A 56,761-nucleotide genomic window follows, 5' to 3' on the forward strand; every position below is an offset into this window, starting at 1 on the left:
TGACGGCGCCCACGTGTTCCCAGGTCATCCACAGTCCGGAGACGACGACGGCGGCGACGCAGATCATCGCGACGAGGCTGAAGCGGCGCCACAGGTCGGCCCAGAGCAGGCCCGCGTCCGGGCCCAGGCGCCGCCGGGCGCCGGCGAGAAGGCTCAGCAGGACGAGACCGCCGAGCCATACGGTGCCGCTGATGATGTGGATCTGGGTCAGGACCCGGTCCAGTACCTCGTCCGTCTTCAGCGGGACGGTGGCCGGGACCGCGCCGATCAGCGTGACGGCCAGGGCGAGGGGGAGCGCGGTGAGGGCGATCTGGTCCAGCCGGCGCCGGGCGCCGCGGGTGAACAGCGTCATGAGGGTGATCGCGGCTGCCAGGAGGACGAGGTTCTGCACCAGGTAGAGGGTGCCCTGCGCGATCCAGGCGCCGTCGTCCGCGGGTGCTCTGAGGAACTGCCATATGGGTCTTGGTGCCAGGGCGTGGCCGAACGGCATCCCGGGGCCGTTCCGGGCGACCCGCGCGACGAGCTGGAAGTATCCGGCCGCCAGGAGAACCACTCCGGACCAGGCGAAACAGACCGACAGGCGGTCGCGCAGCCGGGAGCCGTCAGCGTCACCGTCCGACGCCCCCCTGAGAGCGGGGCGCACCGTGGTCGCGTAGGTGACGAGGCCGCCGACGGCGCCGCTCAGGCCGATGAAGTAGCCGGTCTTGGTCAGGGCTCGCCACGGGGTGGGCAGCGTGTAACCGGCCGTGTCCGCGGCCAGCAGAAGGGTGCTCATGAAAGGTTAGGCTAACCTAAGTTTTGCTCAGGTCAATGCCTCAGTAGCCACCCAGCAACGTCCGGACCGCGAGCAGGTTCTCCGGCCCGGTGGAGCTGTGCCAGCGCGAGGGATCGGCCGGGCGCCTGCCCCAGAGCAGCAGCAGCCGTACGGCGGCGTCGCTCTCGATCGTGGCGGGGCCCTCGGGAGCAGCCAGACGGATGGCGGCGCCGTCGGCGTCGGCGGTCACCACGACGTCGTCCGTGCCCGGCGTACGCAGCCGGCCCTCGACCCGCTCCCCGGCACCCAGGTCCAGGCCGGCGCGGCCCTTCGTCAGCAGCGGGCGGCCGACCGACATGACGCTGTGCTCGGTCATCCACGGTTCGTCGAGCGACCGGACCGCCGTACGGTCGTCACCGGTGAGGTCCCAGCGGTGCAGCACGAGTTCCTGACGCATGTGTTCGACGAAGAAGGGGACCGTCACGGACCGGCCGGTCCACATCACCTCCGTGTCCGCGGGCAGGTCGTCCGCGGCGGCCGCGGCCACGTCCACGAGATGTGCGCAGCGGCTGACGAAGGCCGCCCACAGCTCGGAGTCGGGCATCCGCCGGTAGGGAGCCTCACGCTCGAAGCCCCGGGTCTCCACCGGCGCCCCCGCGATGAACGCCTCCAGGACCCGGGCCAGTTCCTCGGCGTTGCCCGTCTGGTGGACCAGGACGTCGCGCACCGTCCAGGCCTCGCACCACGTCCCGGCGTCGGGCCGCCGCCCCTGCACGGCACGGACGAAGGGGACCAGTTCCGGCAGGGCTTCTTCGACCTGAGAGGGAATCATGCGCCATGAGTAGCCGTCAGGGGACGCCGCCCAAACCGGTGGGGGCCGGGAAGGCCCCCACCGGCCGGACGGTCACCGCGGCGCGGGGATCAGCCGACGTGCAGCGTCAGAGCCGCGGTGTGCAGCGTGCCGCCGGTCCGGAACTGAAGGAACAGCCGCCAGTTCCCGGACCGCGCGAACTCGGCGTGGAAGGTCAGGGACGGTCCGCCGCGGTCGCCGCCGGCGCTGCTCTCCGGGTGGAGGTGTGCGAAGGCGAGATCGCCCTGGTGGAAGGCGGTCAGGTGGGCGAAGGTGCCCAGGTACGGCTGCAGGTCGGCGGCCGGCTCGCCGTTCCTGGTGACGGTGGCGGTCAACTGATGGGCCATGCCCGCCATGAGGTCGCCCTTCACCGCCACGGTGTAGCCGTCGACGGTGGTGCTGCCGGACGCGGGCGGCAGCGACGCCTCCGTCGCCGTTCCGGGCACCTTCACCGTGCGGCTGAGGACGAGGTCCTTGCCCTTGCCGGGTCCACTGTCCGGGGTGAAGGAGGCGTACAGGCGCCAGGTGCCCGGTCGCAGGGCGGCCAGGGGCGCGGTCCAGGTGCCGTCGCCGGCCATGGCCGGGTGCAGGTGCTGGAAGCCGGTGAGGTCGGTGCGGACGGCGTAGAAGTGCATTCGCTCGGTCTGGTCGACGGCGAAACCGGTGACCGGCCCGCCGTCCGGACCGGTGATGGTGAAGCGGTAGCCGGCCGCGCGGCCGGCGGGCAGCGTGGCGCGCGCGGACGTCATCCGGTAGCCGTCCTCGGCGGCGGCCAGGCCGTTGCCGGCGGACGCGGTGTCCATGCCGGGCATGGACTCCATCGCGTCGGCCGACGCGGAGCGGGAGGGTGTGCCCCCGTGGTCCATGCCGGCCATGGGCGAGCTGTGGCTTGAGCCGGAGCCGGAGCCGCAGGCGGTCAGCGTGAGGCCGAGCGCCGCGGTGAGGGTGGCCGCCGTGAGGGCATGGCGGATCGTCCGGTGGTGCTGGGACATGTGGCGTCTTTTCCAGGTGGGCGCCGTGCCGTGGGCCCGGCGCGGTGAACGTGAACGGGCGACCGGTACCGGACGCGTGGCGGTGAGCCGCGGTCCGGTGGTCGCGTCACGTCCGTGCGACGCACACCTGGTACAGGAGGTCACGCCCGCCGGCCGGTGGCCCCCGGTGGCGTACGTCGCCGTACGCCCGCCCGGTCCCCGGCAGCAGAACGGCGGCCACGAGCAGGACGACGGCCGCGGTGAGCGGTGGCAGCGGGATCCCGGAGCGGGGCGTGGTGGCCACGCACAGGGCACCCCGCGCGGCCCGGTCCACCCGCGCCACGGCCTTGGGACCCGCTCCCTCCGGAGCGCGGACGGCGTGCGCGGCCGTTCCGGCCGGCATGTGCGAGGCGACCGGCATGCCGGGCGCCGCCCCGTGACAGCCGCCGTCGGCCGCGGCCGGACCGCCGTGCATGAGGAACAGCCCCAGCAGTACGGCGACCAGCACGGCCGGCCGCACCACCCGACGGCGGCGGACCCCGGCCGCACCGGCGGAGGGCTGCGTCACGATCACGGCTTCACCCTAAGGGCACGGGCAGCGGCCCGCCGAGTCCCCCCGCGCGGCGTAGAGTCCGGACGTGGACCGGGAGCAGGCGGAGTGAACCCTGAAGCGGCCGGGCCGCGAGCGGAGCCGGCGGGGATGCGGCCGTGGCGGTTCGTCGTGTGGTTCGGGGCGGTCAGCCTGCTCGCCGACTTCGTGTACGAGGGCGCCCGTTCGGTCACCGGCCCGCTGCTTGCCTCGCTGGGCGCCTCCGCCCTCGTCGTCGGTGTCGTCACCGGTGCCGGTGAGGCGGCGGCGCTGGTGCTGCGGCTGGTGTCGGGCCCGCTCGCGGACCGTACCCGCAGGTTCTGGGGGCTGGCGATCGCCGGTTACGCGCTGACCGTCGTCTCCGTGCCGCCGCTCGGCGTGGTCGGCGTGCTGTGGGCGGCCTGCGTCCTGGTGGTCGCCGAGCGGGTGGGCAAGGCGGTGCGCTCTCCGGCGAAGGACACCCTCCTGTCGCACGCGACGGCCGCGACCGGCCGCGGCCGCGGGTTCGCCGTGCACGAGGCGATGGACCAGGTCGGCGCCCTCGTCGGCCCGTTGACGGTGGCCGGTGTCCTCGCCCTGACCGGCGGCGACTACGGTCCCGCGCTGGGCGTCCTCGCGGCACCGGGGGTGGCCGTGCTGGGGCTGCTGTTCTGGCTGCGGGCCCGGGTGCCGGACCCGGAGGCGTACGAGCGCGCGGTGACCGCCGCCGCGGGCGGCCCGGCGCCGGCACCCGGGGGCCGGCTGCCGGCCGCCTTCTGGACCTACGCGGCGTTCACCGCGACCACGACCGCCGGATTCGCGACGTTCGGCGTGCTGTCGTACCACCTGGTGACCCGGCACCTGCTGACGACCGCCTGGGTGCCGGTGCTGTACGCGGGCGCGATGGCCGTCGACGCGGTGGCCGCGCTGGCCACCGGCTGGTGGTACGACCGGATCGGCCCGCGGGTGCTCGTCGTCCTGCCCGTCCTGGCCGCCGCCGTACCGGCGCTGGCGTTCACCGACACCGTCGCGTGGGCGGTGGGCGGGTCCCTGGTGTGGGGTGCGGCGATGGGCGTGCAGGAGTCCACGCTGCGGGCGACGGTCGCCGACCTGGTGCCCCCGCCCCGGCGGGCCACCGCGTACGGGGTCTTCGCCGGTGTGGTCGGCGGTGCGGGCCTGGTCGGCGGAGCACTGACCGGCGCCCTGTACGACTACTCGATCCCGGTGCTGATCACGGTGGTGGCCGCGATCCAGGCACTCGCCCTGGTGCTCCTCGCGGTCACCCGCCCCCGGCACCGCCCGTGAGGGCGGCGGCCGGCCTCACAGGTCGTTGGCGGCAGCGCCTCACAGGGCCTTGGCCGGCCAGTCCAGCAGCCGGGCGCCGATGACCGCGGTCTGCAGCATGTAACGGTGGCCCGGATCGGCCGGGTTGGCGCCGGTGAGCTTGTGGATGCGCTCCAGCCGGTACGTCAGGGCGCGCACGCTCAGCGACAGGCGGCGGGCCGCCTCGGCGGCCACACAGCCGACGTCGAAGTAGGCGGTGAGCGTGGCCAGGAGCGGCTCGGCACCGCCCCGGGCCGCCGTCAGCGGGCCGAGGGTGTCCAGCACCAGGTCGGCCATGGCCTGCCGGTCACGGGTGAGGACCGGGTACACGAGCAGGTCCACGGCGCGCAGCACCGGGTCGTCCAGGCCCAGCCGGTCGGCCAGTTCGAGGGTGTTGAGAGCCTCCTCGTACGACTGGACGACGCCACCGGGGCCCGGCTGGGGCCGCCCGATGGCCACCGTGCCGCCGTCGGTGGCGGCGTGGGCCTGCTTCGCGAAGTAGGGCAGGATCTCGTCCTCGTGGCCGGGGGCGATGCACAGCAGCCGGCCGTCCTTGGTGGTGAGCAGGACGCTGCGGTTGCCGAAGCGGGCGAGGAGCGCCTGCTCCACCTGGCGGGGTACCGCGTCGCCCTCGGTGTAGGCGGCCGGGCCCCGCGCCACGGCGACCGCGTGGGCGTGGCCGAGCCGCAGCCCGAAGCGTTCGGCGCGCTCCGCGAGGCGGCCCAGGTCGCTGCGTCCGTAGAGCAGGTCGTCGATGAACTCGCGGCGGGCCGCCTCCTCCTGGCGTACGGCGAGGGTCTGCGCGCGTTCGTACCCCTCGGCGAAGGCGTCCATCGCCTGCTGCACGGCCGCCAGGACGCTGTCCGCCGTACCGGAGCCGGTACTCGGCCAGCCGGCGCGGGTGGCGGACAGATGGGCGCTCACCAGGGCGCGCAGTCCGTGCCCGTCGTCGGCGGCGTGCTCACCCAGTACGCGCCGCGACTCCAGCTCCTCCCGGGTGAGCCGGCGGCCGGTGTCCGAGACCTCCTTCAGGATGCGGTCGTAGCCGTCCAGATACCGCTCGGGCGTATCCCGGTGTGTCACGCCGTCCCCCCCGTGGATGTTCGCGCGCCGGTGCGGCCCTCCTGTCGCCCCACCGGCATGCAGACCTTAGTGAACACTGCCGGATGTCGGCAATGCGCGAGCGGGAGCCGCTCGCCCATCATGACCCGCGGGGAGCACTGCTGAGCGTTTCGGTGCCGGACACCGGCAGGGTGTCCGGCACCGGGACGCCCGCTTCCCGGCCCTTCTTCTGATGCCTGAAGGACGTGTGTCATGGATGCCATCGGCGTGCTCGCCGTCGTCTGTCTGCTCCTCGTCGCCCTCGCGCTGTTCGCCCTCTCTCGGCTGTTCCGCAAGGTGGAGCAGGGCAAGGCGCTGATCGTCTCCAGGATGCGCAGGGTCGACGTCACCTTCACCGGCCAGGTCGTCCTGCCCGTGCTGCACAAGGCCGAGGTGATGGACATCTCGGTGAAGGCCATCGAGATCACCCGGGCCGGCCGGGACGGCCTGATCTGCCGGGACAACATCCGCGCCGACATCCGCATCTCGTTCTTCGTGAAGGTCAACAAGACCGTCGGGGACGTCATCAAGGTCGCCCAGTCCGTCGGCACGGCACGCGCCAGCGACCAGAAGACCCTTCAGGAACTGTTCCACGCCAAGTTCTCCGAGGCGCTGAAGACCGTCGGCAAGCAGCTGGACTTCACCGACCTCTACACCAAGCGCGAGGAACTCCGTTACAAGATCATCGAGTTGATCGGTGTCGACCTGAGCGGCTACCACCTGGAGGACGCGGCGATCGACTACCTGGAGCAGACGCCGCTGTCCCAGCTGGACCCGGCGAACGTCCTGGACGCCCAGGGCATCCGGAAGATCACCGAGCTGACCGCCGTGGAGCACGTGCGCACCAACGAGGCGCAGCGCACGGAGGAGAAGGAGATCACCCGGCAGAACGTGGACGCCCGGGAGGCCGTCCTGGAGCTGGAGCGCCGGCAGGCGGACGCCGAGATCAAGCAGAAGCGGGAGATCGAGACCTCCCGCGCCCGCGAGGAGGCGGAGACCGCCCGGGTGGTGGAGGAGGAACGGCTGCGTGCGCAGGGCGCGTTCCTGCGCACCGAGGAGCAGCTCGGCGTGCAGCGGGAGAACCAGGCCCGCGAGGTCGCCGTCGCCGCGAAGAACCGCGAGCGGGTCATCGCCGTGGAGAACGAGCGGATCGAGAAGGACCGCATGCTGGAGGTCATCGCCCGGGAGCGGGAGACCCAGCTGACGAAGATCTCCGCCGACAAGGAGGTCGAGGCGCAGCGCCGCGACATCGCCGAGGTCGTGCGCGAACGGGTCGCGGTGGACCGGACGGTGGCCGAGCAGGAGGAGTCCATCAAGAAGCTGCGCGCCGTCGAGCAGGCGGAGCGCGAGCGGCAGGCCGTCATCATCGCCGCCGAGGCCGAGGCGCAGGAGAAGCTGGTCAAGGACATCAAGGCGGCGGAGGCCGCCGAACAGGCCGCCACCCACCGCGCCGCCGAGGAACTCACCCTCGCCGAGGCCCGGTTGAAGACCGCCGACCTCGACGCGCGGGCCAAGCTGCGGCTCGCCGAGGGCGTGCAGGCCGAGGCCGCCGCCGAGGGCCTCGCCGCCGTCCAGGTCCGCGACAAGGAGGCCGCCGTCATCGAGAAGGCCGGCCGGGCCGAGGCGGAGGCCACCCAGGCCCGGCTGCGGGCCGAGGCCGAGGGCGCCAGGGCCAAGGCGCTCGCCGAAGCCGAGGGGGCGAAGGCGAAGGCGCTCGCCGACGCCGAGGGAGCGCGGGCCAGGGCGCTGGCCGACGCCGACGGCATCGGCGGGAAGCTGAAGGCCGAGGCGGAGGGCCTGACCGAGAAGGCCGCCGCGATGGCCGCCCTCGACGACGCCTCCCGCGGCCACGAGGAGTACCGGCTGCGGCTCCAGGCGGAGAAGGAGATCCGGCTCGCCGGCCTGGACGTGCAGCGGCAGGTCGCCGAGGCACAGGCCACCGTGCTCGCCACCGGTCTGGAGAACGCCGACATCGACATCGTCGGCGGCGAGTCCGTCTTCTTCGACCGGCTGGTCTCCTCCATCGCGCTCGGCAAGGGCGTCGACGGGTTCGTGCGGCACTCCGAGACCGCGCAGGCGCTGGCCCGCCCCTGGCTCGACGGCACCTCCAGCTTCACCGACGACCTGGCCGGCATCCTCGGCCGGGCCTCGACCGCCGACGTGCAGAACCTGACGGTCTCCGCGCTGCTGATGAAGCTCATGCAGTCGGGCGGCACCGAGGCCGGCACCGTGCAGCAACTCCTGGACAGGGCGGGCGAACTGGGCATCGCCGACACCCCGCTCACCGCGCTGAACGGCACCAGCAGGGTCTGATCACCACCGGTGCCCCGGCTGCCGCACAGGGGACGGCAGCCGGGGCCCCCTCACCCGTGTCTTGTGGAACCTGTCACGTGGAAGGAACGAACCGTCCATGGCCACCGTCCCGGAGGCGGGCGCCCACGACGCCGGCACCTACGAGCTGCTGCGCGACCGCCTCACCGCGCAGGCCGCCGAACTCGCCCGCCGTGCCGACGCCCTCAACGCCCGCCGCGTCGAGGAGTTCGGCTCCGCCCGGCTCGACCTCGCCGGCAGCGAGCGGCTGCGCACCCCGCACCCGTGCGTCCCGTGCGACGTCGTCGCCGTCGGGGACACGCTGCTCCTCGGCACCGCCGGCCGGTCCGCACCGGACGCCCGGCCCCCGGTGGCCGACGTGTTCACGCTCTACGACCGCGAGCTGAACCCGCTGCCCGAGACCGCCGTGCCCGGACTGCTCGACGACCCCTCCTTCCAGCGGGAGTTCGCCGACCTGCACCGCTACTTCCGCCAGGCCCGGCTCCTGCGCCTGCGGATCACCGCCGGCCGGCTCCTCGCGGTGTTCCGCACCGGCGAGAAGGCCGACGACATCCGCGTACTGCGCTGGACCCTCACCGACGACGGCCGGGTGACCTTCCTGGACGCGCGCGGCGAACGCGACGACGTCTTCCCGCCCGCCGACGAGGTCACCTGGACCGCGACGACCCGTGCGGACCACGTCCTCGGCCGCCACCCGCACGTCGCCGTCCCCGGCGGCCTGTTCGTCTCGACCGTCGGGGGCACCCTCACCGTCAAGACGGAGAACGACACCGAGACGGGGGAGGGCATCCACAGCGAACCGGTCGACGAACCACTGCAGGCCCTCGCCGACGCGGACATCGCCCACGCGCGCGTGGGCGCCCTCGTCCTCCTGCGGGTACGCCCCTACAAGGAGGACGCCCACCGGCACCTCGTGTTCAACACCCTCACCGGATCGGTCACCCGCCTCGACGGCCTCGGACAGGGCTGCCGACGCCTCCCCGAAGGCCGGGGCGTCCTGTTCCCCGGCGGCTACTGCCTGGCCACGGGGGCCGCGAAGACGTACGACCTCGACGTCCGCGGGCTGGAGTTCGAGCGGGAGGTGCGCTCGCCCAACGGCGAGGACGTGCTGTACGCCTTCCACGCGCGCGGCGGCGGCCGCGCCCTGCTGCTCTCGTACAACACGATCCGCCAGGAGGTCGCGGCCCCGCTGCCCTGCCGGGGCTGGGCCCTCTTCGACGACGGCACGTTCGCCGTGGTCCGCGCGGACGGCGACCAGTCGGCCCAGGTCCACCCGGTCCAGCTGTGGCACTCGCCGTACGACTCCGACACCCATGCCGCGGGCGCCCCCGCCGGCAGCGGACCGCTGGCCCGGATCGGCAACGCCGACCTGGTGCGCTCCATCTCCGCCTGCCTGTCCGTCGCCGGCGCCGTCCGCGACGGCATCACGACCGGCGAGGGCTACCAGACCCTGTCCGCCGCCTGCGTCCGCACCGCCGACGGCCACCACTGGCTGGGTGACGCCGAACTCGGCGGCCTGCGCGGGCCGCTGAACGCCGTCCGGGACACCGCCGGCCAGATCCTCGCCGAGTTCGAGCACGTGCAGGCCCTCACCCGGCAGGCCGCCGGCGCGCTCGACGAGGCCGCCGGGCGGATCGCCACCGTGGTGCGCAGTCTGCGCGGCGAGGCCCCGAAGGACGCCGCCGCCTGGGTCGCCGGCCTGACCGAACTCCGGCACGCGCACGGCCGGCTCATCGACCTCAAGGAGCTGCGGTACGTCGACCGGGCCCGCCTCGACACCCTCGCCACCGCCGCCGAGACCGACCTCGCGGCCCTCGGCGAGCGGGCCGTTGGCCTCCTCGCCGAGGACGACGCCTTCGCCGCCCACCACACCGACGTCGAACAACTCGCCGCCGACGCCCAGGCGATCAGCACGGTCGCCGAAGCGGCCCCGGTCACCGCCCGGCTCGACGAACTGGCCGACGGGCTCACCACCGTCACCGACGTCGTCGCGAGCCTCGACATGGGCGACGCCACCGTCCGCACGGCCGTCCTGGAGCGCGCCGCCGCCGTCCTCGCCGGCGTCAACCGCGCCCGCGCCGCCCTCGACGCCCGTCGCCGCGCCCTCCTCGACCACGAGGGCCGCGCCGAGTCGGCCGCCGAGACCGCCCTGCTCGGCCAGCTGGTCACCACCGCGCTCGCCGCCGCCGACACCACCGAGGCCTGCGACGACCAACTCGCCCGCCTCCTCGCCCGGCTGGAGGACCTGGAGTCCCGCTTCGCCGAGTTCGACGACGTCCTCGCGGACCTCGCCGGCCGGCGCACCGAGATCTACGAGGCGTTCACCGCCCGCAAACAGACCCTCGCCGACGCCCGTGCCCGCCGCGCCGAACAGCTCGCGGCCTCCGCCGCCCGCGTCCTGGACACCGTCGCCCGGCGCTCCGCCACCCTCACCGACCCCGACGCGGTCAGCGCCTACTTCGCCTCCGACCCCCTGGTGGCCAAGGTCCGCCGCTCCGCCGCCGAACTGCGGGACCTCGGCGATCCCGTCCGCGCGGAGGAACTCACCGGCCGCCTGGAGTCCACCCGGCAGGAAGCCGCCCGCGCCCTGAAGGACCGCACCGACCTGTACGGCGACGACGGACGCACCCTGCGGCTCGGCGCCCATCGCTTCGCCGTCACCACCCAGCCCCTCGACCTCACCCTCGTCCCGCAGGGCGAGGGCCTCGCCTACGCCGTCACCGGCACCGACTACCGCGCCCCCGTCACCGACCCCGGCTTCGCGGACACCCGCCCGTTCCGGCAGCGCACCCTGCCCTCCGAGTCACCCGAGGTCTACCGCGCCGAACACCTCGCCGCCCGCCTGCTCGGCGCACACTCACCCGAAGCGCTCATGGCCGCCGACCTGCCAGCACTGGTACGCCGGACGGCGCAGGAGGCGTACGACGAGGGATACGAGACCGGCGTCCACGACCACGACGCGACCGCCGTCCTCACCGCACTGCTGCCCCTGTACGAAGGGGCCGGGGCGCTGCGCCACGAACCGGCCGCCCGCGCCGCCGCCCAGCTCTTCTGGGCGCACCGCACCACGGAGGCGGCACGCCAGACCTGGACCCGGCGCGCCCGCTCGCTGGCCCGCGCCCGGGACACCTTCGGCCCGGCGCCCGCCATCACCGACCTGCGCCGCGAACTGGCGGACGCCATCGGCGGTGACGCGGACGCCCTCGGCGGCGAGGCCGCCGCCGGCTACCTCTTCGAGGAACTCACCGGCGGGCCCGAGGGCTTCGTCCTCGGCGCCGACGTGCGCGTCCTGCTGGAGAAGTTCCGCCGCACCGTGGGCACCACCGCCTATGACGACGACCTGGCCGCGCTGGACGACCTTCCGGCCCGCCGGCAGCTCGTCCAGGCCTGGCTGTCGGCCTACGCCACCGCCACCGGCGCCGAACTCGCCCCGGGCGACCTCGCCGAGGCGGTCGCGGCCGAACTCTGCCCGGACCTGCCCCGCTACGACGGCGACGCCCCGCTCACCGCGACCGCCGAGGGGCTGCTGGGTACCCACCCGCGCGTCACCGGCGGCCGGCTCCCGCTGCGACTCGACGAGTTCATCGCCCGCACGGCCCGGTTCGCCGCCCACGACGTGCCCGCGTTCCGCGCCTACCAGCGCCGGCGCACCGCCTTGGTGGACGCCGAACGCGCCCGGCTGCGGCTGGACGACCACCGGCCCCGGGTGATGCCCGGCTTCGTCCGCAACCGGCTCGTCGACGAGGTCTACCTTCCGCTCGTCGGCGACAGCCTTGCCAAGCAGCTCGGCACCGCCGGCGCCGGCGGACGCACCGGCTCCGGTGGCCTGCTGCTGCTCCTGTCCCCACCCGGCTACGGCAAGACGACCCTCATGGAGTACGTCGCCGGGCGGCTCGGCCTGATGCTGGTGCGGGTCAGCGGCCCCGCCCTCGGCAACGCCGTCACCTCGCTCGACCCCGCCGACGCCCCCGACGCCGGATCCCGCCAGGAGATCGAGAAGATCAACTTCGCGCTGGCGGCGGGCGGCAACACCCTCCTCCACCTCGACGACATCCAGCACACCTCGCCCGAACTGCTCCAGAAGTTCATCCCGCTGTGCGACGCGACCCGCCGCGTCGACGGCGTGTGGGACGGCGAGCCCCGCACCTACGACCTGCGCGGCAAGCGCTTCGCCGTCTGCATGGCCGGCAACCCCTTCACCGAGTCCGGCGCCCGCTTCCAGGTCCCCGACATGCTCGCCAACCGCGCCGACGTGTGGAACCTGGGCGACGTCCTGACCGGCAAGCAGGACGCGTTCGCCCTCAGCTTCCTGGAGAACGCGCTCACCGCGAACCCCGTCCTGGCGCCCCTCGCCGGCCGGGACCGGGCCGACCTGGACCTGCTGCTCCGGCTCGCCGCCGGCGACCCCACGGCACGCGCCGACCGCCTGGACCACGCCGTCCCGCCGGCCGAGCTGGACCGCGTCCTCGCCGTGCTGCGCCACCTCCTCGCCGCTCGCGACACCGTCCTCGCGGTCAACGCCGCCTACATCGCCTCCGCCGCCCACGCCGACGCCGCCCGCACCGAGCCGCCGTTCCGCCTCCAGGGCTCCTACCGCACCATGAACCGGATCGCCCAGCGCCTGAAGCCCGTCATGAACGACGCCGAACGCGCCGCCGTCATCGACGACCACTACACCGCCGAGGCCCGGACCCTCACCCAGGGCGCCGAGGCCAACCTGCTCAAACTCGCCGAACTGCGGGGCACGCTCACCCCGGCCCAGGCCGACCGGTGGACCGAGGTCAAGGCTGCCCACGTCCGCGCCCAGGCGCTCGGCGGCGCCGCGGACGATCCCCTCGTCCGCGCCGTGGCCGGACTCGGCCTGCTCGCCGACCGGATCGCCGCCGTCGAGTCCGCCATCCGCCGCGCCACCGGCGACCCGGCCGGCTCCGCGCATCCCCGGCACGTCATCGGGCCCCGGGAGACCCGGTGACGTACTTCCTCGCCCCGCTCGCCGCCGCCGTCGCCCTGGTCGCGCTCAGCACGGCCGTCCTGATCCGCCGAGACCGCCGCCGCATGCGCCACGACTGACCGGCGGGCGGTCACCTCGGCCGCCGGCTCGGCTTCGCCGCGATCGGCGCCGGCGCCAACGTCGTCGTCCTCGGCATCGCGGAACGCAACCGCCGGCCCATCGGCTTCTGGCAGTTCACCAAGTACGGGCTGGTCGTCACCGCCACCTCCGTCGCCGTCTGTCTCGCCTAGGTCTGGCTGCGCTACTTCGCGCTCTGACGCCGCCTCGGCCGGTCAGGTGCGCGGTCCGGTGTCCGGGGCGGCCGGAGACGCGGTCCCGCCCGCCGCGTCCGGCGTGGGGGAGGTGCCGGCCAGCGGATCGGACGCCTTCTGCGTCTGCCGCGTCGTGACGCCGCCGGCCGGCCCGGCCGGGCCCGCGCCGCCGTGCGGCAGGTACGAGACGGCCCCGAGCACCATGACGATCGCGGCGGCGGTGCCGAGCACACCGGCCAGCCGGCGGCACCGGTCCCTGCCGTCCAGCTCCCGCCAGGCCCGGCCGGGCCGCGCCTCCTCGGGCTGCCACAGCTCACCCACCGGCTCGACCGGCTCCGACGCCTGCGCTGCGCCGACCGCACCGGCGGCCGCCCGTTCCCGCGCCGACGGCTCCCTCGGCGCCGACCGCCGGATCGCCCGCTCGCTGTCGTCGAGGAACCTCTGCCACACCGCGTCCGGAACCGCGGGGACGTCCTCGTGCCCGCCGCCCCCGCCCAGCCGTCCCCTCACCACTGCCCCTCCGCTGCTCACCCCGGCGCACCCCACCCTGAGGACGGGAACACGGGCCCGCGCGTTCCGTCCGCCGCGCGAGCGGTGCGGCCGGAACCGGTGCGGGCTTCGATCGGGTAACGCGCCGGGGCGGGAGCCACCCCCGCCCCTACCTTTGCATAGTCTAAAGATGAGGAGGGGCGTCCGGGCGAGGCGGCTCTTCAGTGCCGCGAGACCGCTGGAGCAGTCCATGACCGTGAAGAACCCACCGAGGAACGTGACGGTGCTGTCCTGGATGCCCTTCGCGGTGATGGCCGTGGTGACGGCGGGGGACCTCCTGTCCGGACCCGGAGTGGGCTTCCTGCCGCTGGTCTCGCTCGGCCCCGCCTTCGCGGGCCTGGTCGGCGGCTGGCGCCGTACGGCCCTGATCGGTGCCGCGTCCCTGCTCCTCTGCGTCGTCCTCGGGGTGTACGACGGACTCTTCGAGGAACGCCGGGGCTTCACCGCGATGGCCTCGGTGGCCGGGGTCACCGGCGTGGGCATCGCGGCCGCCCTGATGCGCTCCCGGCGGGAGGCGGAACTCGCCAGCGTCCGCTCCATCGCGGAGGTGGCCCAGCGGGTGCTGCTGCGCCCCGTGCCGAGAACGGCGGGCCCGCTGCTGACGACGGTGTCCTACACCTCGGCCGTCGCCGACGCGCACATCGGCGGGGACCTGTACGAGGTGGTGGCCTCGCCGCACGGGATCCGGGTGATCGTCGGCGATGTGCAGGGCAAGGGACTGGCGGCGGTCGAGACGGCCGCCGTGGTGCTCGGCGCCTTCCGGGAGGCGGCCCACGACGAGCCCGACCTGCTGGGCCTGGGGGAGCGGCTGGAGCGCAGCGTGGCCCGGGAACTGGAGGGGGAGAAGTTCGTCACCGCCGTCCTCGCCGAGATCGGCTCCGGCCACGACGTCGTCTTCCTCAACTACGGGCACCCCGCCCCGATGGTCGTACGCGCCGACGGCCGCACCGACTTCCCGCGGCCGCCCGCCTACGCGCTGCCGCTGGGCCTCGGCATGCACGAGACGGAGGGCCCCAAGCCGTACCGGGTGCCCTTCGCCCCCGGCGAGCAACTGCTCCTCTACACCGACGGCGTCACCGAGACCCGGGACGCGCACGGCGTGTTCTACCCGCTCGGCGACCGGTCGCGGCTGCTGGACGAGCCCGACGCGGACGCCGCCCTGGGCGCCCTGCGCGAGGATCTGATGCGGCACGCCGAGGGACCGCTGCACGACGACGCGGCGATGCTGCTGGTGCGCCATCGCGGTCACCCCGGCGACGGGCCGGCGCCGGGGTCCGCGCCCGCCGCGCGCGTGGACGGTACGTCCGGCGCCGCGCACGGGGTACAAAGGGACCATGGCCGAGACCGCGATGCCTGAGCCCGAATCCGAGGCCGGGCCCGAGCCGGGCCGGGACGACGTCGACGCGGTCACCCGGGCGGTGCTGACCGCCTCCCGGCTGCTCGTGGCGGTGTCCGCGCGCTCCCTCGCCGAGGTCGAGGAGCGGGTGACCCTGCCGCAGTTCCGCATGCTGGTCGTGCTGTCCAGCCGCGGTGCCACCAAGCTGGTCGCCCTGGCCGACCTGCTCCAGGTGGCGCCCTCGACCGCGATGCGCATGGTGGACCGGCTGATCGCGGCCGGCCTCGCGGACCGGCAGCCCAACCCCGCCAACCGGCGGGAGACACTGCTGCGGCTGACCGGGGAGGGCCGGCGGACGGTGGAGACGGTCACCGCCCGGCGGCGCGCCGAACTCGCCCCGATCGTCGAGCGGTTGCGCCCGGGCCAGCGGGCCGCGCTCATCGAGGCACTGGCCGCGTTCAACGAGGCCGGCGGCGAGCCCCCCGTCCCCGTGGACGGCACCGAGCCGTCCCGACTGGGCTGGCTGACCGCCACCCCGCCGACCCCGGACTCCCCGAACCCCGCCGAAGGTCCGAAGGGGCCGGGAGACTCCGCCGAAGGTCCGGGGAAGCCTGGGGGCTCGTCCGAAGGGCCGCGGGCGCCGGGGGACTCCCTCGAAGGGCCGGGGAAGCCGGGGGACTCCGCCGAAGGTGAGGGGAAGCCGGGAGACTCCCCCCAAGGGCCGGGGTAGCCTGGGGGCTCGTCCGAAGGGCCGCGGGCGCCGGGGGACTCCCTCGAAGGGCCGGGGTAGCCACGGGACTCGGCCGAAGGCCTGGGGGAGCCCGGGGGGCTCGTCCGGAGGGCCGGGTGGGTGCCGCGCCTGAGCGTTGACGCGGGCCGGCGCCGCTCAGTCCGGTGGCGTCCCCTCGTCGAGGCGGGCCGCGCACTCCAGGAGCATGGCGTGCACGAACGCCTGGGGCAGGTTGCCGCGCAACTGTCGCTGGTGCACGTCGTACTCCTCCGCGAACAGACCGGCCGGCCCGCACGCCGACCGGGTCCGCTCGAACCAGCGCCAGGCCCGCTGCCGGTCGCCCAGGTGGTGGGTGGCCAGGGCCATGGTGAACCCGCAGAGAAGGAACGCCCCTTCGGCCTCGCCCAGCGGGATGCCCTCGTGGTCGAACCGGTACAGGTAGCCGTCCTCGCCCAGGTAGTCCTCGATGTACGCCCGGGTGGTGGCGGCGCTGGAATCGCCGGCGGGCATGCAGCCGCGAGCCAGCGGCACCAGCAGGGCCGCCTCCGGGCCGTCGTCGTCCGCCGCCCGGCGCCAGCGGCCGTCCGGCCGCAGACAGCGCCGGCGGGTCTCGGCGAGGATGACCTCGGCCGACTGGGCGCATCGCTCGCTCGTCGCGCCGGGCAGCACCTCCGCGATCCGGCGCAGCCCGCACACCACGCTCAGCCGTGAGTGGGTCCACCACCGGTCGTCCAGCTCCCACAGACCGGCGTCGGGCCGCTGCCAGTTGCGCTCGACCGCGTCCACCGCCACCGTCACCGCCTGCTCCGCCTCCGGGGTGAGCCGGTCGTGCCGCGCGGCGGCCGCGAACAACTGCAGGGCCTCGCCGAAGGTGTCGAGCTGGAACTGGGTGGCCGCCGCGTTGCCGATCCGGTCACTGCCGCCCGGGTAGCCGGGCAGCGGCAGCGACGACTCCCCGGGCACCGGCCCGCCGGCGACCGTGTACGCGGGCCGCACCCCGTCCCCGTCGACGAGGATGCGCTCGGACACGAAGCGCACCGCGCTGTCGAGCAGGGGGTGCGGCCCGTGCGCGGCGACCGCCAGGCCCGCGTAGCTCTGGTCGCGCAGCCAGGCGAAGCGGTAGTCGTAGCTGCGCCCGCTGTTCGCCCGCTCCGGCAGCGAGGTCGTGGCCGCCGCGACCATGCCGCCCGAGGCGCTGGTCAGCCCGCGCAGTACGGCGTAGGCGTGCCGTGCGTCGCGGGGCGCGGCGAGGTCGGAGCAGTCCGGTACGGCGTCCTTCCACTGCTGTTCCGTCTCCCGCCACAGCCGGCCGGGCTCCAGCGGGCCGGTGCCGGGCCGCTCGGACAGCTCCAGCACCAGGTCGTGTTCCTCGCCCTCGGCCAGCCGGAACTCGCCGCGCAGCCCCTCCTCGCCCCAGGAGGCCCGGTGCGCGCCGAGCAGCCGCAGGTGCAGTCCGCCGGCCCGGGCCGTCCACACCTCCCCGTCCAGCCGGGCATTGCGCACACGCTCGGAACCGAACCCCGGGCGGGGGTCGAGACTCATCCGCAGCCGGGCCGCGCCGCGTTCCACCCGCATCCTGCGCAGCAGCACGAGCCGGTCGGACGACGCGGGCATCGCCAGGGCGTCCCGGCACTCCACGACGCTGTCCCGGGCCACCCAGCGGCTCACCCAGATCAGGGTGCCGTCCTCGTAGTAGCCGCCCCAGACGTGCCAGTCGTCGGTGGGCGTGACCGCGAAGTGCCCGGCACCGCCGATCAGGGACGAGAAGACCGCGTCGTCGTGCCAGCGGGGGGCGCAGAGCCAGACGATCCTGCCCTTGGGGTCCACCAGCGCTCCGCGTTCGCCGTCCGCGAGGGTTGCGTAGTCACGGAGCACCCAGGGCGGGCACGCGCCGTCACGCGGGGGTGGTGTCGCATCGGAATCCGTATCGTCACCCATGGCACTCGGGCTTACCCCGGTGCGGCGACCGGAAACGCGTGCTGCGCCGACCGGCCCCGGATCCCGGGAGCACGGCCGGGGTCTCGGGGTGCCGTGCGGCCGACCGCGCCGTACGCACCGCGAACGCCCCGGCCACGACGAAGTCGGCCAGCGCGGCGGTACGCCAGCGCCGGCTGGCCAGGGCGAGGGCGGCCATGCTCGCCGCGTGCAGCGCGTCCGGCACGGCCGCCCACCGGGCGGGTACGACGCCCCAGGCGCCGGCCAGCCCCTGCGCCACCTGCCGGGCGCCGAGCAGTCGCACCGCGCCGCGGGCGGCCCGGCTCGCGGTGGTGTGCGGGCAGCGGCTCAGCACGCCGCCCGGGAACACCACGAGCGCGGAACCCCACGCGACGCGGACGGCGTTCTCCGGCACCATCACGCCACCTCCTCAGGTCCCTCAGGCCGGACCGCCGGCCCCGGACCGGGCCGGGACGGGCGGGGGGCTCGCGCTGGGCGAGCCGCTCGGCGCGGGCGTCGCGCTCGGGGTCCCGCTCGGTGACGGGGTCGAGCTCGGTGACGGGGCCGGCGAGGCCGAGCCGGCCGGTGCGACGCCGGTCACCTCGCCGGTGACGGCGTCGACGCGGTAGGCGTGGACGCGGTGCGGCCCCACCGTCTCGATGGTGACCGACCAGACCGTGCGGCCCGTGGCGTCCTTCTCCAGCCGGACGTCGGTCACCTTCCCGTACTCCGGCATCCGCACCCGGTCGACCGCCTCCTCGGGCAGGAGCTTCGCGCCGGCGACCAGTGTGCCGGTGCGCGTCTTCGAGGCGGCCGACTGACCGGCGGGCACGTCCGCCCCCAGGACGTCGCCCCCGGCGGCCCCGACGCGGACGAGGTGTTCGGTGCCGTCCTCAGTGGCGACGCTCGTCCGCCACACCGGGGCGACGGTGTTCACCCGGCTCAGCTCCACGGAGACCAGCTTGCTGCCGGACACCTCGTCCAGCGCCTTGCGGATGGCCCGGTCGTACTCCGTCGCCACCTGGGGCAGGACCTCGGAAGGGTGCGTCGGCGGCGGGCCGCCGCACGCGGCGGTCCCGGCGAGCAACGCCGCCGCCACGACGAACCCGAACCGGCGGCGCCGTCCGGTCCTGCTCCCTGGGGGATGGGCCATGTGCCTGCCTGCCTTCCTGTCCCGGCCGCGCTGCCGCTCGTGAGGTTCCCGCGGTTTCCCGCCGGCACCGGGGTACGCCCGCAGGCGTTTCCCAAACCGGCCGGGCCGGCGGACGACACCGACTCGCCCGGGCGGGCCACCACGTGTACGACCAGGCGGAGGTCACCCCCGGCCGCGCCGCGTCACGTGGTCCCGCAGCCGGTCCAGGGGTCCCCAGGCCAGCGCGGTGACCTTGGCCAGCGGCGCCGACCGCGGTGAGCGCGGGCGCGGCCTGGTCGGCGCCGACTCCTCCGTGGGCCGTACGTCGGAGCCCGCTGCGCGCAGTACGTCGGGCGGGCACAGCGCCTGCAACCGGGGGAAGACCAGTTGTTCCTGCTCCAGCACATGCCGCGTGACCCCGCTGCCGGCGGCCAGCAGCAGCTCCACGAACTCCTCGCCGCGCGGATCCGCGGCCTCCAGCGCGCTGAGGGTCCATTCGAGTTCCCGGCCCTCGGCGAGCTGTGCCTGGACCCAGTCGTCGCCGTCCACGACGTACCGGCGCACCGTCGGGTGCAGGTGCTCCCGCTCCGCCACCAGGTGCCGTACGGCGCTGATGCTGATCCGCTCCACCAGCGACGTCCGTTCGGCGCTGCCGGGCGCGGCGGAGCGCGCCTGGTCGAAGAGGCGCTGGATCCGCTGGTGGTCCGCGGTGAGTTCCCCGAGCATGCCGCTCTCGCTCTCCACTGAAAGGCTCCCTGCCGGCGCGTGACCCCGGCGCACTCGCCGGGCTGGCGCGGCCGGCGCCGGCCGGCCACTGCCGCACCCCGGGTGCCCCCATCGCCCCCGCGTCATGCCTCGGCCCGGCCGACCGGGATTGAAAGACGAGCGGCTCGGGTACCCCCGCGCCCGCCGCTCGACCCGCCGGGCCGTGCGGCGCGAACCGAGGGCCGACGTGGAGGAGCGTGGTGCGGGCGTGCTGCTGCGACGACGCAGGGCGAGGGTACGGGCGAGGGGGCGGCAGGCCGGGTTCCAGACCTATGTCGTGGCCGACCGGCGTGCGCCGGTGTCGGAGCTGGCGAACCAGTTGCTGCGCAAGGCCTTCCCCGACCACTGGTCGTTCTTCCTGGGCGAGATCGCCCTCTACAGCTTCATCGTGCTGGTGGTGACCGGCACCTATCTGACCCTCTACTTCGACCCGAGCCTGGCCGAGGTGCCGTACCGCGGTTCGTACGAGCCGCTGCAGGGGCTCCTGGTCTCCAAGGCTTACGAGTCGACGCTCCACCTGAGCTTCGACGTGCGCGGCGGCCTGCTGATCCGTCAGATGCACCACTGGTCCGCGCTGGTGTTCGTGGCCGCCATCGGCGTGCACATGCTGCGGATCTTCTTCACCGGGGCCTTCCGCCGGCCGCGCGAGCTGAACTGGATGATCGGGGTGACCCTCTTCCTGCTCGCGCTCCTGGAGGGGTTCTGCGGCTATTCGCTGCCCGACGACCTGCTGTCCGGCACGGGCCTGCGCACCGCCAATTCGATCGTGCTGTCGATCCCGGTCGTCGGAACCTATCTGAGCTTCTTCCTCTGGGCCGGTCCCTACCCGGGCGAGGCGATCGTCAGAAGGCTCTACATCGTGCATGTCCTCTTCGTGCCGGGCGTGATGATCGCCCTGATCGCCGCCCACCTGATTCTGGTGGTCTACCTGAAACACACGCAGTGGGCCGGCCGGGGCAAGACGAACCGGAACGTGGTCGGGCAGCCGATGTACCCCCAGTTCATCGCCAAGTCCACCGGTCTGGCCCTGATGGTCGCGGGCGCCACGGCCATCCTCGGAGCCGTCGCCCAGATCAACCCCATCTGGGCCTACGGCCCCTACGTCCCGGACGTGGTGTCCACCGACGCGCAGCCCGACTGGTACGTCGCGTTCCTGGAGGGCGCGCTGCGGCTGATGCCCGGCGTCGAGTGGAACGTGGCCGGGCACACCTTCATGTGGAACGTCCTCGTGCCGGCCGTCCTGCTGCCGGCCCTGCTGTTCCTGATCCTCTACATGTACCCGGTGTTCGAGCGGTGGGTGACGGGGGACCTCCGGGAGCACCACATCGCCGACCGGCCGCGTGACCATCCGACCCGGACCGGACTCGGCGTGGCGGCCGTGGTGTGCTACGCCGTGCTGCTCATGGCGGGCGGCAACGACGTGCTGGCGTACGAGTTCGACGTCTCCCTGAACATGCTGACCTGGATCTTCCGGGTGGCCGTGTTCGTCGCGCCGGTCCTCGCCCATCACGTCACCAAGCGCGTGTGCCTCGCGATGCAGAAGCACGAGCGCACGCTGCTGGAGGAGGGCGAGGAGACCGGTGAGGTGATCCAGGACCTGGCCGGCGGGATGGGGGAGACCCACGAGAGGCTCGACCAGGACACCCGCTACAAGCTGCTGGTCCGGGACATCCCCCGGCCGCTGGTCCACCCGGGAGCCGACGCCCCCCTGCATCGCAGGCTTCAGGCGTCGCTGAGTTCCTGGTACTACCGGGACCGGGTCGATATGCCCACCACGGCGGAGGAGCGGCTGCAGATCACGGGCCGCACGGCCGACCCGGTCTCCGAGGGTGCCGGCGGGGAGGGGAGCGAGGGCGAGGAGTAGGAACGCGAACGTGTCGCGCCCGTGCGACGGCGGGCGCGACACCTGGTGGACGGTGGGATCACCGGTGAGGTCGGCGGGTCCGGCTCACGCCGACGGTCAGCTCCATCGCGGCCAGCCCCAGCAACAGGGTCACGGCGCCCGTGACGCAGTTGTTCCACACGATGCCGGCAGGTGCGCCGTGGGTCGCGGTGACCACCCGGAGCGCGACGATCAACCACACGCCGAGCGGTCGATTTGCGGCTTCAGGCGTCGCCCCGGCCGGAGAACTCGAAGACCATCCCGGAGACGCCCCCGCCGAGCAGGCCGAGCCCGATGAGGGAGAGCCACGCCCCGTAGATGAGGCCGACGGCGAGCAGCGTCACGCCGGCGGCGGTGACGACGGGGTACGGGCTGTGCGGGGGGAAGAAGTCGACCCGGCCGCTGCGCTCCTGGATCTCCCCGTCCGGGCGGTCCTCCGGCCGCCGGCCCTTGCGCTTGTAGTTCATGACGAGGAAGAACGTGATCACCGACGACATCAGGCACGAGACCGTGAGCGCTGCGATGCCGACGGGTTCGCGGGCGAACCAGATGTAGGCGACGTCGGTCAGCAGGAAGAAGACGGCCACGCCGCCGAAGAGATACGCCTCGTGCTTCATTCGCTCTGCGTCCCTAGGGTGTCGGGGGTGGGTTCCACGTCGCCGCGCTCCTCCTCGGGCAGCACCCGCAGCACCTCCGGATGGTGCAGGTCGAAGGCCGGGGAGTCGGACCGTACCCGCGGCAGCGCGTGGAAGTTGTGCCGCGGCGGGGGACAGGAGGTGGCCCACTCCAGGGAGCGGCCGTAGCCCCACGGGTCGTCCACCTCGACCATCTCGCCGTAGCGGGCCGTCTTCCACACGTTGTAGAGGAACGGCAGCGTCGACAGGCCCAGCAGGAACGCGCCGATCGACGAGATGGTGTTCAAGGTGGTGAAGCCGTCCGCGGCCAGGTAGTCGGCGTACCGGCGGGGCATGCCCATCGCGCCGAGCCAGTGCTGGACGAGGAACGTGGTCTGGAAGCCGACGAACAGCGTCCAGAAGTGGATGCGGCCCAGCCGTTCGTCGAGCATCCGCCCCGTCCACTTGGGCCACCAGAAGTAGAAGCCGCCGAACGTGGCGAACACGATCGTCCCGAACAGCACGTAGTGCAGGTGGGCCACGATGAAGTAGCTGTCGGTCACGTGGAAGTCCAGCGGGGGCGAGGCGATCAGGACCCCGCTGAGCCCGCCCAGCAGGAAGGTCACCAGGAAGCCCAGCGACCACAGCATGGGGGTCTCGAACGAGAGGCTGCCCTGCCACATCGTGCCGATCCAGTTGAAGAACTTCACCCCGGTGGGCACGGCGATCAGGAAGGACATCAGGGAGAAGAACGGCAGCAGCACCGCACCGGTGGCGAACATGTGGTGCGCCCACACGGTGGCCGACAGCATGGTGATCGCGATCGTCGCCCCGACCATGCCGACGTAGCCGAACACCGGTTTGCGGCTGAACACCGGGATGATCTCCGTGACCACGCCGAAGAACGGCAGCGCCACGATATAGACCTCCGGATGGCCGAAGAACCAGAACAGGTGCTGCCACAGCAGCGATCCGCCGGTGGCCGGGTCGAAGATGTGGGCCCCGAACTGACGGTCCGCCACCAGGGCCAGCAGCAGCGCCGTGAGCACGGGGAAGGCCAGCAGCACCAGGATCGACGTGAACAGGATGTTCCACGTGAAGATCGGCATCCGGAACATCGTCATCCCCGGACAGCGCAGGCACATGATGGTGGCGATGAAGTTCACCGCGCCGAGCGTCGTGCTCAGACCCGCGACCGCCAGGCCCAGCGCCCACAGGTCACCGCCGTGCCCGGGGCTGTGCACCTCGCTGTTCAGCGGCGCGTAGGCGAACCAGCCGAAGGGCGCCGCACCGTGGTTGGCGAGGAACCCGCCGAGGACGGTGAGCCCCCCGAAGAGGAAGAGCCAGTACGTCAGGGCGTTCAGCCGGGGGAACGCCACGTCGGGCGCACCGATCTGCAGCGGCATCACCGCGTTCGCGAAGCCGGCGAACGTCGGGGTGCCGAACAGCAGCATCATGATCGTGCCGTGGATGGTGAACAGCTCGTTGTACTGCTGCTCGGTGACGATCTGCATCCCCGGCCGGGCCAGTTCGGCCCGCATGAGCATCGCCATCGTCCCGGCCACCAGGAAGAACCCGAACGACGTGACGAGGTACAGGTTCCCGATCTTCTTGTGGTCGGTGGTGGTCAGGTAGTCCCTGATCCGCTCGCCCGTGCTGACGCGAGGGTTCCGCTCGGCATCCCGTGTTCCGCCGTGCCCCGGATGCGTTGTCGACATTGAGCGCCCTCCACGCGGTGAACCGACGGGCCGGCGTCCGGCCACGAACGCGACCGGGTTAGCCGCCACCGCCTGCTTCTAAACCCGGGCGCGCACCCGTCTGCGCCCGGGCCCGCTGCACCGTGCGGGTGACACCGTGCGCGCGTCACCCGGCCCGGGCCGACCTCGGACCCGCGGGGCCGTGAGGCTGGGGAGCCGGCGGCACCGCCCGTGCGCCCGGCACCCGTTCGGCGGCGTCCGGAAGGCGGGGCCGGCGACGCGACAACAGAATGATCTTTGCATGCGGTAACCGAATCGGGGGACTCGCTGCGCCAGCCACGTCCCTGCCGACAGCCCGAGGCACCCATGACGCCCCTCAGTACCATCAGTGACCCAGGACGGAAGAGAACGAGCGGCGTCCCCGGCGGGGTCGACGCCCCGCTGTCCTCCGAGCACATCGACGACCTGGTGCGCGGCGTCGCCCTCCAGCCCCCCGGCCCCGCCCGCGCCGCCGCCCGGGACCGCGTCATCCGGCGGCTCCTCCCGCTCGCCCGCCGGATCGCCGCCAAGTACCGCGGTGTGGCGGGGGAGGAGCAGGACGACCTCGTCCAGGTCGCCTGCCTCGGACTCGTCAAGGCCGTCGACGGCTACGACCCCGGCCGTGGCCACGCCTTCCTGTCGTACGCGCTGCCGACGGTCACCGGCGAACTCAAGCGCCATCTGCGGGACCGGACCGGGCCGCTGCGGCTGCCCCGGCCGGTCCAGGAGGCCCGGCAGCGGGTGCGGCGGGCCCAGGAGGATCTGGAGCAGCGGTCCCGCGGACGCCCGCCCTCGCCCGCCGAGATCGGGCGGGCCTGCGGTCTGACCGAGGAGGCCGTCACGGACGCGCTCAGGTCGGAGGCGGCGTGCCACCCCCGCTCGCTCGACGCCAACCGAGACGGAGCCGACGCGCAGCGGCCCGCCCTGGCCGACACCCTGGGCGACTGCGACGCGGCCCTGGACCTCGTCGCCGACCGCGTGTCCCTGGCACACGCCCTGGGCACCCTGCCTGAGCGCGAACGGCGCATCCTCTACCTGCGGTTCTTCCACGACCGGACGCAGGCGCAGATCGCCGAGGCGGTCGGCGTCTCGCAGATGCACGTGTCCCGGCTGCTGAAACGCTGTCTGGCCCGGCTGCGCGACGAACTGCTGCCGCCCGAGCCCGAGCCCGCGCCCGCCCCCCGGGCCGCCGGCGCCCGGCCCGGCACACCCCCGGCCGAACCGCCCCGGCGGGGGACACCGGCCGACGCGGCCATCCCCGGGACACCGGCGGAACCGGGCGACCACGCGCGCGACGACGAGGCACGGGCCGAAGTGCCCGACCGCCGGCCCGGAGAACTCCCGCTCGCCGGGCGCCGCGAGGCGCGCTCCCCGAGGCCACGGCTCAACAGGCGCCACAGGCGCCGCCGGAGCCGCACCCGTACGGCCAGGCGCGCGCCCACTCCTGCCACCCGCGCCGCACGCGCGCCGTGCCCCGCCCCAGCGCGCCTGCCGAACATGCCACGAGCCTGGCAAAAGGGTCACTTTCCGTTTATCAGAACGATGCGGGGGTCACCCACCGGGCACGACTGAGGCCGTCTCTGAGGGAGTTCGTATGACACTGGTCGCCGACTACGTCCTGCAGCGCCTGTCCGAATGGGGCGTACACCGTGTCTACGGCTACCCCGGCGACGGCATCAACGGCATGCTCGGCGCCTTCGACCGGGCCGGGGGAGAGCCGGAGTTCATCCAGGTACGGCACGAGGAGATGGCCGCGTTCATGGCGTGCGCGCACGCCAAGTTCACCGGCGAGGTGGGCTGCTGCATCGCCACCTCCGGCCCCGGCGCCGTGCACCTGCTGAACGGCCTCTACGACGCGAAACTCGACCACCAGCCGGTCGTCGCCGTCATCGGCCAGCAGAAGCGGCTGTCGCTGGGCGCGCACTACCAGCAGGAGATCCACCTGGACCGGCTGTTCGCCGACGTGTCGGACTTCTGCCAGGTGGTCATGCACCCGGGGCAGACCCGGCACGTCATCGACCGGGCGTTCAAGACGGCCCTCACCACCCGCGGCGTCGCCACGATCATCGTCCCGGACGACATCCAGGAGGAGGGCGCCGTCCCGTCGCCGCCGAAGATGCACGGCTCCGTGTTCTCCAGCGTCGGCTGGAGCCAGCCGCGCGTCCTGCCCCACGAGGGCGAGCTGCGCAAGGCCGCCGACATCCTCAACGCCGGCGAGAAGGTCGCCATGGTCATCGGCCAGGGCGCCGCCAAGGCCCAGGGCGAGGTCATCGAGGTCGCCGAACTCCTCGGCGCCGGAGTGGCGAAGGCACTCCTCGGGCGGGAGGTGCTGCCGGACGACCTGCCGTTCGTCACCGGCCCCATCGGCCTGCTCGGCAGCAAGGCCAGCGACGAGATGATCCAGGGCTGCGACACCCTGCTGATGGTCGGCACCAGCTTCCCCTACTCCGAATGGCTGCCCGACGAGGGCCGGGCCAAGGGAGTCGAGATCGACATCGACGGCCGGATGATCGGCATCCGGTACCCGATGGACGCCCACCTCGTGGGCGACTCCAAGGAGACCCTCAAGGCGCTGCTGCCGCTGCTGCGGCGCAAGGAGGACCGCGGCTGGCGCAAGAAGATCGAGAAGCACGTCCGCGAGTGGAACGCCGTCTGCGACAAGTGGGCGAGCGAGAACTTCGGCGGCACGATCAACCCGCAGGCGGTCGCCGCGGAGCTGTCGCCGCGCCTGCCCGACGGCGCCATCCTGACCGCCGACTCCGGCTCCGGCACCAACTGGTGGGCCCGGCACCTGAAGCTGCGCGACGGCATGCGGGCCTCGCTGTCCGGCACCCTCGCCACGATGGGCCCCGGCACGCCGTACGCCATCGCCGCGCGGTTCGCCTACCCGGACCGGCCGGTCATCGCCTTCGTCGGCGACGGCGCGTTCCAGATGAACGGCATGAACGAGATGATCACCATCAAGCGGTACCTGGACCGTCTCTCCGGCCCCGCGCCGTTCATCTTCTGCATCTTCAACAACCAGGACCTCAACCAGGTCACCTGGGAACAGCGGGCCATGGCCGGCGACCCCAAGTACCCCGGCTCGCAGTACATCCCGGACGTGCCGTACGCCCAGTACGCCGAACTCCTCGGACTGAAGGGCATCTACTGCGACAACCCGAAGAAGGTCGGGGCCGCCTGGGAGGAGGCCCTGGCCTGCGACCGGCCCGTGGTCCTGGAGTTCAAGACCGACCAGGAGATCGCCCCGATCCCGCCGCACATCGTGGCCAGTCAGGGGAAGAAGGCCGCCAAGGCCGCCGTGAAGGACCCGGAGCGTACCGGCATCGCCACCAAGGGCGCCCGGCAGAAGCTGTCCGAGATGGTCGAGCGCCTGCCCGGCCGGCACTGAGGAGGACCGAACCGATGGCAGTGGGACCGGCACCGGCCGAATGCCGCATCGACGCGGTCGACGTGCACGCCTTCGAGGTGCCCACCGACGGCCCCGACGGCAAGGAGCAGGACGGCACTTTGGAGTGGGACTCCACGACCGCCGTCCTGGTCCGGGTGCACGCCGGCGGCAGAACCGGACTCGGCTACACCTACGGGGACGTGTCGGTCGCCTCGTTCGTGACCTCGGAACTGGCCCCCCTGCTGCACGGTGAGCACGTCACCGCGCCGGCCGCCCTCTCGGAGCTGATGGGGCGGCAGATCCGCAACGCCGGCCGCCCCGGCGTCGGCGCGATGGCCGTCTCCGCCGTGGACGTCGCCCTGTGGGACCTCAAGGCACGGCTGCTGGACCTGCCACTGACCCACGTCCTGCCCTCCTACCACGACCGGGTCCCGGTCTACGGCAGCGGCGGCTTCACCAACTACCCCCTGGACCGTCTCGCCGACCAGCTGACCGGCTGGGCGGAACAGGGCATCCCGCGCGTCAAGCTCAAGACCTCCCGCGAGCCCGGACGCGACCCCGAACGGCTCGCCGCGGTGCGCAAGGCGCTCGGCGACGGCCCCGAGTTGTTCACCGACGCCAACGGCGCGCTCAGCCGCAAGGAGGCGCTGTACTGGGCGCGCAGGTTCCACGAGGAGTGGGACGTCCGCTGGTTCGAGGAGCCCGTCAGCTCCGCCGATCTCACCGGGCTGCGGATGCTGTGCGAGGCCGGACCCGGACGGCTGGAGATCGCCGCGGGGGAGTACGCCTACACCCTCCAGGACTTCACCAACCTGGTGGAAGGCCCCTCGGTGGACTGCCTCCAGGCCGACGTGACCCGCTGCGGCGGCATCACCGGCGTCCTCCGGGCGGCGGGCCTCGCCGACGCCCACCACCTCGACCTGTCCGCCCACTGCGCCCCGGCCGTCTCCGCCCACGCCTTCTGCGCCGTGCGCCGGCTGCGGCACCTGGAGTACTTCCACGACCACGTCCGGGTCGAGCGCCTGCTGTTCGACGGCACCCGGTCACCCGACGGCGGCGCCCTGCGCCCCGACCCCGGCCGCCCCGGGCTCGGCCTCGACGTCAAGTGGTCCGACGCCGAGCCCTACCGCGTCCACGGCACACGACCGGCCTGACAGCCCGCAGGGCCCGACCGGAGACGCGGTGCGGCACCTCCTCCACGGAGCGGAAGCCGGTCCGGATCGCGCCCGTGTACTTGTCGCGCAGGTCGCGCAGGGCGGCGTAGATCTCGCCCTTGCGCCCGCCCTTGGAGGGCCTGGACAACCGGCTCATCCGCGACCAGCAGTCGCGGAACATGAACGCCGAGGACATCCAGGAACTCCCGCACCCCGAGGGCGGCGCCTGGCTCGTGGTCCACTTCGGCGCCGGCACCACCGAGCCCCGAACGCGCGACGCCGGCCCGCCCGAAGCCGCCCCTGGGCCGGGGGGTCCTGCGCACCTCGGCCGCCGTCGCCGTCGCCGTCGCCGTCGGCACGGCCGTCGCGGCGTCCGCCGTACGTGCGGCGCGCCGCTGACCACACGGGCCGGTCCGGCCGCCACGGGCACCTGCTTCGGGCGCTCCTTTCCTGGGAACTCGGTCGCCGGGACAAGCGAAGGGCCGGCGTCCGGCCGGAGGAGGTGCCGTTTCCGTGGATCACATGCACAACTGGGAGCCCCCCGAAGACGTACGACTCTCCGCGCGCGAGCGGCTCGCCCTGCTGGAGATCGAGGCGGACCTCAAGCGGGACCGGCGGCTCGTGCACCGGATGGGCGAGGAGAACCGGGGCGCCTCGCTGCCGCTGGCCGTCCTGCTGCTGGCGGCCGCGTCGGTGTTCGTGGCCGTGGCGGGCGTCCGCACCTCGGACGCCGCCCTGCTCTGGTGCTTCGTCCTGCTGTGGCCGCTGACCCTGCTCCAGGCCTTCCGGCTGCTCTGCCGTACCGTCCGGCGCCACCGGAAGGGCGACCGGCCCCCGCGGCCGTGGCACGGAGGATGACCGACGTGATCGTGTGATGAGGCCCCCGGCGGCACCTGCCGCCGGGGGCCTCATCACGCATCGCGGCCGCCGCCGCTCAGGCGCCCTTGCCCCGTCCCGAGAACATGTCACGCATCCGGTCGACCAGCCCGGCCCCGGGGGCCAGCAGCTTGTTGGCCGGCGGCTCGTCCGGCGCCGACGGGTGCGGCCGGGTCGGCGCCGTCTTCTTCGCCCGGCGCACCTTGTCGCCCAGGTCCATCAGCGCGTCCGGGGGACAGGTCGCCGCCAGCTTCGGGAAGAGGTTCTGCTCCTCGTCGTCCACATGCATACGGATCTCGCGCATCAGCTGACCCATGAGCGTGTCGAACTGCGGATCGTCCGCCTCCAGACTCTCCAGGTCCTTCATCATCTGCTCGGCCTTGGCGTGGTCCTCGATCTCCTTGTCGGCCAGCGCGTCGCCGCCCGTCAGGTGCTCGCGCACCGCCGGGTACAGGTAGGACTCCTCCGCCACCGAGTGGCGGACCAGTTCCATCGTGGCCTGGTCGGCCAGGATCTTGCGCTCCTTGGCGCCGGGCGGCAGCGCCTCGATGCGGCCGAACAGCTCCTCGACCTCGCGGTGGTCGGTCGTCAGCTCCTGGATGACGTTTCCGCCGTGACCCATGTCGTTACCTCCTGGCAGAACGCGGTGGCCGCGGGCAGGCCCACCGTCGTCGACCACGAGTGCCCTCCCGGCCGCGCGCTACACGGCCCGCCGCGTGCCGTGAGCGCATCGGGTGCCGGGCCGCCGCCGTCCGGGCCCGCGCGGAAGGCGCCCGCCCGGCCGGGGGCGGAGAATGCCCTGCTCCCGGCCCCCTCCGCCGACACCGGCGAGGTTCTCGGGGCGACTGTCCGTGATGACCTGAGTCGCGCGAGTACCCGTGATTCCGGAGAATAAGAATCAACGTGTGAATCCAACCGGCCCGGGAACTCAGAGGGCCGGCGCCGTCCAGCCAGAGGCGGCCGACACGGGGCGGTCCTCCGGATCAGCGGGACCCCGGCCCCGTCCTTTTCTGCCTTCAGCGGGCCGACACCTCGGCCCGGCGGCACGTCAGGCGCCGGACGCCTCCAGGACAGCGACGTCCCGGGCGGACCCGCACGACGCGGACGACGTGGCGTACGCGGACGAAGGAAACGCCCCGATGACTGGTGACACCCCGCCCGTTCCCTGGCAGCGGGCCGTCGTGACCGGCGGCGCCGGCTTCCTCGGCTCCCACCTGTGCGAACGGCTGCTGGATTCAGGCGTCGAAGTCGACTGCGCGGACAACCTGGTCTGCGGGCGGCGCGAGAACGTGGCCCACCTCGACGGCAGGCCGGGCTTCCGCTACCTGCCCTGCGACGTGTCCGCGCCCGCCTGCCCCGAACAGCTGACGGGGCCGTACGACCTGGTCCTGCACTTCGCCTGCCCCGCGTCCCCCGCCGACCATCTGCGCCTGCCCCTGCACACCCTGGACGCCGGCAGCCTCGGCACCCGCAACGCCCTGCGGATCGCCGAACGCGACGGCGCCCGGTTCCTGCTTGCCTCCACCTCCGAGGTGTACGGCGATCCGCTCGTGCACCCGCAGCACGAGGGCTCCTGGGGCAACGTCAACCCGGTCGCCCCGCGCAGCGTCTACGACGAGTCGAAGCGGTTCGCCGAGGCCCTGGTCAGCGCGCACGCCGGCACCCGGGGCATCGACGCCGGGATCGTGCGGCTGTTCGACACCTACGGGCCGCGGATGCGCGCCCACGACGGCCGGGCCGTGCCCACCTTCATCAGCCAGGCCCTCGCCGGAGAGCCGCTCACCGTGACCGGCGACGGCCGGCAGACCCGCTCCCTGTGCTACGTGGACGACACCGTCGACGGCGTGCTCCGGGTCGCCGCGAGCCGGTCCGTGCGGCCCGTCGACATCGGCGGCGGCGACGAGATCACCATGGCCGACCTGGCCCGCCGCATCGTCGCCCTGACCGGCTCCATCTCCCCGGTCGCTTTCATCGACCGGCCCCTCGACGACCCGGGTCCGCGCCGCCCCGACACCACCCTCGCCCACGAACTGCTGGGCTGGTCGCCCGAGGTGCCGTGGGAGGAGGGCCTGAAGCAGACCATCGCCTGCTTCGCCGCCCTCCCGACGGACGGAGGGCCGGCCCTGCTGCCGACGGACGGAGGTCCGGACCCGCAGAGCTGACCACCCGCCCGTCCGCCCCGCCGCCCCTGGAGCCACGCGCATGCACGTCCTTGGAATCAACGCACTCTTCCACGATCCCGCCGCGGCCCTCTTCACCGACGGCACGGTCGTGGCGGCGGCCGAGGAGGAGCGGTACTCCCGCCCGGCCGTCGTCCACGTCGACGGCACCGCCCGCATCCAGACCGTGGACCGTGCCGGCGAACCCCTCGTCGACCGCATGATCGACGGCTTCGAACGGCGCACCGGACTGCCCGTGGTCGTCAACACCAGCCTCAACACCGCCGGCGAGCCCATGGTCGACGACCCCCGCGACGCCCTGGAGTGCTTCGGCTCGGCCCCCGTCGACCTGCTCGGCCTCGGCCCGTTCGCGATCCGCCGCGCGAAGGCGTTCGCATGAGCCCCGCGCCCGCCTACAGCGTCGTCGTCCCGACGGTCGGCCGCCCCTGCCTCGCCGAGTGCCTGCGCGCGCTCGCCGCCGCCGACGGGCACCCGCCGCACGAGGTGATCGTCGTCGACGACCGGCCCGCCCCGGACGGCGGCCTGCCACTGGAGCCCGCCGGGCTGCTGCTCGACCGGGTCCGCACCCTGCGCACGGGCGGCCGGGGTCCGGCCGCCGCCCGCAACGCCGGCTGGCGGACCGTGCGCACTCCCTGGACCGTCTTCCTCGACGACGACGTCCAGGTGCTGTCCGACTGGTCCCGGCTGCTCGCCGAGGACCTGCGGGCGGCCGGGGAGGACGTCGGCGGCATCCAGGGGCGGCTGCGTGTCCCCCTGCCCCTGGACCGCCGGCCCACCGACTGGGAACGCAACACCGCCGGCCTGGAGAACGCCGCCTGGGCCACGGCCGACATGGCCTACCGGACGGCCGCCCTCACCCGCGTCGACGGTTTCGACGAGCGGTTCCCGCGCGCCTTCCGGGAGGACGCCGACCTCGCGCTGCGCGTCCAGCGGGCCGGCTGGACCCTGAGCCGGGGGAGCCGCATCACCTGCCACCCGGTCCGCCCGGCCCACTGGTGGGCCTCGCTGCCCGTGCAGCGAGGCAACGCCGACGACGTGCTCATGAACCGGCTCCACGGACGCGACTGGTGGACCCGCGCCCAGGCACCCCGCGGCCGGCTCCCACGCCACCTGGCCGTGACCGGCGCCGCGCTCGCCGCCGCCTCCTGCGCGCTGGCCGGCCGCCGCCGGACCGCCGTCGCACTCGGCGCCCTGTGGACCCTGGGTACGGCCGAGTTCGCGCTCGCCCGCATCCTGCCCGGCCCGCGCACCGCCCGCGAGATCGCCGGGATGCTCGGCACCAGCATCCTCATCCCGCCGCTCGCCGCCCGGCACTGGCTGCGCGGAGTGATCCGCCACCGGCACGCCGCACCCCTCGGGGGTGGCCGGTGAGCACCGGCCACCCCCGTGAACTCCCGCTCGCGGCCGTCCTGTTCGACCGCGAAGGCACCCTCGTCCACTACGTGCCGTACAACGGCGACCCACTGGCCACCGGCGTGGTCAGCAACCAGTCCGGCGTCGGCCGCGGCCTGCTCACCGAGGACGAGGTCCGCCGCGTCAACGAGCGCGCAAACGCGCTCCTCGGCGGCCTGGACACCTGGCTCCACTGCCCCCACCTGCCGGACGCCGCCTGCCCCTGCCGCAAGCCCAGGCCCGGACTGGTCCTCGCGGCGGCGGCCCGCCTCGGCGTCTCCCCGCACGCCTGCCTGGTCATCGGGGACATCGCCGCCGACGTGGAGGCCGCCCACGCGGCGGGCGCCCGCGCCGCACTCGTCCCCAACGCGGCCACCGCCCCGGCGGAGACGAAACGCTACGCCGCCGAGCACGCCCCCGACGCCCTCACGGCACTCCGCCGGGCCCTCGCCCGAACGCCGGCGCCGGCGGGGACCCAGGCCCCCCGCACGCCCCCGAACCGCCCCGAAGCCCGGCCGTCCACGCACACGCCGGCCACCGTGCCCACGCCGGACGCGCGAGCGACCGGGCATACGTCCGACGCGCCCGCCTCCCGGCACCCGGCGGCCCCGGCAAGCCCCCGCGCACAGGACGGGACGCGGCCCAACTCCGTGCCCCGGCCGAAGGGTGAGACGCGCCGCGCGGTGGGGCGCTGGTCGCCGTGAAGGCGCTCGTCGTCCGGCTCGACAGCTTCGGTGACGTCCTGCTCGCCGGGCCCGCCGTGCGTGCCGTCGCCGCCGGCTGTTCCCACCTGACCATGCTGTGCGGGCCGCGCGGCGCCGACGCCGCCCGGATGCTGCCCACCGCGCCGCTGCTGCGGCTCGCCGGAGTCGGCCGGATCGGCGCCGACAGCGTCGACCACCCCGGCCGCCTGCTCGACGAACGGCACCGCCGGCTGCCGGACCGCCACGAGGCCCAGGCCGCCCTCGACACCGCCACCGCCCTTGGCTTTCCGCCGACGGCCGGAGACGACGGCCCCCTGCACGTCGTACCGCCCCCGGACACCGGCGCCCTGACCGGGCACGGCCCGTACGCCGTCCTGCACCCCGGCGCCAGCGCCCCCGCCCGCGCCTGGAGCCCCGACCGGTGCGCGGAAGCGGTCGCCCTGCTCGCCGACGCCGGGCACCGCGTGGTCGTCACCGGCGGCCCCGGCGAGCGGGCCCTGACCCGCCGGGTGGCCGGCGACCTCGCCGTGGACCTCGGCGGCCGCACCACCGCGCGCACCCTCGCCGGGGTGCTGCGCATGGCCGACGCCGTCGTCAGCGCCAACACCGGCCCCGCCCACCTGGCCGCGGCCGTCGGCACCCCCGTGGTGTCCCTGTTCGCGCCGGTGGTCCCGGCCGGCCGCTGGGCGCCGTACGGCGTCCCCGTGATCCTTCTCGGCGACCCGTCGGCGCCGTGCGCGGACACCAGGGCCCTGGTCTGGCCGGTGCCCGGACACCCCTGCCAGGACGAGGTCACCGGACAGGACGTCGTGCGCGCGGTCCACAAGCTCATGCAGGAGGGCTCCTCGTGAACATCCTCGTCTGGCACGTGCACGGTTCATGGCTCACGGCCTTCGTGCAGGGCCCGTACACCTACCTCGTCCCGGTCACCGAGGACCGCGGGCCCGACGGCCTGGGCCGGGCGGTCAGCCGGGACTGGCCCGCCACCGTGCAGGAGCGCACGCCGAAGGAACTCTGGGACAGCGACATCGACTTGATGGTGCTCCAGCGCCCCCACGAACTCGACCTGGCCCTGCGCTGGACCGGCCGCCGCCCCGGCGTGGACGTTCCCGCCGTGTACGTCGAGCACGACTGCCCCGGCGTGTCCGCCGAGCGGACCCAGCACCCGCTGGCCGCGCAGAGCCGGATACCCGTCGTCCACGTCACCCACTTCAACCGGCTGATGTGGGACAACGGCACGGCACCCACCGAGGTCGTCGAGCACGGCATCATCGACCCCGGGCCACTGTGGACCGGCACCGAACAGCGGGCGGCGGTCGTCGTCAACGAGCCCGTGCGCAGGGGCCGTACGACCGGGACGGACCTGCTGCCCCGCTTCGCCTGCTCGGCCCCGCTCGACGTCTTCGGCATAGCCACCGAAGGGCTCGCCGAGCGCCTCGGCCTGCCGCCCGAGCGGTGCCGCGGCCGGGACCTGCCGCAGGCCGCCCTGCACGCGGCGATGGCCCGCTGCCGGCTGTACCTGCACCCGGTGCGCTGGACCTCCCTGGGGCTGTCCCTGCTGGAGGCCATGTTCCTCGGCATGCCGGTCGTAGCCCTCGACACCACCGAGGTCAGGGAGGCGATACCCGAGGGCGCCGGGGTGGTCTCCAACCGCCTCGACGTCCTCGACGAGGCCATCAGGACGTTCCTCGCCGACCCGGAGTACGCGCGGCTGACCGGGGACGCCGCCAGGACCGCGGCCCAGGCCCGCTACGGAGAGCGGCGCTTCCTGGACGAGTGGGAGCGCCTGATCAAGGAGGTCACCCGATGAGCCGCAGTCTGCCCTCGGCCGGGCGGGTCGCCATGGTCTCCGAGCACGCCGGCCCCCTGGCCGCCCTCGGCGGACCGGCCGCGGGGGGCAGAACGTCTACGTGGCGCAGGTCGTCCGGCAGCTCGCCAGAAAGGGGTACCGCGTCACCGTCTACACCCGCCGTGACTCCACCGGACTGCCGGACCGGATGATCCTCATCGACGGCGTCCACGTCGTGCACGTGCCGGCCGGGCCGCCGGCCCCCGTCCCCAAGGACGAACTGCTGCCGCACATAACCGAGTTCGGAGCCTTCCTGGCCCGGGCCCCCCGTGACCTGCGCCTGCCCCCGCCCGGCACGCCCTCCCCGGCCCCCGGGGCGGTCGTCGTCCACCCCGGCGCCGCGTCCGGGGCGCGCCGCCGGCCCGTCGAGGGGCACGCCGCCGTCGTACGGTGCCTGCGCGCCACTGGACACCATGTGATGCTCACCGGCGGGCCCGGCGAGGAGCCCTGGTGCGGTCGGTCGCCGAGCGCGGCGGCCACCCCGCGAGCGGCATGCTGACCGGCGGACTGCCCTTCGGCGAGCTGTCCGCGCTGGTGGCGCACGCCTCCCTCGTGCTCAGCGGGGACACCGGCCTCGCCCATCTCGCCGTCGCCCCCGGCAGCCGCTCGGTCACCCTGTCAGGGCCGGTCTCCCCGCGCCTGTGGGTGCCGCCGCCGGGCCCCGGCACCTCGCCCTGTGGAAACCCGGCCCACCCGGCGACCCGCACGGCCGCACCCCCGACACCCGGCTGCTGCGCATCACCGCCTGCGAGGTCACCGCCGCCGCCCGGACCCTGCTCGGCCACGACGGCCGTCCTGATGCGCACCGGGCACCTGATGCGTACCGTGCCCGCGCCTCGGAGCCCGGCGCGCGCCCTCGGCCGCGCGCCCACCGCGCTGTCGTGGGCGCGGTGCGGGCGCGCCCCCTCCCGCCCGCACCGGAGCCGGCCCGTGAAGGCCACCCGCACGGCGGTATGTCGGACGAGGAAATCCGGCCCCGACACGCCCGGGGAGAGTCATTGCGTCGGGCAACCGGCGGAGGCAGAGTGAACCCCCCGGTCAAGACGCGGCTGGCTGACTACCTCCCCACAGGAAGTTCGGTCCCCATGGAAAACGGTCAGCTGTCCCACCCCCGCACCGCCGCCCTGTCCCTGAAGGCCGTACGGGAACGACGCCCCGAGGTGGGCCTGATCAGCGTGCTCAAGGCGCGCGGCACGGTCGACGCCTCCAACGCCCCGGAGTTCTCCGCCGCCCTGGCCGAGCACGTCGAGCGTGCCGACATCGCCGGGGAACACGCCGTCCTGGACATGACCGAGGTGTACCTCGCCAGCGCCGTCGCCGTGCGGTCCCTGGACCGGGCCACCGGGAACCTCGCCTTCTCCGGCCGCTCCCTGCCCGTCGTACAACCGCGGCCGCATGTACGCGAGATGCTGCGGCTCGCCGGGCTGCAGGGCGTGCGCGTCCACGCGACCATGGCCTCCGCGCTGCACGCCCTGGAAGACCGAAGACCGGTACGGCCCGAGCCCGGCGTCCGACGCTGACGGGCCGGGCGCACGCCCGGCGCGGTTGTCGGCCGGCCGCCTCCCGTGCAAGGTGGTGTGGAAGGTCAGGAAGGGGCCGTGCCTGTTCCGTGTGACGTCCTGTCTGGGTGATGCCATGAAATCCGCTTCCGACCGGCCCGGCGCCGCGGCTCCCCTGGTCATCGAGTCGTCCGTCGTCGAGGGCCTGCCGGCCGAGGGCGCGCTGCTGCTGCGCATGTCCGGCAGCCTCGACGCCGACGGCGCGCACGCCTGGTCGGAGGAACTGCGCGGACACCTCGCCAAGGCCGACCGTGCCGGACTGCGCCCCGTCCTCGACATGGCCCATGTGCTCCTCGGCGGCGCCGCCGTACTGCGCACGCTGAGCGAGGCCACTCTGGCCCGCACCGGACGCCCCGACCTGATCATCGTCCGGGCGCGCCCCGGCGTACGGGAAGCGGTGCACCTCGCCCGCCTGGCCGGCGTACGGCTCTACACCACCCTCGACGAGGCCCTGCGGGAGATGGCCCGGACGGTGACCCGGGTGGAGGACCTGCCGGCCTGGCGCTCCCAGATGGCCGATCCGCTGCGCCCGTCCTACGAGGACCTGCACAAGGAGGTCCGGGCCCTGCGCGCCCGGGTGCGCACCGCCCCGGTCATCGGCATGGCCCAGGGGACGCTGATGGTCCGCTACGGCCTGGCCGACTCGGGGAGCGCATTCCGGGTGCTGCGCGAGGCCTCGCAGCGGTTCAACGTCCCGCTGCGCGTCCTGGTGTCCGCCGTGGTGGTGGCCCGGCCCCCGGACGGCGCGGTGTGGTTCCCCGGCCGCCGCCCGCTGCCCGTGCCGGCGCTGCGGATCCTCGCCCGGGGCGGGCGCGACCCGCGCTACCGGCGGCAGATGATCGACGCGGTGCTGCACGAGGCGCTGGCCATCGGCCGGGCACCCGCCGGATACGTCCAGTTCGTCGACCCGGCCGTGAACGCCCTGATGCTGGAGACCCACCACGGCTGCGACGAAACCTTCCTGGACGTGCTCGTGCGCGGCCGGGACGAGGGCACCGCCGACGCGGCCGCCCGTACCCGTGGACAGGCCGTGAGCGTCCCGGACGTGGTGACGGACCCGCTGCTCTGCGACGACAGCCGGCGCGCCCTCCTGACCAACGGCACCCGTGCGCTGCGCAGCACCCCGGTCGTCTCCGGCGCCGGCTCCTGCCTCGGCGTGATCACCCTGCACTGGGAGGAGGCCGGCCGCCGGCCCACCGCCGGCCAGAGCGACGCGCTGGACGTGCTGGCGGGCGACACGGCGGCCTGGCTGAGCTGGTACCACCGGTCGGTCCTGCTGGACGCACTCGAACACGTGCACAAGGCGCTGAGCCGGCGCACCCCCTGAGCCGGCGCACCCCCTGAGCCGGCGGGCGGCCCGGTCGCGGGGGTGTGCGTCACCCGCGTCACCCGCGTCACCCGCGTCCCTCTGGGAACCCGGACCCCGCACGCAGCACAGTACGTACCCTTCCGGAGGGAGCGCGGCGCATGTCCAATCCGCAGCAGCCCGAACAGCGGCGCAGTGACAGGGGAGGCGCCACCCCGCAGGACGTCGGCGAACTCAAGGCCCGCCAGAAGGCCGGCCGCACGGGACCCCGCCCGCACGGCTCGGACAAGGGCGAGAAGGGCGGGGGCCAGGGCGGCGGAGTACCTCCGGCGCAGCGCCCCGACCATCCCTGACCCGCTGTCCACCGCACCGGCGGCCCCGAGGACGTCACCAGACGTCCTCGGGGCCGTCGCCCGTCCCCGGCCGCCGTCAGGCTCGGACCGCGTCCCCGGCCGCCAAGCTCCGACCGCGTCTCGCCCGCTAGGCTCGGAGCATGCGGATCTCCGTCTCCTCGGACATGGACGAACCCGTCGCCCGGCTCCTCGTCGAGGAGCTGCGGAACCGGGGACACGAGGTGCGGGCGTACGGCGCGCTGCGCGCCGGGGACGACGCCCGGTGGGCGGTCTGCTCCGCGGCCGCCGCCCGTGACGTCGGCGACGGGGCGGCGGACCAGGCCGTCGTCTGCTGCTGGACCGGCACCGGCGCCTCGATCGCCGCGAACAAGGTGCCCGGCGTCCGGGCGGCCCTGTGCACGGACGCCGGGACGGCGCGGGGAGCGCGGCAGTGGAACGACGCGAACGTCCTGGCGCTCGGCCTGCGGCTTACCTCGGCGCCCGTGCTGAAGGAGATCCTGGACGCCTGGTTCGCGGCCGAGGCGAGCCAGGACGCCGAGGACCGGCAGAACCTGGCTCACCTCGACCGCATCGACACCGGGCCCGACCGCGGCTGAGTGGAGATCAGTGGGCGCCGAGCCCGCCCCCGCCGAACGAGCCGCTCGACCCCTTGCTCCAGCGCGGGCGGCCCTGGCCCTGCCCGCTGTCGCTCGGCCTGGACTTCATGTTGTTCAGTTCGTACGGAGTGAGCGGGCGGCCGCCCTTCTCCATGTGCGGGACCTCCTGCGACTCCATGCTCTGCCGGACTTCGTGCACCGCACCCTCGGGGGGCAGGTGCGGCTGCTCGTCCGGACGCGGCCGCGGGGGTTCGCGGTACTTGATCCGCGAGTTCATCCAGAAGCCGCCCGCGAGCAGGGCCAGAACGACCACCGCGGCGCCGAAGAGTGCCAGACTCATCAGGCCGCTGGCCGCGGCCATCTGCATCGTTGCGGTATTCATAGATGAGGAATACCCCGCCCAGAACAGGACGAACCCGGGCACTTCCCGTGAGGTTTGCCCGTCCCGGCCCCGGCTACCCGGCCGGAGTGACACCGCCTACTTCCCAGCAGCAGCTCTACCGGTTCCTGGAGGACCGCTTCACGTGCGCCCAGGCGTGCACCGAGTGCGCCAGGGCCTGTGCGGTGCGCGCGAGCCTCCTCGACCCGGACGGCACCGAGCGGCAGGAGCGCGTCCGCCGCCTCGGCATCATGTGCGCGGAGGTGTGCGACGCGACCTGCCGCATGCTGTCCGAGCAGAACCGCCAGGACGAGGCCGGCATCCGGGTCCAGCTGGAATGGTGCCGCTCAGTCTGCCTCGACTCCGCGCACGCCCTCGACGAGCAGCCCGGCGCCGAGGGGACCGCGGCGTCCTGCCGGGACTGCGCCCGCGCCTGCACGGACTTCATGGCGACCCTGAACTGAGGTTCCCAATTTCTGGAACACGTTCTACGGTGTGCGCCGTCAGGACCGCCCTTGGGGAGCCTGGAGGCGCCGTGCATCTCGACCACACGCCCGAACAGCAGCGGCTGCGCAGCGAACTGCGCGCCTACTTCGCGCGACTGGTACCCGACCACGCATACGAGCGCTACGCCGAACCGGCCGCGCAGAAGCGGTTCTACCGCGAGACCATCCGCCGCCTCGGCGCCGACGGCTGGCTCGGTGTGGGCTGGCCCACCGAGTACGGCGGGCGCGGCATGACCGCGACGGACCAGTTCATCTTCTTCGACGAGGCCGCGCAGGCCGGCGTACCGCTGCCCCTGATGGCCCTCAACACGGTCGGCCCGACCCTGATGCGGTACGGCACCGACGAGCAGAAGGCGTACTTCCTGCCGCGCGTCCTGTCCGGCGAGATCGACTTCGCGATCGGCTACAGCGAGCCCGAGGCCGGCACCGACCTGGCCGCGCTGAAGACCCGGGCCGTACGGGACGGCGACACCTACGTCGTCAACGGGCAGAAGATCTGGACCACCAACGGCGACACCGCGGACTGGGTGTGGCTGGCGACGCGCACCGACCCCGGGGCCCCGCCGCACAAGGGCATCACCATGCTCCTCGTACCGACGTCCGACCCCGGCTACTCCTGCACCGTCATCAGGACGCTCGCCTCCCACGACACCACGGCCAGCTACTACGAGGACATCCGCGTCCCCGTCTCCCGCCGGGTCGGCGAGGAGAACCAGGGCTGGCGGCTGATCACCAACCAGCTCAACCACGAGCGCGTCACCCTCGCTGCGCACGGCACCATGGCGATCCGCGCCCTGCACGACGTGCAGCACTGGGCGATGGAGACCAAGCTCGCCGACGGACGCCGCGTCGTCGACCTGCCCTGGGTGCGCCGGCGCCTCGCTCAGACGCACACCAGACTGGACGCGCTCAGGCTGATGAACTGGCGGATGGTGACCGCCGTCGAGGACGGCACGCTCACCCCCCAGGACGCCTCCGCGGTCAAGGTCTACGGCTCCGAGGCCCGCCGGGACGCCTACGCCTGGCTCATGGAGATCGCCGGCGCCGCCGGACCGCTGAAGGAGACCTCGGCGGGCGCCGTCCTGCACGGCGAACTGGAACGCGGCTACCGCTCGGCGGTCATCTTCACCTTCGGCGGCGGCAACAACGAGATCCAGCGCGAGATCATCTCCTGGATCGGCCTGGGCATGCCCCGCGTAAGACGCTGACCCGCGTGCCCGGTCAGGGTGACCTCTCGCGCGACACGGCATGACCGGTTCGTCCAGGTCATGGCCGCCGCCGCCGACGTACCCCTGCCGGCATGTCTCCTGTGGCTCCCGGCGCTCTTCCCAAGGGGACAAGCGACCGCCGGGAGCGAGGAGCAGGCCGACCGGACGTAGGCTGGGCTGCCGAATGCCGTCGGCTTCACCGCGGTTTGGGGAGGGGGCCACGTGCCAGTTCCTGTGCCTGTTCACACCGCCGACCGGGGCGATCCAGGGCTGTTCACGCCGGGCTCCGTGACCTGGCAGATGCACGGCGACCCCATGATGTGGGTCGCCGGTGTTCGTGCCCTCTACCTCCAGGCCCTGCACCCGCGCGCGGTCCGCGGCGTCATGCAGAACTCCGACTTCCGCGGCGACGCCTGGGGCCGGCTCAGGCGCACCGCGAACTTCGTCGGCACGATCACCTACGGCACCACCGAGGCCGCCGAGCGCGCCGGCGCCCGGGTCCGCAGGATCCACCGCCTGTTGACGGCCACGGACCCCGCCACCGGCGAACGGTACGGCATCGACGACCCCGCGCTGCTGCTGTGGGTGCACTGCGCCGAGATCGACTCCTACCTGCACGTCCTGCGCCGCTCCGGCTACCCGCTCACCGACGCCGCCGCGGACCGGTACGTCCGTGAACAACGGGCCGGCGCCCGCCTGGTGGGTCTCGACTCCGACACCGTACCGGCGGACCGGGCCGCACTGGCCGCCTACTTCGAGGAGGTGCGGCCGGAACTGACCGCCGGGCCGGAGGCGCGCGAGGTCGACGACTTCCTGCGCCGCCCGCCGGTCCACCCGCTCCTCGTACCGGCCCGCGAGGTGCTGTGGCGGCACGTGGCGCACCTGGCGTACGCCTCGCTGCCGCCGTACGCCCACGCGTTGTACGGCAGACCGGCCCCCGCACCCGCCGCCGTGACCCGTGACCTGCGGACCACCGGGGCCGTGCTGCGCCTGGTCCCCGCCCACCTGCGGTGGCAGCTCCCGCCCAAGCACATCCTGCGGGCCATGGCGAGGCTCGGCCCGGCCGCGCGGCCTGCACCCCACAAGATCCACGGAAGCCAGAAATCTGACTGAGCGTCAGAAAAACTCTTCCCTCGTCCCGCCTCCTGCGGCATCCTGCGCCCATGCAGACGGAGCTGAGCGAGCAACTGGGGATCGAGCACGCCGTCTTCGGCTTCACGCCGTTCCCGGCCGTCGCCGCGGCCATCAGCCGGGCCGGCGGCTTCGGCGTGCTCGGCGCGGTCCGCTACACCGCTCCCGACGACCTGAAACGCGACCTCGACTGGATGGACGCGCACACCGGGGGCCGGCCCTACGGGCTGGACGTGGTCATGCCCGCCAAGAAGGTCGACGGCGTCACCGAGGCCGACGTGGAGGCGATGATCCCCGAGGGGCACCGCCGGTTCGTCCGCGACACCCTCGCCCGGTACGGGGTGCCCGAGCTGCCCGAGGGCGAGGCGTCCGGGTGGCGCATCACCGGCTGGATGGAACAGGTCGCCCGGAGCCAGCTCGACGTCGCCTTCGACCACCCGATCAAGCTGCTGGCCAACGCCCTCGGCTCGCCGCCCGCCGACGTCGTCGCCCGCGCCCACGACCAGGGCGTCCTGGTCGCCGCGCTCGCGGGCAGCGCCCGGCACGCCCGCAAGCACCAGCAGGCGGGCATCGACATCGTCGTCGCCCAGGGCTACGAGGCCGGCGGCCACACCGGGGAGATCGCCACCATGGTGCTCACCCCCGAGGTCGTCGACGCCGTCACCCCGCTGCCCGTTCTGGCGGCCGGCGGGATCGGCAGCGGACGGCAGGTCGCCGCCGCGCTCGCCCTCGGCGCCCAGGGCGTCTGGCTGGGCTCCCTGTGGCTCACCGTCACCGAGGCCGACCTGCACTCACCCGCCGTCACCCGCAAGCTCCTCGCCGCCGGTTCCGGCGACACCGTCCGCTCCCGCGCCCTGACCGGCAAGCCCGCCCGGCAGCTGCGCACCGAGTGGACGGACGCCTGGGACGACCCGGACGGCCCCGGCACCCTGCCCATGCCACTGCAGGGACTGCTGGTCGCCGAGGCGCTCTCCCGTATCCAGAAGTACGAGGTCGACCCGCTGCTCGGGACGCCGGTGGGCCAGATCGTCGGCCGGATGACGAGCGAACGCTCCGTCCAGGCCGTCTTCGACGACCTCACGCGCGGCTTCGAGCGAGCAGTCGACCGCGTCCACCGCATCGCCGGAAGGAGCGGCCAGTCGTGAGCACCCCCGCGAACACACCCCCCGCAGGATTCTGGGCGCAGGCCACCGCCGACCCGGACCGCCCGGTCCTCGTCGCCCCCGACGGCGAGGAGTGGACCGCCGGACGGCTGCACGCGGCCGCCAACCAACTCGTCCACGGCCTGCGGGCCGCCGGACTGGAGCGCGGCGACGCCTTCGCCGTCGTCCTGCCCAACGGCGTCGAGTTCCTCACCGCCTATCTGGCCGCCAGCCAGGCCGGGTTCTACCTCGTCCCGGTCAACCACCACCTCGTCGGCCCCGAGATCGCCTGGATCGTGGCCGACTCCGGCGCCAAGGTGCTCATCGCCCACGAACGCTTCGCCGCCTCCGCCCGGCACGCCGCCGATGAGGCCCGCCTGCCCGCCACGCACCGGTACGCGGTCGGCGCCGCCGAGGGCTTCCGGCCGTACGACGCACTCCTCGACGGACAGTCCGGCTCGGCACCGGCCGACCGCACGCTCGGCTGGGTCATGAACTACACCTCCGGTACGACGGGCCGCCCCCGCGGCATCCGCCGCCCGCTGCCCGGCAAGGCCCCCGAGGAGGCCTACCTGGGCGGATTCCTCGGCATCTTCGGCATCCGCCCGTTCGACGGCAACGTCCACCTGGTCTGCTCGCCGCTCTACCACACGGCCGTCCTGCAGTTCGCGGGCGCGTCCCTGCACATCGGGCACCGCCTCGTGCTCATGGACAAGTGGACGCCCGAGGACATGCTCCGCCGCATCGACGCCCACCGGTGCACGCACACGCACATGGTCCCCACCCAGTTCCACCGCCTCCTCGCCCTCCCCGACGACGTCAAGCGCCGCTACGACGTCACGTCCATGCGGCACGCCATCCACGGCGCCGCCCCCTGCCCCGACCACGTCAAGCGGGCCATGATCGACTGGTGGGGGACGTGCGTCGAGGAGTACTACGCGGCCAGCGAGGGCGGCGGCGCCTTCGCCACCGCCGAGGACTGGCTGAAGAAACCCGGCACGGTCGGCAAGGCCTGGCCCATCAGCGAACTCGCCGTCTTCGACGACGACGGCAACGCGCTGCCACCGGGGCAACTCGGCACCGTCTACATGAAGATGAGCACCGGCGGCTTCTCGTACCACAAGGACGAGGCCAAGACCCGCAAGAACCGCATCGGCGACTACTTCACCGTCGGCGACCTCGGCTGCCTCGACGAGGACGGCTACCTCTTCCTCCGCGACCGCAAGATCGACATGATCATCTCCGGCGGGGTCAACATCTACCCGGCCGAGATAGAGTCCGCGCTGCTCGCCCACCCCGCCGTCGCCGACGCCGCCGCCTTCGGCATCCCGCACGACGACTGGGGCGAGGAGGTCAAGGCCGTCGTCGAACCCGCCCCCGGACACGAGCCCGGACCCGACCTCGCCGCCGCCCTCCTCGGCCACTGCGCCGAGCGCCTCGCCGGCTACAAGCGGCCCAGGAGCGTCGACTTCGTGACCGAGATGCCCCGCGACCCCAACGGCAAGCTCTACAAACGGCGGCTCCGGGATCCGTACTGGGAGGGACGCACCCGGCAGGTGTGAGCCGGTTCTTGACCTGATCGTCCGCCGGGCCGAGGATCGGCTGTCATGACGCTGACGCAGGGACACGGCAGCACGGTCGACGGAGTGCTGCGGCGCAGCGCCCGCCGCACCCCGGCACGGGCAGCGCTGGAGTACCGCGAGCGCACCTGGACGTACGAGGAACTCGACGACGCCGTCTCCCGTGCGGCCGGGCTGCTGCGCGCCGAGGGCCTCGCGCCCGGCGACCGGGTCGGCGCCTACGGCCACAACTCCGACGCCTATCTGATCGCCTTCCTCGCCTGCGCCCGTGCCGGCCTGGTCCACGTGCCGGTCAACCAGAACCTGACCGGCGAGGACCTGGCGTACATCGTGCGCCAGTCCGGCAGCGCACTGGTGCTCGCCGACCCGGACATCGCCGGCCGACTGCCGGACGGGGTACGGGTGATGCCGCTGCGGGACACCGAGGACTCGTTCCTCGCCCGGCTGGCCGTCACGGAGCCGTACGACGGGCCCGAGCCGCGCGCCGAGGACCTGGTGCAGCTGCTCTACACCTCCGGCACCACCGCCCTGCCCAAGGGCGCGATGATGACCCACCGGGCCCTGGTCCACGAGTACCTGAGCGCCATCACCGCCCTCGACCTGAGCGCGGGGGACCGGCCGGTGCACGCGCTGCCCCTGTACCACTCGGCGCAGACCCACGTGTTCCTGCTGCCGTACCTCGCCGTCGGCGCGACCAACATCATCCTGGACGCACCCGACGGGGACCGGCTGTTCGAGCTGATCGAGGCGGGCCGGGCGGACAGCCTGTTCGCCCCGCCCACCGTGTGGATCGCCCTGGCCGGAAGGCTCGACTTCGCCACCCGGAACCTGGACGGGCTGCGCAAGGCCTACTACGGCGCGTCGATCATGCCCGTGCCGGTACTGCGCCGGCTGCGCGAGCGGTTGCCGGAACTCGCCTTCTACAACTGCTTCGGGCAGAGCGAGATCGGTCCGCTGGCCACCGTCCTCGGACCGGACGAGCACGAGGGCCGCCTGGACTCCTGCGGCCGCACCGTGCTGTTCGTGGACGCCCGCGTGGTCGACGAGAACGGGGCGGAGGCGCCGGCCGGCACACCCGGTGAGATCGTCTACCGCTCCCCGCAGCTGTGCGAGGGCTACTGGGACAAGCCCGAGGAGACCGAGGAGGCCTTCCGCGACGGCTGGTTCCACTCCGGCGACCTCGCGGTACGGGACGCCGACGGCTACTTCACCGTCGTCGACCGCGTGAAGGACGTCATCAACTCCGGGGGCGTGCTGGTCGCCTCCCGGCAGGTCGAGGACGCCCTCTACACCCACGAGGCGGTCGCCGAGGCCGCCGTGATCGGCCTGCCCGACGAACGCTGGATCGAGGCGGTCACAGCGGTCGTCGTCCCCCGCGGCGAGGTGACGGAGGAGCAGCTCATCACGCACGTACGGGAGAAGCTCGCGCCGTTCAAAGCACCCAAGCGGGTACTGCTCGTCGAGGAACTGCCCCGCAACGCCAGCGGCAAGATCCTGAAGCGTGAGCTGCGGGACCGGTTCGGGGGCCCGGAACAAGCCTAGCCCGGCTTCTGAACCCAGGGCCCGGCGGTGCGCCCCGAAGGGCGCGGGGAACTGCGCGACCAGCCCCCACCGGCCCGCAGTCAAGGACCGGCATCAGCCCTGCGCTCAGCGCCCCCGCAAGTCGACGATGCGCCGAATCTTCCCCACCGACCGCTCCAGCGTCTCCGGCTCGACGATCTCCACCGTCACGGACACGCCGACCCCGTCCTTCACGCCGGCGGCGATCGCCCGCGCAGCGGCCTCCCGGTCCTTTGGGCTCGCGCCGGGGCGGGCCTCCGCGCGCACGGTGAGCGCGTCGAGGCGGCCCTCCCGGGTGAGGCGGAGCTGGAAGTGCGGCGCGACGGCGGGCGTGCGCAGCACGATCTCCTCGATCTGGGTCGGGAACAGGTTGACCCCGCGCAGGATCACCATGTCGTCGCTGCGCCCGGTGACCTTCTCCATCCGCCGGAACACCCGCGCCGTGCCGGGCAGCAGCCGGGTCAGGTCCCGGGTGCGGTACCGGATCACCGGCATGGCCTCCTTGGTGAGCGAGGTGAACACCAGCTCACCCTGCTCGCCCTCCGGCAGCACCTCGCCGGTGATCGGGTCGACGATCTCCGGGTAGAAGTGGTCCTCCCACACGTGGAGTCCGTCCTTGGTCTCCACACACTCCTGGGCGACGCCCGGGCCCATCACCTCGGACAGGCCGTAGATGTCGACGGCGTCGATGCCGAACCGCTCCTCGATCTCCCGGCGCATCTCCTCGGTCCACGGCTCGGCCCCGAAGACACCCACCTTCAGCGAGGTGCTCCGCGGGTCCACGCCCTGCCGCTCGAACTCGTCCAGGAGCGTGAGCATGTAGGAGGGCGTGACCATGATGACCTGCGGGCCGAGGTCCTGGATCAGCTGGACCTGCCGTGCGGTCATGCCGCCGGACGCGGGGATGACGGTACAGCCGAGGCGCTCGGCGCCGTAGTGGGCGCCGAGGCCGCCGGTGAAGAGTCCGTAGCCGTACGCCACGTGCACCGTGTCGCCGGGGCGCGCGCCGGCCGCCCGCAGGGACCGCGCCACCATGTCGGACCACACGGACAGGTCACCGTCCGTGTAGCCGACCACCGTGGGACGGCCCGTGGTGCCGCTGGAGGCGTGGAGGCGGCGGATCCGGTCACGGGGGACGGCGAACATGCCGTACGGGTAGTTCTCCCGCAGATCGGCCTTGGTGGTGAACGGGAACAGGCTCAGGTCGGTCAGGGAACGGCAGTCCTCGGGGCGCACTCCCGCCTTGTCGAAGGCCTCCCGGTAGAACGGCACGTTCGCGTACGCGTGCCGCAGTGAGCCCCGCAGGCGCTCCAGCTGCAGCGCCCGCAGCTCCTCCGCACCGAGCCGCTCACCCGCATCGAGCAGATCCGCCGCATCCGCCATGGGGACGTCTCCCTCACCAATCGCGCATTCCGGACGACCGATCATTCGGTCGTGCCTCTCGGGGCCAGTAATTCAGGCCGGACGGTGTTCAGGCAAGAGGGAGGCCGGATTTTCCCCGGCCGGCCCGCGCGGTCAGGGGCGGCAAAGGCGTTGCGGCCGGGCCGGACCAGAATGCAAGATCGGCGGCATGACCAGCTTCCTCGCACCTGACGGCACCCGGCTCGCGTGTCACCTGAGGGGGGTGGGGGAGCCGCTGCTCGTGCTGCCCGGCGGACCCATGCGGGCCACGGAGTACCTCGGTGACCTGGGCGGGACGGTCGCACACCGCCGGCTGTCCCTGCTCGACCTGCGCGGTACCGGTGGTTCCGAGGTGCCCTCGGACCCGGCGACGTACCGCTGCGACCGGATGGTCGAGGACGTCGAGGCGTGGCGGGTCCACCTGGGGCTGGAACGGATCGATCTGCTGGCCCACTCGGCGGGCGCGTGCCTGGCGACGCTGTACGCGGCGCGGTATCCGAAGCGGATCCGGCGGCTGGTCCTGGTCACCCCCAATCCCTCGGCCCTGGGCATCCGCACGACGCCCGAGGACCGGCTCGCCGCCGCCCGGCTGCGCAAGGGCGAGCCGTGGTTCGCGGAGGCGTTTCCGGCCTTCGAGGCCTGGCTGTGCGGCGAGGGGGACTTCGACGACGTGTTCCTGCCGTTCTTCTACGGCCGCTGGGACGAGACCGCCCGCGCGCACACCGACGCCGAGGTCGGGCAGACCAACGAGGAGGCCGGCGACCGGTACTTCGGTGAGGGCGCGTTCAGCCCGGACGTGACCCGGGCCGCCCTGGCCGCCCTCACCGCGCCGGTCCTCGTGTACGCCGGGGAACTGGACGGGGGGCCCACGCCGGAGCTCGCCCGCCGCGCCGCCGAGGCGTTCCCGGGCGCCGAGTGTGTCGTACAGCCGGGTGCCGGACACTATCCCTGGCTGGACGACCCGGAGTGGTTCGTCAGCCGGGTCGTCGGCTTCCTCGACCGGGGTTCCGAAGAGCCCCGGTGACCTCAGGACTGGGCCCGCACCGCCACCTCGCGGGCCCAGCGGTAGTCCGCCTTGCCGCTGGGGGAGCGCTGGATGGCGTCCGTGATGACCAGCTGGCGAGGGATCTTGTAGCCGGCGAGCCGGGTGCGGCAGTGGTCCTGGATGTCGGCCAGCGAGGGCAGCCCCGCGCCGCTGCGCAGCTGCACGACTGCCGCCACATGGTTGCCCCACCTCGTGTCCGGCACCCCGGCGACCAGCGCGTCGTACACGTCCGGGTGGGCCTTGAGGGCCTGCTCGACCTCCTCCGGGTACACCTTCTCGCCGCCGGTGTTGATGCACTGCGAGCCGCGCCCGAGGACCGTGACCACGCCCTCCTCGTCCACCGTCGCCATGTCACCCAGCAGCACCCAGCGCTGCCCGCCCCGCTCGAAGAACGTCTCGGCGGTTTTCCGCGGGTCGTTGTAGTAGCCGAGCGGGACGTGCCCGCACTGGGCGACCCGGCCGGTCTCGCCCACGGCGACCGGCGCGTGCGTCGCCGGATCGACCACCTGGGTCCGGGAGTTGACCCGGATGCGGAAGCCCCGTTCGGGCCCGGAGTCGTCGGTCGCCGTGCCGTTGAAACCGGATTCGGAGGAGCCGAAGTTGTTCAGCAGCATGGCGTTCGGGACCAGTTCCCGGAACTGCCGGCGCACGGTCTCCGACATGACGGCGCCCGAGGAGGACACGCTGAACAGCGCGGAGCAGTCCGTGCCCTTCAGGGGGCCGGCCAGTGCGTCGATCAGCGGGCGGAGCATCGCGTCGCCGACCAGGGACATGCTGGTCACCCGTTCCCGCTCGACGGTCCGCAGCACCTCCTCGGGGACGAACTTGCGGTGCAGCACGACCCGTTGCCCGAAGTTGAAGCCGATGAACGCGGTGAGCGTCGACGTGCCGTGCATCAGCGGGGGGACGGGGAAGAAGGTGATCCCGGACCCGCCCGCCGCGACCCGCTCGGCCAGCTCGCCGGGCGTCCTCACCGGCTCTCCCGTCGGCGCCCCGCCGCCCAGGCCCGCGAAGAACAGGTCCTCCTGCCGCCACATCACGCCCTTCGGCATGCCCGTGGTGCCGCCGGTGTAGATGATGAACTGGTCGTTGCCCGACCGGGGGGCGAAGCCCCGCCCCGCCGAACCGGACGCCTCCGCCTCGGCGAACGGCACCGCGCCCGGCACCTCCACGGGCTCCGCGCCGGGCCCGGCCACCGGCCGCCCCGCCCCGACCCGCACCAGGTGCCGCAGCTTCGGCGCCCGGGGCAGCGCCGCGGCCACCCGGTCGGAGAACTCCGCGTCGAAGACCAGCGCCACCAGATCGGCGTCCCGGTAGAGGTACACCAACTCCTCTTCGACATACCGGTAGTTGACGTTCACCGGCACGACCCGCGCCTTCAGGCACGCCAGCACCGTCTGCAGGTACTCGACACCGTTGTACAGGTGCAGGCCCAGATGCTCACCGGGCCGGATGCCGCTGTCGATCAGGTGGTGGGCGATCCGGTCGGCGGCCGCGTCCAGCTCCGCGTAGGTCAGGCGGCGTTCCGCGCCGGTGCCGGGATGGTCGAGGTACACGAGCGCCTCGCGGTCCGGCACCGCGTCGGCCACCGACTCGAACAGGTCGGCAAGGTTGTACTCCACCGTTCCTCCTGGACCCCGGGCGTACGTACCTGACAGCTGTCGTCTCACCGTCGTCAGAGCGTCATCAGAGCAAAGGGCACGGCAACTGTGAAGGGTCCGCGCCAAGAAATCTGACTGACTGTCAGAAAACCCTTGAAGTGCCCACCCGCCTACTGCAACCTGTTCTCGTTCTCGTTCTTGTCGTCGAGGGGAGTTGGCCCATGGGCGGGACGGAACACCTCACCGTGCGGCGCGAGGGCGCCACCCTGGTGCTGACGCTCAACCGGCCCGAGGCCAGGAACGCGCTGTCGCTGCCGATGCTCGTCGGTCTCCACGACGGCTGGATCGAGGCCGACGCGGACGACACGGTCCGCTCCATCGTCCTCACCGGCGCCGGTGGCGCCTTCTGCGCCGGAATGGACCTCAAGGCCCTGGCCGGCGGCTCCATGGCCGGACAGCAGTACCGGGACCGCCTCAAGGCCGATCCCGACCTGCACTGGAAGGCCATGCTCCGCCACCACCGACCCCGAAAACCGGTCATCGCCGCCGTCGAGGGCCACTGCGTCGCGGGCGGTACCGAGATCCTCCAGGGCACCGACATCCGCGTCGCCGGCGAGTCGGCGACCTTCGGCCTGTACGAGGTCAGACGCGGCCTCTTCCCGATCGGCGGCTCCACCGTCCGGCTGCCACGCCAGATCCCGCGCACCCACGCCCTGGAGATGCTGCTCACCGGCCGCCCCTACACCGCCCGCCAGGCGGCCGGCATCGGGCTGATCGGGCACGTCGTCCCCGACGGCACCGCCCTCGACGGGGCCCTGGAGATCGCCGAACGGATCAACGCCTGCGGTCCGCTCGCCGTCGAGGCCGTCAAGGCGTCCGTGTACGAGACCGCCGAGCTGACCGAGGCCGAGGGCCTCGCCGCCGAACTCGCCCGCGGCTGGCCGATCTTCGACACCGCCGACGCCAAGGAAGGCGCCCGCGCCTTCGCCGAGAAGCGGCCCCCCGTCTACAAGCGCGCCTGACCCCGAGGAGCAACCGTGCCCGAAGTCCTCAAAGCGCCGCTCGTCCTCGAATTCCCCTTCACCCGCTCCCTCGGCCCCGTCCAGAGCGCCTTCCTCACCGGCCTGCGCGAACGCGTCGTCCTCGGGGTGCGCGCCACGGACGGACGCGTCCTCGTCCCGCCCGTCGAGTACGACCCGGTCACCGCCGACGAGATCCGCGACCTCGTCGAGGTCGCCCCCACCGGCACCGTCACCACCTGGGCCTGGAACCCCGCCCCGCGCCGTGGCCAGCCCCTCACCACCCCGTTCGCCTGGGTCCTGGTCCGGCTCGACGGCGCCGACACCGCCCTGCTGCACGCCCTCGACGCCCCCGGCCCCGACGCGGTGCACACCGGCATGCGGGTCCGCGTCCGCTGGGCGGGTGAGCGCACCGGCGCCATCACCGACATCGCCTGCTTCGAACCGTACGACGGCGAACCCGCCCAAGTCGCCGGTCACAGCGGAGCGTTCGACGACCCGGTCACCGGGATCGTCGCGCCCGCCCGGCTCGACTACACCTACTCGCCCGGCCGCGCCCAGTCCGCCTACCTCCACGCCCTCGCCGAACGCCGCACCGTCGGCGAGCGCTGCCCCGTCTGCCGCAAGGTGTACGTCCCGCCCCGCGGCGCCTGCCCGACCTGCGGGGTCGCCACCGTCGAACAGGTCGAGGTCGGCCCCCTGGGCACCGTCACCACCTTCTGCATCGTCAACATCAAGGCGAAGAACCTCGACATCGAAGTCCCCTACGTCTACGCGCACATCGCCCTCGACGGCGCCGGCCTTGCCCTGCACGGACGCATCGGCGGCATCCCCTACGACCAGGTCCGCATGGGCCTGCGCGTCGAACCCGTGTGGACCGACGGCGCCCGCTACCCCGACCACTACCGGCCCACCGGCGAACCCGACGCGGACTACGACACCTACAAGGAGCTGCTGTGACCCGGGACATCGCCGTCGTGGCCTTCGCCCGGACCGGCCTTCGCGACACCGGCGAGGACACCTCCGAGGTGGAGATGCTCATGCCGGTGCTGCACGAGGTCCTGGCCCGCACCGGCCTGCGCACCGCCGACATCGGCTTCACCTGCTCCGGGTCCAGCGACTACCTGGCCGGCCGCGCCTTCTCCTTCACCATGGCCCTCGACGGCGTCGGCGCCTGGCCGCCCATCTCCGAGTCCCACGTCGAGATGGACGGCGCCTGGGCGTTGTACGAGGCGTGGACCAAACTGCTCTCCGGGGACGCCGACACCGCCCTCGTCTACTCCTACGGCAAGTCCACGCCCGGCTCCGTGCGGGACGTGCTGACCCGGCAACTCGACCCGTACTACGTAGCGCCCCTGTGGCCCGACTCCGTCGCCCTGGCCGCGCTCCAGGCGCAGGCCCTCATCGACGCCGGGGACACCGACGAGGCCGCGCTCGCCGCCGTCGGCGCCCGCAGCCGCGCCGCCGCCGACTCGGCTGTCCCGCAAAAGAGTTCACTGGGTGACTACGTCGTACGGCCGCTGCGCACCGGCGACTGCCCGCCCGTCGGTGACGGCGCCGCCGCCGTGATCCTCGCGGCCGGGGACCGCGCCCGCGCCCTGTGCGAGCGGCCAGCCTGGATCCGGGGCATCGACCACCGCATCGAGGCCCACGCGCTCGGCGTCCGCGATCTCACCGACTCGCCGTCCAGCCGCCTGGCCGCAGAGAAGGCCGGCGCCTTCGAACGGCCCGTCGACACCGCCGAGCTGCACGCCCCCTTCAGCGCGCAGGAGGTCGTGCTCCGCAAGGCGCTCCGGCTCGGCGACGGCGTGCGTGTGAACCCGTCCGGCGGCGCGCTCGCCGCCAACCCCGTCATGGCCGCCGGCCTCGCCCGGATCGGCGAGGCCGCCGCCCGCATCCACCGCGGCGAGTCCGGCCGGGCGCTCGCCCACGCGACCTCCGGACCCTGCCTCCAGCAGAACCTGGTCGCCGTACTCGAAGGGGATCCGCGATGAGCAAGGAGCCCGTGGCCGTCACCGGGATCGGCCAGACCAAGCACGTCGCCGCCCGCCGGGACGTCTCCATCGCCGGGCTCGTCCGCGAGGCAGCCCTGCGCGCCCTGGACGACGCCGAGCTGACGTGGGCCGACATCGACGCCGTGGTCATCGGCAAGGCCCCCGACTTCTTCGAGGGCGTCATGATGCCCGAGCTGTACCTCGCCGACGCGCTCGGCGCCGTCGGCAAGCCGATGCTCCGCGTGCACACCGCCGGTTCGGTCGGCGGCTCCACCTCCCTCGTCGCCGCCAACCTGATCGCCGCCCGCGTCCACCGCACCGTGCTCACCCTCGCCTTCGAGAAACAGTCCGAGTCCAACGCCATGTGGGGACTGTCCCTGCCCATCCCCTTCCAGCAGCCCCTGCTGGCCGGGGCGGGCGGCTTCTTCGCCCCGCACGTGCGCGCCTACATGCGGCGCAGCGGCGCCCCCGACACCGTCGGCTCCCTCGTCGCCCACAAGGACCGGCGCAACGCCCTGAAGAACCCCTACGCCCACCTCCACGAGCACGACCTCACCCTGGAACAGGTCCAGGCATCGCCCATGCTGTGGGACCCCATCCGCTACTCCGAGACCTGCCCGTCCTCCGACGGCGCCTGCGCCATGGTCCTCACCGACCGCGCCGGGGCCGCCCGCGCGCCCCGGCCGCCCGCCTGGATGCTCGGCGGCGCCATGCGCAGCGAACCCACCCTGTTCGCGGGGAAGGACTTCGTCTCCCCGCAGGCCGGCAAGGACTGCGCCGCCGACGTCTACCGGCAGGCCGGCATCGCCGACCCGCGCCGGGACATCGACGCCGTCGAGATGTACGTGCCGTTCTCCTGGTACGAACCCATGTGGCTGGAGAACCTGGGCTTCGCCGAGGAGGGCGAGGGCTGGAAGCTCACCGAGTCCGGCGTCACCGCACTCGACGGCGACCTCCCCGTCAACATGTCCGGCGGTGTGCTGTCCACCAACCCGATCGGTGCCTCCGGCATGATCCGCTTCGCCGAGGCCGCCCTCCAGGTGCGCGGGCTGGCCGGGGAACACCAGGTCGACGGTGCCCGCAGGGTGCTCGGACACGCCTACGGCGGCGGATCGCAGTTCTTCTCCATGTGGCTGGTGGGGTCCGAGCCTCCCGACTCCTGACGGCCCGGCAGACTGTCCCTCCCAGGTGGCCTGTCGGCGTTCGTGACCGGTCGCTAGGCTGACCGCGGACGACGAACCGGGAGGAGCAGGGACGTGGCCGAGAGCATCACCCAGCGGCAGCCGCTCGCGGACTGGGACAAGCCGGAGCTGGACCTCAGCGGGGCCGAGTGGCAGTCCAGCAGCCGAGGTCTGGGCGATGTCCAGATCGCCTTCGTCGAGGGATTCATCGCGATGCGCAACAGCGGCAGCCCGGACAGCCCCTCCATCGTCTTCACGCCCGCCGAGTGGGGCGCCTTCGTCTCCGGCGCGCGGGAGGGCGAGTTCGACCTGACCTGACCTGACTCGCCGCGGCCCGCCCCCGCCCGCACCGGAAACGGAACGGGAGCCGAACCGGGGGTGTTCCGCGCCGATTTCCGGACACGCGACCAGCACAGCCCTCCCGGGGCCGACGCCTGAGCCAGGCTGACCCCGCAAGGGGGTGGGCAGGTCGTATTCCGGAGGTGAGGAACATGAACGCCGCACCGGTCGTCGCCGCGGTCGACGGGTCGGACGACAGTCTGCGCGCCCTGGAGTGGGCCCTGGACGCGGCCCGCCGGCGCGTGGCACCGCTGCGCGTGGTGCACGTACGGCAGTACGCCGCCTGGGGGCAGACCGACGTCCTGGTCGCCGGGCCACCCGACGCGGGCGGGGACGACGTGCTCGACGAGGTGCGCGACCTGCTGCGCGACCGTGCGGACCCGGCGGCCTTGGAGTACGTCGCCCAGGAAGGCGTGCCCGGTGCCGTGCTGCCCGAACTCGGGGCGGAGGCACAGCTGCTGGTCCTCGGCTCACGCGGGCGCGGCGGCTTCGCCAGCCTGCTCCTCGGCTCCAACTCGCTGGCCGCCGCACGCGACGCCGAGTGCCCGGTGGTCGTCGTGCCCCGGCCCGGCCGCGAGGTGCACGGGACCGGACCCGACGAGCCCGGGCCCCGGGTGGTCGTCGGCCTGCACGCCGACAGCCCCGACGAGGCGACGCTCGCCTTCGCGTTCGCCGAGGCGGCCCTGCGCGGCGCCCGGGTCCAGGTGATCGCCGCCTACCCGTGGCCGGTGCAGACCTGGAGCGCGCCAGGCCAGCTGGTGGCGCCCCTCGCCGACCAGGAGACCATCGAGCACGAGACCCTGGCCCTCGCCGACGGCTTCCTCGCCCCGCACCGCGAACGCCACCCGGACCTCCGCGCCGACGTCCAGGCCCTGCCCGGCGACGCCGCCGGCCATCTCGTCGCCGCCTCCCGGGACGCCGACCTGGTCGTCGTGGGCCGCCATCGCCGCCGGCTGCTCGCCCCGGCCCGCATGATGGGCTCCGTCACCCAGGCGGTCCTGCTGCATGCCGCGAGCCCGGTCGCGGTCGTACCACCGGCGCCGCCGGAGGAGTGAACGCGCGGACGGACCGGCCCGGCGGGCCGACGCCGGCGGGCGGTGCGCAGCAGCGCTGCCCGTGGGCCGCCTCGCGCGGGCGGGGCACGTACCATGGCCGCATGTCGTTCCTCCGCCGCCGTAGCGCCACCCCCGCCGGACCCGAGTTCGATGTGCTGGCCATGGACCCGGGCGACTGGCCGGGCAACCTCGGCGCGGGCCTGCTGCCCGCCCCCGACGGCTCCTGCCAGGGCGTCTTCCTGCGCTACGACCTCTTCGGCGGCCGCGGCCCCGCCATGATCATCGGCAACCTCCCCGAGGGCTCCCCGGCCCGCGACACCGACGAGGGCGAGATCCCCTTCGAGGTCGGCCAGCTGCTGCTGGCCCTGGAGAACGACGAGGAGGTCACCGTCGTCGGCGTCGAGGACACCCCCGTGCTGCA

General features: G+C 73.6%; 48 protein-coding genes and 5 pseudogenes (1 of these 53 cut by a window edge). 36 read left to right on the forward strand and 17 right to left on the reverse strand.

The window, feature by feature from the left end:
- From ABZ854_RS29985 to ABZ854_RS30000, 4 genes and pseudogenes are all read right to left on the reverse strand, one after another.
- Positions 1–775 (reverse strand): annotated as a pseudogene (locus ABZ854_RS29985) (hypothetical protein); the annotation flags it as partial.
- Positions 776–815: 40 nt separating this feature from the next.
- Positions 816–1,586, reverse strand: coding sequence for a maleylpyruvate isomerase N-terminal domain-containing protein (locus ABZ854_RS29990; RefSeq protein ID WP_361216874.1), 771 nt, complete (start codon positions 1,584–1,586; stop codon positions 816–818).
- Between the two features lie 89 nt (positions 1,587–1,675).
- Positions 1,676–2,596, reverse strand: a complete 921-nt coding sequence (locus ABZ854_RS29995) for a hypothetical protein (protein WP_361216877.1) — start codon at positions 2,594–2,596, stop codon at positions 1,676–1,678.
- 106 nt (positions 2,597–2,702) lie between these two features.
- Positions 2,703–3,149 (reverse strand): hypothetical protein, encoded by a 447-nt coding sequence (locus ABZ854_RS30000; protein ID WP_361216880.1) that lies wholly within the window; start codon positions 3,147–3,149, stop codon positions 2,703–2,705.
- Between the two features lie 126 nt (positions 3,150–3,275).
- Here ABZ854_RS30000 and ABZ854_RS30005 point away from each other — a divergent pair, with 126 nt between their 5' ends.
- A complete protein-coding gene (locus ABZ854_RS30005; protein ID WP_361216883.1) occupies positions 3,276–4,448 on the forward strand; it encodes an MFS transporter in 1,173 nt (390 codons plus the stop codon).
- Positions 4,449–4,487: 39 nt separating this feature from the next.
- Here ABZ854_RS30005 and ABZ854_RS30010 read toward each other — a convergent pair whose 3' ends face one another.
- Entirely contained in the window at positions 4,488–5,549 is a 1,062-nt protein-coding gene (locus ABZ854_RS30010; protein WP_361216886.1) for a helix-turn-helix domain-containing protein, read from the reverse strand.
- A 231-nt stretch (positions 5,550–5,780) separates the two neighbouring features.
- Here ABZ854_RS30010 and ABZ854_RS30015 point away from each other — a divergent pair, with 231 nt between their 5' ends.
- Positions 5,781–7,880: a flotillin family protein gene (locus ABZ854_RS30015; RefSeq protein WP_361216889.1), complete on the forward strand. Its 2,100-nt coding sequence runs from the start codon at positions 5,781–5,783 to the stop codon at positions 7,878–7,880.
- A 97-nt stretch (positions 7,881–7,977) separates the two neighbouring features.
- Positions 7,978–12,870: a DNA repair ATPase gene (locus ABZ854_RS30020; RefSeq protein WP_361216892.1), complete on the forward strand. Its 4,893-nt coding sequence runs from the start codon at positions 7,978–7,980 to the stop codon at positions 12,868–12,870.
- Positions 12,871–13,181: 311 nt separating this feature from the next.
- Here the strand turns inward: ABZ854_RS30020 and ABZ854_RS30025 are convergent, their stop codons facing one another.
- Complete coding sequence (locus ABZ854_RS30025) at positions 13,182–13,670, reverse strand: hypothetical protein (protein WP_361216895.1); 489 nt, start codon at positions 13,668–13,670, stop codon at positions 13,182–13,184.
- Between the two features lie 229 nt (positions 13,671–13,899).
- Between ABZ854_RS30025 and ABZ854_RS30030 the strand changes: the two genes are divergently transcribed.
- Positions 13,900–15,066: a PP2C family protein-serine/threonine phosphatase gene (locus tag ABZ854_RS30030; protein WP_361216897.1), complete on the forward strand. Its 1,167-nt coding sequence runs from the start codon at positions 13,900–13,902 to the stop codon at positions 15,064–15,066.
- Positions 15,059–15,568: pseudogene (locus tag ABZ854_RS30035) on the forward strand (MarR family transcriptional regulator); the annotation flags it as partial. The gene ABZ854_RS30030 and the pseudogene ABZ854_RS30035, both read left to right, overlap by 8 nt.
- 363 nt (positions 15,569–15,931) lie before the next feature.
- Here the strand turns inward: ABZ854_RS30035 and ABZ854_RS30040 are convergent.
- The 4 genes from ABZ854_RS30040 to ABZ854_RS30055 form a co-directional block, all read right to left on the reverse strand.
- Complete coding sequence (locus ABZ854_RS30040; protein WP_361216900.1) at positions 15,932–17,713, reverse strand: glycoside hydrolase family 15 protein; 1,782 nt, start codon at positions 17,711–17,713, stop codon at positions 15,932–15,934.
- Positions 17,706–18,128 carry a hypothetical protein gene (locus ABZ854_RS30045; RefSeq protein WP_361216903.1) on the reverse strand — a complete coding sequence of 141 codons (423 nt, stop codon included), beginning with the start codon at positions 18,126–18,128 and terminating at the stop codon, positions 17,706–17,708. The genes ABZ854_RS30040 and ABZ854_RS30045 overlap by 8 nt, the downstream gene beginning before the upstream one ends.
- Positions 18,129–18,149: 21 nt before the next feature.
- On the reverse strand, positions 18,150–18,863 hold the full coding sequence (locus tag ABZ854_RS30050) for a PepSY domain-containing protein (protein ID WP_361216906.1): 714 nt from the start codon (positions 18,861–18,863) through the stop codon (positions 18,150–18,152).
- Positions 18,864–19,025: 162 nt separating this feature from the next.
- Positions 19,026–19,586 (reverse strand): hemerythrin domain-containing protein, encoded by a 561-nt coding sequence (locus ABZ854_RS30055; protein WP_361216909.1) that lies wholly within the window; start codon positions 19,584–19,586, stop codon positions 19,026–19,028.
- A 229-nt stretch (positions 19,587–19,815) separates the two neighbouring features.
- Between ABZ854_RS30055 and ABZ854_RS30060 the strand changes: the two genes are divergently transcribed.
- Positions 19,816–21,471 (forward strand): ubiquinol-cytochrome c reductase cytochrome b subunit, encoded by a 1,656-nt coding sequence (locus tag ABZ854_RS30060; RefSeq protein ID WP_361216912.1) that lies wholly within the window; start codon positions 19,816–19,818, stop codon positions 21,469–21,471.
- A gap of 58 nt (positions 21,472–21,529) precedes the next feature.
- On the opposite strand, the gene ABZ854_RS30065 is transcribed toward ABZ854_RS30060, so the two are convergent.
- Genes ABZ854_RS30065 through ctaD form a run of 3 tightly spaced genes read right to left on the reverse strand, consistent with a single transcriptional unit; the run spans position 21,530 to position 23,821 of the window.
- Positions 21,530–21,691 carry a hypothetical protein gene (locus tag ABZ854_RS30065; protein ID WP_361216915.1) on the reverse strand — a complete coding sequence of 54 codons (162 nt, stop codon included), beginning with the start codon at positions 21,689–21,691 and terminating at the stop codon, positions 21,530–21,532.
- Between the two features lie 22 nt (positions 21,692–21,713).
- Positions 21,714–22,106, reverse strand: coding sequence for a cytochrome c oxidase subunit 4 (locus ABZ854_RS30070; RefSeq protein WP_361216918.1), 393 nt, complete (start codon positions 22,104–22,106; stop codon positions 21,714–21,716).
- On the reverse strand, positions 22,103–23,821 hold the full coding sequence (gene ctaD / locus ABZ854_RS30075) for a cytochrome c oxidase subunit I (protein ID WP_361216921.1): 1,719 nt from the start codon (positions 23,819–23,821) through the stop codon (positions 22,103–22,105). Before ctaD ends, ABZ854_RS30070 begins: the two co-directional genes overlap by 4 nt.
- A 345-nt stretch (positions 23,822–24,166) precedes the next feature.
- On the opposite strand from ctaD, the gene ABZ854_RS30080 reads away from it, so the two are divergent.
- The 4 genes from ABZ854_RS30080 to ABZ854_RS30095 all read left to right on the forward strand — a co-directional run bounded on the left by ABZ854_RS30080 (position 24,167) and on the right by ABZ854_RS30095 (position 29,242).
- Positions 24,167–25,411 carry a SigB/SigF/SigG family RNA polymerase sigma factor gene (locus tag ABZ854_RS30080; RefSeq protein WP_361216924.1) on the forward strand — a complete coding sequence of 415 codons (1,245 nt, stop codon included), beginning with the start codon at positions 24,167–24,169 and terminating at the stop codon, positions 25,409–25,411.
- Between the two features lie 22 nt (positions 25,412–25,433).
- Positions 25,434–27,230, forward strand: a complete 1,797-nt coding sequence (locus tag ABZ854_RS30085) for a thiamine pyrophosphate-requiring protein (protein ID WP_361216927.1) — start codon at positions 25,434–25,436, stop codon at positions 27,228–27,230.
- Between the two features lie 14 nt (positions 27,231–27,244).
- Complete coding sequence (locus tag ABZ854_RS30090) at positions 27,245–28,384, forward strand: enolase C-terminal domain-like protein (RefSeq protein WP_361216930.1); 1,140 nt, start codon at positions 27,245–27,247, stop codon at positions 28,382–28,384.
- Positions 28,385–28,906: 522 nt separating this feature from the next.
- The gene (locus ABZ854_RS30095; RefSeq protein ID WP_361217012.1) at positions 28,907–29,242 is read left to right on the forward strand and encodes a DUF3040 domain-containing protein; all 336 of its coding nucleotides are present in this window, start codon (positions 28,907–28,909) and stop codon (positions 29,240–29,242) included.
- 76 nt (positions 29,243–29,318) lie between these two features.
- Here the strand turns inward: ABZ854_RS30095 and ABZ854_RS30100 are convergent, their stop codons facing one another.
- The gene (locus ABZ854_RS30100; protein ID WP_361216933.1) at positions 29,319–29,882 is read right to left on the reverse strand and encodes a hemerythrin domain-containing protein; all 564 of its coding nucleotides are present in this window, start codon (positions 29,880–29,882) and stop codon (positions 29,319–29,321) included.
- Positions 29,883–30,399: 517 nt separating this feature from the next.
- On the opposite strand from ABZ854_RS30100, the gene ABZ854_RS30105 reads away from it, so the two are divergent.
- The 12 genes and pseudogenes from ABZ854_RS30105 (at position 30,400) to ABZ854_RS30160 (ending at position 39,199) form a co-directional block, all read left to right on the forward strand.
- Positions 30,400–31,422, forward strand: coding sequence for an NAD-dependent epimerase/dehydratase family protein (locus ABZ854_RS30105; protein WP_361216936.1), 1,023 nt, complete (start codon positions 30,400–30,402; stop codon positions 31,420–31,422).
- A gap of 73 nt (positions 31,423–31,495) precedes the next feature.
- Positions 31,496–31,819: pseudogene (locus ABZ854_RS30110) on the forward strand (carbamoyltransferase C-terminal domain-containing protein); the annotation flags it as partial.
- Entirely contained in the window at positions 31,816–32,811 is a 996-nt protein-coding gene (locus tag ABZ854_RS30115; protein ID WP_361216939.1) for a glycosyltransferase, read from the forward strand. The pseudogene ABZ854_RS30110 and the gene ABZ854_RS30115, both read left to right, overlap by 4 nt.
- The gene (locus ABZ854_RS30120) at positions 32,808–33,536 is read left to right on the forward strand and encodes an HAD-IIIA family hydrolase (protein ID WP_361216942.1); all 729 of its coding nucleotides are present in this window, start codon (positions 32,808–32,810) and stop codon (positions 33,534–33,536) included. The genes ABZ854_RS30115 and ABZ854_RS30120 overlap by 4 nt, the downstream gene beginning before the upstream one ends.
- Positions 33,533–34,387 (forward strand): glycosyltransferase family 9 protein, encoded by an 855-nt coding sequence (locus ABZ854_RS30125; protein ID WP_361216945.1) that lies wholly within the window; start codon positions 33,533–33,535, stop codon positions 34,385–34,387. Before ABZ854_RS30120 ends, ABZ854_RS30125 begins: the two co-directional genes overlap by 4 nt.
- Positions 34,384–35,346, forward strand: coding sequence for a glycosyltransferase (locus ABZ854_RS30130; RefSeq protein WP_361216947.1), 963 nt, complete (start codon positions 34,384–34,386; stop codon positions 35,344–35,346). The genes ABZ854_RS30125 and ABZ854_RS30130 overlap by 4 nt, the downstream gene beginning before the upstream one ends.
- Positions 35,343–35,647: pseudogene (locus ABZ854_RS30135) on the forward strand (glycosyltransferase); the annotation flags it as partial. The gene ABZ854_RS30130 and the pseudogene ABZ854_RS30135, both read left to right, overlap by 4 nt.
- 3 nt (positions 35,648–35,650) lie before the next feature.
- Positions 35,651–36,140: pseudogene (locus tag ABZ854_RS30140) on the forward strand (glycosyltransferase family 9 protein); the annotation flags it as partial.
- A 330-nt stretch (positions 36,141–36,470) separates the two neighbouring features.
- Positions 36,471–36,905 (forward strand): STAS domain-containing protein, encoded by a 435-nt coding sequence (locus ABZ854_RS30145; RefSeq protein WP_361217015.1) that lies wholly within the window; start codon positions 36,471–36,473, stop codon positions 36,903–36,905.
- Positions 36,906–37,020: 115 nt separating this feature from the next.
- Positions 37,021–38,271, forward strand: coding sequence for an ANTAR domain-containing protein (locus ABZ854_RS30150; RefSeq protein ID WP_361216950.1), 1,251 nt, complete (start codon positions 37,021–37,023; stop codon positions 38,269–38,271).
- Positions 38,272–38,411: 140 nt separating this feature from the next.
- Positions 38,412–38,603 (forward strand): hypothetical protein, encoded by a 192-nt coding sequence (locus ABZ854_RS30155; RefSeq protein ID WP_361216953.1) that lies wholly within the window; start codon positions 38,412–38,414, stop codon positions 38,601–38,603.
- A gap of 140 nt (positions 38,604–38,743) precedes the next feature.
- Positions 38,744–39,199, forward strand: coding sequence for an RpiB/LacA/LacB family sugar-phosphate isomerase (locus ABZ854_RS30160; protein WP_361216957.1), 456 nt, complete (start codon positions 38,744–38,746; stop codon positions 39,197–39,199).
- Positions 39,200–39,206: 7 nt separating this feature from the next.
- Here ABZ854_RS30160 and ABZ854_RS30165 read toward each other — a convergent pair whose 3' ends face one another.
- Entirely contained in the window at positions 39,207–39,581 is a 375-nt protein-coding gene (locus ABZ854_RS30165) for a DUF6479 family protein (protein WP_361216960.1), read from the reverse strand.
- A gap of 86 nt (positions 39,582–39,667) precedes the next feature.
- Between ABZ854_RS30165 and ABZ854_RS30170 the strand changes: the two genes are divergently transcribed.
- The 6 genes from ABZ854_RS30170 to ABZ854_RS30195 all read left to right on the forward strand — a co-directional run bounded on the left by ABZ854_RS30170 (position 39,668) and on the right by ABZ854_RS30195 (position 46,687).
- A complete protein-coding gene (locus ABZ854_RS30170; RefSeq protein ID WP_361216963.1) occupies positions 39,668–40,042 on the forward strand; it encodes a ferredoxin in 375 nt (124 codons plus the stop codon).
- A 71-nt stretch (positions 40,043–40,113) separates the two neighbouring features.
- Positions 40,114–41,292, forward strand: a complete 1,179-nt coding sequence (locus ABZ854_RS30175; RefSeq protein ID WP_361216966.1) for an acyl-CoA dehydrogenase family protein — start codon at positions 40,114–40,116, stop codon at positions 41,290–41,292.
- A 300-nt stretch (positions 41,293–41,592) separates the two neighbouring features.
- Positions 41,593–42,405: an oxygenase MpaB family protein gene (locus ABZ854_RS30180; protein ID WP_361217018.1), complete on the forward strand. Its 813-nt coding sequence runs from the start codon at positions 41,593–41,595 to the stop codon at positions 42,403–42,405.
- A 50-nt stretch (positions 42,406–42,455) separates the two neighbouring features.
- Positions 42,456–43,568, forward strand: a complete 1,113-nt coding sequence (locus ABZ854_RS30185; RefSeq protein ID WP_361216969.1) for a nitronate monooxygenase family protein — start codon at positions 42,456–42,458, stop codon at positions 43,566–43,568.
- Positions 43,565–45,127 (forward strand): acyl-CoA synthetase, encoded by a 1,563-nt coding sequence (locus ABZ854_RS30190; protein WP_361216972.1) that lies wholly within the window; start codon positions 43,565–43,567, stop codon positions 45,125–45,127. The genes ABZ854_RS30185 and ABZ854_RS30190 overlap by 4 nt, the downstream gene beginning before the upstream one ends.
- A 45-nt stretch (positions 45,128–45,172) precedes the next feature.
- The gene (locus ABZ854_RS30195; protein ID WP_361216975.1) at positions 45,173–46,687 is read left to right on the forward strand and encodes an acyl-CoA synthetase; all 1,515 of its coding nucleotides are present in this window, start codon (positions 45,173–45,175) and stop codon (positions 46,685–46,687) included.
- Positions 46,688–46,792: 105 nt separating this feature from the next.
- Here the strand turns inward: ABZ854_RS30195 and paaK are convergent, their stop codons facing one another.
- A complete protein-coding gene (gene paaK, locus ABZ854_RS30200) occupies positions 46,793–48,088 on the reverse strand; it encodes a phenylacetate--CoA ligase PaaK (protein ID WP_361216978.1) in 1,296 nt (431 codons plus the stop codon).
- A 187-nt stretch (positions 48,089–48,275) separates the two neighbouring features.
- Here paaK and ABZ854_RS30205 point away from each other — a divergent pair, with 187 nt between their 5' ends.
- Positions 48,276–49,130: an alpha/beta hydrolase gene (locus tag ABZ854_RS30205; protein ID WP_361216981.1), complete on the forward strand. Its 855-nt coding sequence runs from the start codon at positions 48,276–48,278 to the stop codon at positions 49,128–49,130.
- A 2-nt stretch (positions 49,131–49,132) separates the two neighbouring features.
- Here ABZ854_RS30205 and ABZ854_RS30210 read toward each other — a convergent pair whose 3' ends face one another.
- The gene (locus ABZ854_RS30210; protein WP_361216984.1) at positions 49,133–50,773 is read right to left on the reverse strand and encodes an acyl-CoA synthetase; all 1,641 of its coding nucleotides are present in this window, start codon (positions 50,771–50,773) and stop codon (positions 49,133–49,135) included.
- A 200-nt stretch (positions 50,774–50,973) separates the two neighbouring features.
- Here ABZ854_RS30210 and ABZ854_RS30215 point away from each other — a divergent pair, with 200 nt between their 5' ends.
- From ABZ854_RS30215 to ABZ854_RS30245, 7 genes are all read left to right on the forward strand, one after another.
- The gene (locus ABZ854_RS30215) at positions 50,974–51,774 is read left to right on the forward strand and encodes a crotonase/enoyl-CoA hydratase family protein (protein WP_361216987.1); all 801 of its coding nucleotides are present in this window, start codon (positions 50,974–50,976) and stop codon (positions 51,772–51,774) included.
- Positions 51,775–51,789: 15 nt separating this feature from the next.
- The gene (locus tag ABZ854_RS30220) at positions 51,790–52,731 is read left to right on the forward strand and encodes an OB-fold domain-containing protein (protein WP_361216991.1); all 942 of its coding nucleotides are present in this window, start codon (positions 51,790–51,792) and stop codon (positions 52,729–52,731) included.
- Entirely contained in the window at positions 52,728–53,765 is a 1,038-nt protein-coding gene (locus ABZ854_RS30225) for a thiolase domain-containing protein (RefSeq protein ID WP_361216994.1), read from the forward strand. Before ABZ854_RS30220 ends, ABZ854_RS30225 begins: the two co-directional genes overlap by 4 nt.
- Complete coding sequence (locus ABZ854_RS30230) at positions 53,762–54,928, forward strand: thiolase domain-containing protein (protein WP_361216997.1); 1,167 nt, start codon at positions 53,762–53,764, stop codon at positions 54,926–54,928. Before ABZ854_RS30225 ends, ABZ854_RS30230 begins: the two co-directional genes overlap by 4 nt.
- 93 nt (positions 54,929–55,021) lie before the next feature.
- Positions 55,022–55,264 (forward strand): DUF397 domain-containing protein, encoded by a 243-nt coding sequence (locus ABZ854_RS30235; protein WP_361217000.1) that lies wholly within the window; start codon positions 55,022–55,024, stop codon positions 55,262–55,264.
- A 173-nt stretch (positions 55,265–55,437) separates the two neighbouring features.
- Positions 55,438–56,340: a universal stress protein gene (locus ABZ854_RS30240; RefSeq protein ID WP_361217003.1), complete on the forward strand. Its 903-nt coding sequence runs from the start codon at positions 55,438–55,440 to the stop codon at positions 56,338–56,340.
- A gap of 101 nt (positions 56,341–56,441) precedes the next feature.
- Positions 56,442–56,761 carry the 5' portion of a hypothetical protein gene (locus ABZ854_RS30245; protein WP_361217006.1) on the forward strand. 178 nt of this gene lie beyond the right edge of the window, so only the first 320 of its 498 coding nucleotides appear in the window; it begins with the start codon at positions 56,442–56,444; the stop codon falls past the right edge of the window.

Origin of the sequence: Streptomyces sp. NPDC047028, assembly GCF_040644095.1 — a bacterium.
Taxonomy (GTDB): domain Bacteria; phylum Actinomycetota; class Actinomycetes; order Streptomycetales; family Streptomycetaceae; genus Streptomyces.

Bases quoted from the DNA above. Each gene is read 5' to 3' on its own strand.
- ABZ854_RS29990 (WP_361216874.1), bottom strand. From the start codon at position 1,586: ATGATTCCCTCTCAGGTCGAAGAAGCCCTGCCGGAACTGGTCCCCTTC.
- ABZ854_RS29995 (WP_361216877.1), bottom strand. From the start codon at position 2,596: ATGTCCCAGCACCACCGGACGATCCGCCATGCCCTCACGGCGGCCACC.
- ABZ854_RS30005 (WP_361216883.1), top strand. From the start codon at position 3,276: ATGCGGCCGTGGCGGTTCGTCGTGTGGTTCGGGGCGGTCAGCCTGCTC.
- ABZ854_RS30015 (WP_361216889.1), top strand. From the start codon at position 5,781: ATGGATGCCATCGGCGTGCTCGCCGTCGTCTGTCTGCTCCTCGTCGCC.
- ABZ854_RS30020 (WP_361216892.1), top strand. From the start codon at position 7,978: ATGGCCACCGTCCCGGAGGCGGGCGCCCACGACGCCGGCACCTACGAG.
- ABZ854_RS30030 (WP_361216897.1), top strand. From the start codon at position 13,900: ATGACCGTGAAGAACCCACCGAGGAACGTGACGGTGCTGTCCTGGATG.
- ABZ854_RS30040 (WP_361216900.1), bottom strand. From the start codon at position 17,713: ATGGGTGACGATACGGATTCCGATGCGACACCACCCCCGCGTGACGGC.
- ABZ854_RS30045 (WP_361216903.1), bottom strand. From the start codon at position 18,128: ATGGTGCCGGAGAACGCCGTCCGCGTCGCGTGGGGTTCCGCGCTCGTG.
- ABZ854_RS30050 (WP_361216906.1), bottom strand. From the start codon at position 18,863: ATGGCCCATCCCCCAGGGAGCAGGACCGGACGGCGCCGCCGGTTCGGG.
- ABZ854_RS30070 (WP_361216918.1), bottom strand. From the start codon at position 22,106: ATGAAGCACGAGGCGTATCTCTTCGGCGGCGTGGCCGTCTTCTTCCTG.
- ctaD (WP_361216921.1), bottom strand. From the start codon at position 23,821: ATGTCGACAACGCATCCGGGGCACGGCGGAACACGGGATGCCGAGCGG.
- ABZ854_RS30080 (WP_361216924.1), top strand. From the start codon at position 24,167: ATGACGCCCCTCAGTACCATCAGTGACCCAGGACGGAAGAGAACGAGC.
- ABZ854_RS30085 (WP_361216927.1), top strand. From the start codon at position 25,434: ATGACACTGGTCGCCGACTACGTCCTGCAGCGCCTGTCCGAATGGGGC.
- ABZ854_RS30090 (WP_361216930.1), top strand. From the start codon at position 27,245: ATGGCAGTGGGACCGGCACCGGCCGAATGCCGCATCGACGCGGTCGAC.
- ABZ854_RS30095 (WP_361217012.1), top strand. From the start codon at position 28,907: ATGCACAACTGGGAGCCCCCCGAAGACGTACGACTCTCCGCGCGCGAG.
- ABZ854_RS30100 (WP_361216933.1), bottom strand. From the start codon at position 29,882: ATGGGTCACGGCGGAAACGTCATCCAGGAGCTGACGACCGACCACCGC.
- ABZ854_RS30105 (WP_361216936.1), top strand. From the start codon at position 30,400: ATGACTGGTGACACCCCGCCCGTTCCCTGGCAGCGGGCCGTCGTGACC.
- ABZ854_RS30115 (WP_361216939.1), top strand. From the start codon at position 31,816: ATGAGCCCCGCGCCCGCCTACAGCGTCGTCGTCCCGACGGTCGGCCGC.
- ABZ854_RS30145 (WP_361217015.1), top strand. From the start codon at position 36,471: ATGGAAAACGGTCAGCTGTCCCACCCCCGCACCGCCGCCCTGTCCCTG.
- ABZ854_RS30150 (WP_361216950.1), top strand. From the start codon at position 37,021: ATGAAATCCGCTTCCGACCGGCCCGGCGCCGCGGCTCCCCTGGTCATC.
- ABZ854_RS30155 (WP_361216953.1), top strand. From the start codon at position 38,412: ATGTCCAATCCGCAGCAGCCCGAACAGCGGCGCAGTGACAGGGGAGGC.
- ABZ854_RS30160 (WP_361216957.1), top strand. From the start codon at position 38,744: ATGCGGATCTCCGTCTCCTCGGACATGGACGAACCCGTCGCCCGGCTC.
- ABZ854_RS30165 (WP_361216960.1), bottom strand. From the start codon at position 39,581: ATGAATACCGCAACGATGCAGATGGCCGCGGCCAGCGGCCTGATGAGT.
- ABZ854_RS30180 (WP_361217018.1), top strand. From the start codon at position 41,593: ATGCACGGCGACCCCATGATGTGGGTCGCCGGTGTTCGTGCCCTCTAC.
- ABZ854_RS30185 (WP_361216969.1), top strand. From the start codon at position 42,456: ATGCAGACGGAGCTGAGCGAGCAACTGGGGATCGAGCACGCCGTCTTC.
- ABZ854_RS30195 (WP_361216975.1), top strand. From the start codon at position 45,173: ATGACGCTGACGCAGGGACACGGCAGCACGGTCGACGGAGTGCTGCGG.
- paaK (WP_361216978.1), bottom strand. From the start codon at position 48,088: ATGGCGGATGCGGCGGATCTGCTCGATGCGGGTGAGCGGCTCGGTGCG.
- ABZ854_RS30205 (WP_361216981.1), top strand. From the start codon at position 48,276: ATGACCAGCTTCCTCGCACCTGACGGCACCCGGCTCGCGTGTCACCTG.
- ABZ854_RS30215 (WP_361216987.1), top strand. From the start codon at position 50,974: ATGGGCGGGACGGAACACCTCACCGTGCGGCGCGAGGGCGCCACCCTG.
- ABZ854_RS30230 (WP_361216997.1), top strand. From the start codon at position 53,762: ATGAGCAAGGAGCCCGTGGCCGTCACCGGGATCGGCCAGACCAAGCAC.
- ABZ854_RS30240 (WP_361217003.1), top strand. From the start codon at position 55,438: ATGAACGCCGCACCGGTCGTCGCCGCGGTCGACGGGTCGGACGACAGT.